This is a genomic window from Desulfosediminicola sp. (assembly GCF_048381775.1).
Classification (GTDB): Bacteria; Desulfobacterota; Desulfobulbia; order Desulfobulbales; family Desulfocapsaceae; genus Desulfopila; species Desulfopila ganghwensis.
The window spans coordinates 1-57,671 of the sequence record NZ_JBLXGE010000002.1; the positions used below are offsets into that span (position 1 = coordinate 1).

General features: G+C 45.7%; 45 protein-coding genes (1 of these 45 running past the window's edge). 30 read left to right on the forward strand and 15 right to left on the reverse strand.

Features of this window, described 5'->3' with window-relative positions; translation table 11 throughout:
• Together ACN5NT_RS02945 and ACN5NT_RS02950 are read left to right on the forward strand one after the other, a co-directional pair.
• Positions 1-780: IPT/TIG domain-containing protein (locus ACN5NT_RS02945; RefSeq protein ID WP_419174455.1), on the forward strand; the 780-nt coding region annotated here is incomplete at its 5' end.
• 236 nt (positions 781-1,016) lie between these two features.
• Positions 1,017-2,540, forward strand: coding sequence for a hypothetical protein (locus ACN5NT_RS02950; protein ID WP_419174456.1), 1,524 nt, complete (start codon positions 1,017-1,019; stop codon positions 2,538-2,540).
• A 256-nt stretch (positions 2,541-2,796) separates the two neighbouring features.
• Here the strand turns inward: ACN5NT_RS02950 and ACN5NT_RS02955 are convergent, their stop codons facing one another.
• Complete coding sequence (locus ACN5NT_RS02955; RefSeq protein WP_419174457.1) at positions 2,797-4,296, reverse strand: oligosaccharide flippase family protein; 1,500 nt, start codon at positions 4,294-4,296, stop codon at positions 2,797-2,799.
• A 691-nt stretch (positions 4,297-4,987) separates the two neighbouring features.
• Here ACN5NT_RS02955 and wecB point away from each other — a divergent pair.
• From wecB to ACN5NT_RS03050, 19 genes are all read left to right on the forward strand, one after another.
• The gene (gene wecB / locus ACN5NT_RS02960) at positions 4,988-6,091 is read left to right on the forward strand and encodes a non-hydrolyzing UDP-N-acetylglucosamine 2-epimerase (RefSeq protein ID WP_419174458.1); all 1,104 of its coding nucleotides are present in this window, start codon (positions 4,988-4,990) and stop codon (positions 6,089-6,091) included.
• Between the two features lie 141 nt (positions 6,092-6,232).
• On the forward strand, positions 6,233-7,894 hold the full coding sequence (locus ACN5NT_RS02965; RefSeq protein WP_419174459.1) for a Gfo/Idh/MocA family oxidoreductase: 1,662 nt from the start codon (positions 6,233-6,235) through the stop codon (positions 7,892-7,894).
• Positions 7,895-8,119: 225 nt separating this feature from the next.
• Entirely contained in the window at positions 8,120-9,121 is a 1,002-nt protein-coding gene (locus ACN5NT_RS02970; RefSeq protein ID WP_419174460.1) for an NAD-dependent epimerase/dehydratase family protein, read from the forward strand.
• Positions 9,122-9,277: 156 nt separating this feature from the next.
• Positions 9,278-10,594, forward strand: a complete 1,317-nt coding sequence (locus ACN5NT_RS02975) for an NAD(P)/FAD-dependent oxidoreductase (protein WP_419174461.1) — start codon at positions 9,278-9,280, stop codon at positions 10,592-10,594.
• Between the two features lies 1 nt (position 10,595).
• On the forward strand, positions 10,596-11,723 hold the full coding sequence (locus ACN5NT_RS02980) for a glycosyltransferase family 2 protein (RefSeq protein ID WP_419174462.1): 1,128 nt from the start codon (positions 10,596-10,598) through the stop codon (positions 11,721-11,723).
• An 8-nt stretch (positions 11,724-11,731) separates the two neighbouring features.
• A complete protein-coding gene (locus ACN5NT_RS02985; protein ID WP_419174463.1) occupies positions 11,732-12,100 on the forward strand; it encodes an EamA family transporter in 369 nt (122 codons plus the stop codon).
• 205 nt (positions 12,101-12,305) lie between these two features.
• Positions 12,306-13,346 (forward strand): glycosyltransferase family 2 protein, encoded by a 1,041-nt coding sequence (locus ACN5NT_RS02990; protein WP_419174464.1) that lies wholly within the window; start codon positions 12,306-12,308, stop codon positions 13,344-13,346.
• A 163-nt stretch (positions 13,347-13,509) separates the two neighbouring features.
• Positions 13,510-14,667 carry a glycosyltransferase gene (locus ACN5NT_RS02995; RefSeq protein WP_419174465.1) on the forward strand — a complete coding sequence of 386 codons (1,158 nt, stop codon included), beginning with the start codon at positions 13,510-13,512 and terminating at the stop codon, positions 14,665-14,667.
• On the forward strand, positions 14,664-16,013 hold the full coding sequence (locus ACN5NT_RS03000; protein WP_419174466.1) for a phenylacetate--CoA ligase family protein: 1,350 nt from the start codon (positions 14,664-14,666) through the stop codon (positions 16,011-16,013). Before ACN5NT_RS02995 ends, ACN5NT_RS03000 begins: the two co-directional genes overlap by 4 nt.
• 42 nt (positions 16,014-16,055) lie before the next feature.
• The gene (locus ACN5NT_RS03005) at positions 16,056-16,994 is read left to right on the forward strand and encodes a glycosyltransferase family 2 protein (protein ID WP_419174467.1); all 939 of its coding nucleotides are present in this window, start codon (positions 16,056-16,058) and stop codon (positions 16,992-16,994) included.
• On the forward strand, positions 16,991-17,395 hold the full coding sequence (locus ACN5NT_RS03010; RefSeq protein WP_419174468.1) for a GtrA family protein: 405 nt from the start codon (positions 16,991-16,993) through the stop codon (positions 17,393-17,395). Before ACN5NT_RS03005 ends, ACN5NT_RS03010 begins: the two co-directional genes overlap by 4 nt.
• Positions 17,353-19,065: a glycosyltransferase family 39 protein gene (locus tag ACN5NT_RS03015; protein ID WP_419174469.1), complete on the forward strand. Its 1,713-nt coding sequence runs from the start codon at positions 17,353-17,355 to the stop codon at positions 19,063-19,065. Before ACN5NT_RS03010 ends, ACN5NT_RS03015 begins: the two co-directional genes overlap by 43 nt.
• 26 nt (positions 19,066-19,091) lie before the next feature.
• Positions 19,092-20,207, forward strand: a complete 1,116-nt coding sequence (locus tag ACN5NT_RS03020) for a glycosyltransferase (protein WP_419174470.1) — start codon at positions 19,092-19,094, stop codon at positions 20,205-20,207.
• Positions 20,208-20,804: 597 nt separating this feature from the next.
• Positions 20,805-21,746, forward strand: coding sequence for a glycosyltransferase family 2 protein (locus ACN5NT_RS03025; RefSeq protein ID WP_419174471.1), 942 nt, complete (start codon positions 20,805-20,807; stop codon positions 21,744-21,746).
• 224 nt (positions 21,747-21,970) lie between these two features.
• A complete protein-coding gene (locus tag ACN5NT_RS03030; RefSeq protein ID WP_419174472.1) occupies positions 21,971-23,341 on the forward strand; it encodes an O-antigen ligase family protein in 1,371 nt (456 codons plus the stop codon).
• A gap of 517 nt (positions 23,342-23,858) precedes the next feature.
• Positions 23,859-24,032, forward strand: a complete 174-nt coding sequence (locus tag ACN5NT_RS03035) for a hypothetical protein (protein WP_419174473.1) — start codon at positions 23,859-23,861, stop codon at positions 24,030-24,032.
• Between the two features lie 362 nt (positions 24,033-24,394).
• A complete protein-coding gene (locus tag ACN5NT_RS03040) occupies positions 24,395-25,324 on the forward strand; it encodes a glycosyltransferase family 2 protein (RefSeq protein WP_419174474.1) in 930 nt (309 codons plus the stop codon).
• Positions 25,325-25,723: 399 nt separating this feature from the next.
• A complete protein-coding gene (locus tag ACN5NT_RS03045) occupies positions 25,724-26,671 on the forward strand; it encodes a glycosyltransferase family 2 protein (RefSeq protein ID WP_419174475.1) in 948 nt (315 codons plus the stop codon).
• 60 nt (positions 26,672-26,731) lie between these two features.
• Positions 26,732-27,592, forward strand: a complete 861-nt coding sequence (locus ACN5NT_RS03050; protein ID WP_419174476.1) for a sulfotransferase — start codon at positions 26,732-26,734, stop codon at positions 27,590-27,592.
• 200 nt (positions 27,593-27,792) lie between these two features.
• Here the strand turns inward: ACN5NT_RS03050 and ACN5NT_RS03055 are convergent, their stop codons facing one another.
• From ACN5NT_RS03055 to ACN5NT_RS03070, 4 genes are all read right to left on the reverse strand, one after another.
• On the reverse strand, positions 27,793-28,389 hold the full coding sequence (locus tag ACN5NT_RS03055) for a PEP-CTERM sorting domain-containing protein (protein ID WP_419174477.1): 597 nt from the start codon (positions 28,387-28,389) through the stop codon (positions 27,793-27,795).
• A 121-nt stretch (positions 28,390-28,510) separates the two neighbouring features.
• On the reverse strand, positions 28,511-30,415 hold the full coding sequence (locus tag ACN5NT_RS03060; protein WP_419174478.1) for an Ig-like domain-containing protein: 1,905 nt from the start codon (positions 30,413-30,415) through the stop codon (positions 28,511-28,513).
• 121 nt (positions 30,416-30,536) lie between these two features.
• Entirely contained in the window at positions 30,537-30,929 is a 393-nt protein-coding gene (locus ACN5NT_RS03065; RefSeq protein WP_136799923.1) for a fibronectin type III domain-containing protein, read from the reverse strand.
• A 151-nt stretch (positions 30,930-31,080) separates the two neighbouring features.
• Entirely contained in the window at positions 31,081-34,374 is a 3,294-nt protein-coding gene (locus ACN5NT_RS03070; RefSeq protein ID WP_419174479.1) for a PKD domain-containing protein, read from the reverse strand.
• A 1,268-nt stretch (positions 34,375-35,642) separates the two neighbouring features.
• On the opposite strand from ACN5NT_RS03070, the gene ACN5NT_RS03075 reads away from it, so the two are divergent.
• Positions 35,643-37,922 (forward strand): tetratricopeptide repeat protein, encoded by a 2,280-nt coding sequence (locus ACN5NT_RS03075; protein ID WP_419174480.1) that lies wholly within the window; start codon positions 35,643-35,645, stop codon positions 37,920-37,922.
• A gap of 112 nt (positions 37,923-38,034) precedes the next feature.
• Positions 38,035-38,688: an isoprenoid biosynthesis glyoxalase ElbB gene (gene elbB, locus ACN5NT_RS03080; RefSeq protein ID WP_136795127.1), complete on the forward strand. Its 654-nt coding sequence runs from the start codon at positions 38,035-38,037 to the stop codon at positions 38,686-38,688.
• Positions 38,689-38,788: 100 nt separating this feature from the next.
• Here elbB and mnmE read toward each other — a convergent pair whose 3' ends face one another.
• The 6 genes from mnmE to rpmH form a co-directional block, all read right to left on the reverse strand.
• A complete protein-coding gene (gene mnmE / locus ACN5NT_RS03085) occupies positions 38,789-40,180 on the reverse strand; it encodes a tRNA uridine-5-carboxymethylaminomethyl(34) synthesis GTPase MnmE (protein ID WP_419174481.1) in 1,392 nt (463 codons plus the stop codon).
• A 38-nt stretch (positions 40,181-40,218) separates the two neighbouring features.
• The gene (locus ACN5NT_RS03090) at positions 40,219-41,163 is read right to left on the reverse strand and encodes a protein jag (RefSeq protein ID WP_136795129.1); all 945 of its coding nucleotides are present in this window, start codon (positions 41,161-41,163) and stop codon (positions 40,219-40,221) included.
• A 76-nt stretch (positions 41,164-41,239) separates the two neighbouring features.
• Positions 41,240-42,892 carry a membrane protein insertase YidC gene (yidC, locus tag ACN5NT_RS03095; RefSeq protein WP_419174482.1) on the reverse strand — a complete coding sequence of 551 codons (1,653 nt, stop codon included), beginning with the start codon at positions 42,890-42,892 and terminating at the stop codon, positions 41,240-41,242.
• Between the two features lie 74 nt (positions 42,893-42,966).
• Complete coding sequence (gene yidD, locus ACN5NT_RS03100; protein WP_228721527.1) at positions 42,967-43,167, reverse strand: membrane protein insertion efficiency factor YidD; 201 nt, start codon at positions 43,165-43,167, stop codon at positions 42,967-42,969.
• Between the two features lie 28 nt (positions 43,168-43,195).
• Complete coding sequence (rnpA, locus tag ACN5NT_RS03105; protein WP_228721406.1) at positions 43,196-43,552, reverse strand: ribonuclease P protein component; 357 nt, start codon at positions 43,550-43,552, stop codon at positions 43,196-43,198.
• 10 nt (positions 43,553-43,562) lie between these two features.
• Entirely contained in the window at positions 43,563-43,700 is a 138-nt protein-coding gene (gene rpmH, locus ACN5NT_RS03110; RefSeq protein ID WP_136795133.1) for a 50S ribosomal protein L34, read from the reverse strand.
• A 313-nt stretch (positions 43,701-44,013) separates the two neighbouring features.
• Here rpmH and ACN5NT_RS03115 point away from each other — a divergent pair, with 313 nt between their 5' ends.
• Genes ACN5NT_RS03115 through lgt form a run of 3 tightly spaced genes read left to right on the forward strand, consistent with a single transcriptional unit; the run spans position 44,014 to position 47,590 of the window.
• Positions 44,014-44,850: a class I SAM-dependent methyltransferase gene (locus ACN5NT_RS03115; RefSeq protein ID WP_136795134.1), complete on the forward strand. Its 837-nt coding sequence runs from the start codon at positions 44,014-44,016 to the stop codon at positions 44,848-44,850.
• Positions 44,851-44,893: 43 nt separating this feature from the next.
• Positions 44,894-46,780, forward strand: coding sequence for a tRNA uridine-5-carboxymethylaminomethyl(34) synthesis enzyme MnmG (mnmG, locus tag ACN5NT_RS03120; protein ID WP_419174483.1), 1,887 nt, complete (start codon positions 44,894-44,896; stop codon positions 46,778-46,780).
• A 6-nt stretch (positions 46,781-46,786) separates the two neighbouring features.
• Positions 46,787-47,590 (forward strand): prolipoprotein diacylglyceryl transferase, encoded by an 804-nt coding sequence (lgt, locus tag ACN5NT_RS03125; protein WP_136795136.1) that lies wholly within the window; start codon positions 46,787-46,789, stop codon positions 47,588-47,590.
• 30 nt (positions 47,591-47,620) lie between these two features.
• Here lgt and ACN5NT_RS03130 read toward each other — a convergent pair whose 3' ends face one another.
• On the reverse strand, positions 47,621-47,893 hold the full coding sequence (locus ACN5NT_RS03130) for an HU family DNA-binding protein (protein WP_136795137.1): 273 nt from the start codon (positions 47,891-47,893) through the stop codon (positions 47,621-47,623).
• A 301-nt stretch (positions 47,894-48,194) separates the two neighbouring features.
• Positions 48,195-48,863: a response regulator transcription factor gene (locus ACN5NT_RS03135; RefSeq protein ID WP_136795138.1), complete on the reverse strand. Its 669-nt coding sequence runs from the start codon at positions 48,861-48,863 to the stop codon at positions 48,195-48,197.
• Positions 48,864-49,207: 344 nt separating this feature from the next.
• On the opposite strand from ACN5NT_RS03135, the gene ACN5NT_RS03140 reads away from it, so the two are divergent.
• The 4 genes from ACN5NT_RS03140 to ACN5NT_RS03155 all read left to right on the forward strand — a co-directional run bounded on the left by ACN5NT_RS03140 (position 49,208) and on the right by ACN5NT_RS03155 (position 55,459).
• The gene (locus tag ACN5NT_RS03140) at positions 49,208-49,810 is read left to right on the forward strand and encodes a carbonic anhydrase (RefSeq protein ID WP_136795139.1); all 603 of its coding nucleotides are present in this window, start codon (positions 49,208-49,210) and stop codon (positions 49,808-49,810) included.
• 39 nt (positions 49,811-49,849) lie between these two features.
• On the forward strand, positions 49,850-52,012 hold the full coding sequence (locus ACN5NT_RS03145; RefSeq protein ID WP_136795140.1) for a SulP family inorganic anion transporter: 2,163 nt from the start codon (positions 49,850-49,852) through the stop codon (positions 52,010-52,012).
• A gap of 181 nt (positions 52,013-52,193) precedes the next feature.
• Entirely contained in the window at positions 52,194-53,621 is a 1,428-nt protein-coding gene (nhaD, locus tag ACN5NT_RS03150; protein ID WP_419174484.1) for a sodium:proton antiporter NhaD, read from the forward strand.
• Between the two features lie 35 nt (positions 53,622-53,656).
• Positions 53,657-55,459 (forward strand): YgiQ family radical SAM protein, encoded by a 1,803-nt coding sequence (locus ACN5NT_RS03155; protein WP_419174485.1) that lies wholly within the window; start codon positions 53,657-53,659, stop codon positions 55,457-55,459.
• A 72-nt stretch (positions 55,460-55,531) separates the two neighbouring features.
• On the opposite strand, the gene ACN5NT_RS03160 is transcribed toward ACN5NT_RS03155, so the two are convergent.
• Positions 55,532-56,467 (reverse strand): polysaccharide biosynthesis tyrosine autokinase, encoded by a 936-nt coding sequence (locus tag ACN5NT_RS03160; protein ID WP_419174486.1) that lies wholly within the window; start codon positions 56,465-56,467, stop codon positions 55,532-55,534.
• A gap of 92 nt (positions 56,468-56,559) precedes the next feature.
• A protein-coding gene (locus tag ACN5NT_RS03165; RefSeq protein ID WP_419174487.1) for a GumC family protein crosses the window boundary here: on the reverse strand, positions 56,560-57,671 show its 3' portion. Its footprint extends 448 nt past the window's final position; 1,112 of the gene's 1,560 nt are visible here — the last part of the coding sequence; the start codon falls outside the window, past its right edge; its stop codon occupies positions 56,560-56,562.

Consider the following 57,671-nt stretch of genomic DNA (forward strand, 5'->3'; position numbering starts at 1 on the left):
CCCTCATCTGGCCCGGTCGAAGGAGGCACGGACATAGTGATAACCGGCAGCAATTTTCTCTCCGACTCAACGGTTACGGTCGGAGGCACCCTTGCCGATAACATTGTTATCGTCGATTCAGCCACCATCAACGCAGTAACACCGACAGGCACCGAGGGTAACGCCGATCTAGTGGTAACGACATCGGCCGGTTCCGCAACCCTGGCAGGTGGCTTCTCCTACACAACTGGCACAGGCAATATCCTGTTCAGTGACAATTTCTCTGATGGAGATGCACTCGGCTGGACTATTTCCCCACTTGGAAATGAAGCAGGCTGGAGCGTCGTTTCAGGAATCTACAGTTTTGACGGCAGCGGACATACGCAATCGTATACCGGGGATGCCGCCTGGCAGAATTATAACTTGCAGGTCGATTTTCAGCTTGATTCGCTGAGCAATTATCCTGGTGGAATCCGCGGGCGTATCGATCCCGCCACCGGTGCAGGATATGCGCTCTGGCTCTATCCGGCCGACGGTCGTATTATCCTCTGGAGGACAACTCAATGGCACGTGGACAGTCCGGGATTGGAGCAGCTGGCGAACGCATCAGGAATCAATTTCGGTGTCGGCACACAGCACACGATCGCCATGAATTTTACTAACAACGTGATCGAGGTGTATTTTGACGGTGAACTCCAATTCACTGTGGTGGATGACACGCTCAGCTCCGGCTTGATCGCGTTGGATGTTTCTAACCAGCCAATCAGCTTCGATAATGTTGTCGTAACCTTGTCGCAATGACAAGGATAGAGTACTGAGTAAAAGTGTTGCTTTATTTTAAAGGTCAAGACAACCGAACATTTAGTTGTCAGGCAGCGATCTCCATGTACGGCAACGCGGTGGAGTGGCACAAACAGCTGTACCACCTTACATATGCGAGGTCATTTCCTAATTTGACACAATCTTCATTAACAATGCGGTCTAGAAGAAGTCGTTCGACCATATTGAGCTGATACAACAGCATAAGAGGCAAAATAATGTCTATGAGAGTCTTTTTCCGACAACCGGGAACGATGATCGCTACGCTCATGATGTGTCAGTTAGCGCTGACACTGTATCTATCTTTCACACTCAACATATGGGTTGACGAATACTTTTCATTATTTGCCACCGAAGGCTCAATGAGAAGAGCCATCTGGCAATCTATTCACTTTGACTCTCAACCGCCGCTCTACTATTTTCTGTTGAACTTGTGGCGAATGGGTGACAGTTCCGTACTATTTGCCCGGCTATTTTCCGTCATAAGTGTCGCTCTGGCCACATATATCATCTACCTTCTCGCCTGCCGCTTGTGGGGGCAGTCTAAGGTTCTGCCGTTCTTCCCAATCCTTGTACTAAACCCTTACTTGATCTGGGCAGCGAGCGAGATCCGACTCTATGGTTTCCTTTTATTGGAATGCGCGCTGTTGATGTACTTTTTCCATAAAGCTTTTTTACATGATGATCGGCAGCACGCCACAAGGGACCGACTGGCCTTCTTTGCTTTGTCCTTGGCAATACTCTATACACAATATTATGCAGGATTTCTTCTGTTGGCCGGTGCTTTCGCATTAATGGTGCTGGGGCGTTGGCAGGAGTTAAAGGTGTATATTGTTGGTATGCTGGTGGTTGGCATTCTCTTTCTGCCGATGATAGGCGTGCTCTCCGGCCAGGTGCGCGAGGTCAGTCATACTGCCTCAGCAGCTGTTTCAGCACCGGGACTTACGGAAAGCGTGAAGCATGTGTACTGGCTGCTTCAGGGATTGCTGTTTCCCGACAACGGAATTGCTGGTTGGGCGGCCGTGAAGGATTGGATCGTTCTGCTGTTGGTGCTGTATCTGGTTTATCTGCTTGTGCGACACAAATCTTGTGTAATCACGCTTCCAAATATGTATTTGCTCACACTTTTGTTCGTACTAGCCGGCAGCTTCATCCTTATCTGCTGGAAACTTGGTATGTATTATACCCAGCGGCGTCATCTGGCCATACTGTTCTTTCCGCTTCTTGGTCTGTGGCTTGGTTATCTCTGCTCGATCAAGCAAAGGTGGCTTGGTTGGCTGCTTCTGGCAATATGCATGGCCACTTATGCGAATGCTCTCATGTATAAGTATGTACCTCCGGTAAAGTACGGAGATTGGGAGCGGGTCGCCGGGCACATTTCCAGCTCAAGTCATTATAATGCCCCCATTTTGGTTTTTCGAAATACAGGCGCCTTGCCGTTCTCCACTTATTTCAAACCGACTGCCAATATCATTCCTGTACCGAATGCATTCGGCTTGGATCATTTTGATGCTCAATCTCCTGTTCTCGAGAGTGAACAATTACTTATCGATATGGCAGAGAAGCTTGATAAATCTTCAAATCATTTCTGGCTGTTGACCTATGCAACCGGTTCTTGGCTCGGGGTTGATATCGGCGCGCGGTTTGTTGAACAATTTGTCGAAACACATTGCACAGTTATTGAGCAAAAGAAATTTGTTGGTACCAAGGTTCGTCTTGTCAGGTACAATCAGGCTCGTTAACCCTGTCTTTTGTCATAAGTTGGGCGCATACATTAACTCCTCTATTTATCCAACTCACCAATCTTTAAATTCCTCTAACATTATAAGGCTGAATCCGACCAGGTTTCATCACGTTTTTGATAGTCACAAAAAACGATACCGACTCTTGGATGCATCTCTATAAAACATATCAGTTCACTACGGTAGCGTTCAAGACTGGACTTGATTGAAAGAGTGGCGTCATCCTGAACCTTTTTGACGATCTCTGTCTTGCGGTCTATCGTCTAATCATACTAAGGAGCAGGTTCCTTTCCTTCCGGGAAAAAAAGAGAAAGGGAATGATAGATATATAAATTATGCCTGCGACTGCGGTAATTGCCATAATATCGAGATAGCTTGGTACGGTGAGCCGAGCCTGTGAGAGCCAGTAGGTAATAGCAAGGTAGAAAACGGAAAAACCGATGATGTTACCTAAACTGGCCAAATATTTCCAAAGCGGAAGGTCAATTTGCCGGCAAGCATACACCGGAATAAAAAAGATGCGTGCTATCAGCAGTGGAATTGCAGTTGCCACGGCAACCCCAAGAATTCCGTATCGCTGAATGAGAATAAGACTTAACATGAGATTCACCACACTTTCAACACTATTCAATATGGCTAGAAATCGATGCCGATTGATCGCATACAACAGGTTATCAAGCGGATTGACAATGATTTGCACCATTATGGCGAGCACCAAAGTTATCAGTACCGGATAGGCATCTGTGTAATCGGTCCCCATCCACTTGATAATGAATGCCTTGCCTGCAATGATGATTATCCCTCCTCCAAAAATGGCAAGAATGGTGTTGACGCGAGTGACAAACAACAATTTTTCCCGAATAGCGGCCTGGTCGTTTCGCGCGTGATATCTGGTGAACACGGGGGTCATCATATTGGTAGCTTTATAGACCAAGGTCCGAAAGTATTCCGCCAAACGAGCACCAATAAAATAGTGGGTCACGGCTGAGGCTGAAAGGATACCTCCAATAACCAATGAATCAACACGGAACCGCATTTGATTGGCTATCTGGGTCAAGAATGCCCAAATACTATAGGTAAAGAGTTCTTTGACTTCGGATTTTCGGAAAAATCGGATATCGATTTTTAGTTTTTTAAACAAATGCTTTGCCACAAAAAAGAACATGACATTACTGAGTTGGTTGGAGCAAAGAGAGATTATCGACAATGTCAGAATGCCATAGCCATGGCTAAGAAAATACAACACAGCCATTGTTCTTAAACTAAAGGAGATGAAGTGGGAATAGGTAAGCAGATCATAGCGAAGGTAGGCCTGAATGATTCCAGCAAAGGCCTTGAAGGGAAACTCAAGGGCCATGCTAAGCCCCATGACCACGATAATTACCCTAATCAGACGCAGATCCTCGGGCGAGGCAATGAACACGTTGGTGAAGAATGCAAGGATAGCTGCCACAACAAGGATGAACACGGCTATGAGACTATAGATCACCAGAGAGGTATTGATGATGATGTTGGCTTGCTCGTATTCCTGTTTTTCAATGGAGGTCGTGACATACCGGGTGACGGCAAAAGCCAGACCGAAATCGAGAAGATAATAGTATCCTGCGAAACTGCCGACAATAACCCAGATACCATACCAATGGTCCCCCAACTGGCCCACGATGAACGGCATCATGAAAAATGACACGGCAATGTTGAATATCAAAAAGAGCGTTCTCGCTACCGAGCTTTTAAAAAGTGTTCGAGGAATATTCATACTTGTTTTGAAATTGTTGTGATCGGTGTGGCTAGAGTCTCGTAATTTAATCTAGATAAATGAGAAATTGCACAGCAGACATGTGACTGCTATTCCGTGGGAAAAATTTTCTCAAGAAAGAAAATAGCCAGGAAAAAATGGTCTTTTCGGGAGAGGTATTACATAGCATTCGTGTTAACTGGTAACAGTTGTACGACTGGATTCCCAACTAAAGCCAAGCCCGAACTAATCCATTATCTGCTTCAAGCATGCAGAATTCAAGCACTCATTCGCTTTGGAACAACCTTTCCCCTTGTGTTCTTTTTTTGGGCTCCTCGACGTTTTGAGTGGAAAACCGCTAAAACAGATGGCGTCGGGTCATAACCCAAACATCTCGAATACAACCAGTTACCAACACAAAGCACGAATCTTCTTCCAGGCTGCCTAGAACCTTCGAGCGTAAGTTAGTAAATTCGCCCCCCCCCCCGTGCCCTCACATGTTTTGCTCTCTCAATCAACCCTTTTGCCAGATTGAGAAGGGATTGATTGAGAGAGCAAAACATGTCTTAATCCATAGGAAATGTCGAAGCACTTTTTTTGCTAGGATTACACTTTTTTCCTAGCATTTCAATTCTTTTTTTGTTGTACTCAAGGTGTTAGGGACGTCCTCAAGCAACTAGAAATCAGCGTAAACTGGAGACGGAAGAATCAAGTGAATATCGTCACGATCATAGGAGCACGCCCTCAATTCATCAAAGCATCGGTGGTCAACTCTGAAATCAGGAAAAGATCTGAAAATCGTGACCTAGGTCATACTCGAGAGATCATAGTTCACACCGGCCAGCACTACGATTACAACATGAGTCGGGTGTTTTTTGACGAGCTGGACATACCGGAACCTCACTATCATCTGGAGGTAGGATCCGGCAGTCATGGGAGCATGACTGCCGGGATGATAAGCAAAATCGAGGAAGTCCTGAACGTTGAGCATCCGGACTGGGTTCTTGTCTACGGCGACACAAACTCAACGCTTGCCGGTGCGATAGTGGCCGCAAAAATGCACATCCCTATTGCCCATGTCGAGGCGGGCTTACGAAGCTTTAACAAACGAATGCCGGAAGAACTCAACAGGGTCCTAACTGATCATATGTCCGAGGCCCTCTTTACTCCGACAGAAATCGCAACAGCCAATCTCGTAAGGGAGGGAATTACCGAGGGAGTTATATTAACCGGCGATGTGATGTTCGATGCCTTCCTGCAATTCAAAGAGAAGGCGGCCGCCCGCTCCCGGATTCTAGATACACTTGACCTGTCCTCCGGCTCGTATTGCCTTGCCACCGTCCATCGTCAGGAGAATACCGATGACCGCCGGAGACTCACCAACATTTTCAGCGCACTCAAAGAGCTCTCGTATGGTGGACAGCAGATAGTACTGCCGCTGCACCCTCGCACTCGTAAAGCATTAGAACAAAACGATATCTGCATTGATGACAATACAGGCATACGAGTGATAGAGGCGGTCGGGTATCTGGACATGATTCACCTGGAGGCAAATGCCGGCTTGATATGCACCGATTCGGGCGGGGTCCAAAAAGAGGCTTATTTCGCTGGCGTTCCTTGCATAACGCTCCGTGACGAAACCGAATGGGTTGAGACGGTGGAAGCGGGAGCAAATATTCTGGCCGGGGCGGAAAAGCAGGCCATCCTCGATGCCTGCACACTGGCTCGAAATACCAATGTGACAGTGCAGCCCGGTCTTTACGGCAACGGTGATGCAGCAGCCAAAATCGTTGATAGCTTTGATGCAGGACATTGAATTTGCACTACAATCCTTTCTCTTTTAAACATAACAGGATTCGGAGGATTCTCAGTCTGCCTAGGCATTCTTACCCCAAAATAGCCAAGCAGAAGAGAATTACCGAGATACTTGATAGCATTATACGGTCAGGGGGGGCAAATGGATACAATATCAGATTATAAACTACCTTCGGTGGCAGTTATCGGAACTGGATACTGGGGGAAAAATCTCGTCCGTAATTTTCACCAGCTCGGAGCGTTGAAGCTCATCTACGACAAGAGTGTGCCGGTACTCAGTTCACTCAAGGAGCAGTATAGTGGTGTCGACACCTGCCGCTCCTTAAACCAAGTGTTGGAGCGTGAAGATATCAAGGGCATAGTCATTGCCACTCCGGCTGAAACCCATTTTCAGGTGGCGCACAAAGCACTGCTCGCCGGCAAACATGTTCTTATTGAAAAACCGTTGGTATTACACGAAGCGGAAGGCATAAAACTTATAAAAATAGCGCAAGACAAGGGGCTCACCCTCATGGTCGGCCACCTTTTGCAATACCATCCAGCCTTTATCAAACTCAAAGACATGGTTATGTCCGGCGATTTGGGACGCGTGGATTACATTTATTCCAACCGGCTCAATTTTGGAAAAATTCGTCGTGAAGAGAACATCCTCTGGTCATTTGCACCGCACGATATTTCTATGATTCTATCGTTGTCGGGAGAGGATCCGGAAAACATCATGACAACAGGCGGATATTACCTGCATCAACGTATTGCCGATGTCACGACAACTCATTTCGGATTTGCCAGCGGCCTGAATGCTCACATTTTTGTATCCTGGCTCCACCCTTTTAAGGAGCAGAAGCTGGTGGTTGTAGGCGAAAGGAAGATGGCGGTGTTTGACGACACCAAACCCTGGCCTGACAAACTTCTCACCTACCCCCATCAGATGCAATGGGTAAATGGATTCCCCACACCAGAAAAAGCGGAAGCAGAACGGGTGGATATTCCGCAGGATGAACCATTGCGTCGTGAGTGCATCCACTTTCTGGAATGTATTGCCACCGGCAAACAGCCGATTACGGATGGGTACGAAGGGCTTCGGGTATTACGTATTCTGAACGCAAGTCAACGCTCACTGGATGAGCATGGGCAAAAGGTACGTATAGACGGCACGCTGGTGGTAAGAGAACGCAGAGCCTCCGACCGGCGACAACACCTTTCCTCCAAGCACACCACAACTGGCGATATCCAGGTCCATGAAACAGCTATCATCGATGAGGGGGTCGAGATAAGCAACGGAACAAAAGTATGGCATTTTTCCCATATATTATCTGGATCAGAACTTGGCGAGAAGTGCAACATCGGGCAAAATGTGGTGATCGGTCCTGATGTCAGGATCGGAAAAGAATGCAAAATTCAGAACAACGTATCCGTCTATAAAGGCGTGACCCTGGAAGACGGTGTTTTTTGTGGTCCTTCCATGGTCTTTACCAACATCACCAATCCCCGGGCCGAACTCTCCAAAATGGATCAGGCTCAACCCACATTGATCAAGCAAGGAGCGACCATAGGCGCCAATGCTACCGTCGTCTGCGGTAACGTTGTAGGTCGTTACAGTTTTATCGGGGCGGGTGCGGTGGTCACTCGCAAAGTCCCTGATCATGCTCTGGTTGTCGGGAACCCTGCCAAGGTAATCGGGTGGGTGTGCAAATGCGGCGAGAGGCTTGCTGAAGATCTCGCATGCAGTTTCTGTAACAAAAAATACGATCAAACGCCAGAAGGGTTGGAACTTACAGCGACTGATCATTCTGTCTCTAATTAGTACCCTAAAAAAAATATTTTTCTTCTCAAGCGAGGCTTGTGAGAAATTTCGCCGAAGGCATTCAACTGATATTCCAAGGCTAAATTTTCTGACAATGATGGGGTAGGCGAATATGCCGTTTCTGGATGGGACTCACCTACTCTTTTGATACGATGTGAGATTCGCGGGTTCTCACGATAACCCACCACATAGAATAATCAGACCACGGATAAAAAGGTGGAATATATGAAACGTGTATTGATAACCGGTGTTGCCGGAATGATCGGTTCACATCTGCTGGATGCTCTTCTGGAGAACAATAAATATATTGTTATCGGTATCGACAATTTTTCCTATGGAAAAAAAGCCAATATCAGTCACCACCTCCAAGACCCTCGTTTTACGTTTTATCGAGTCGACATAAGCGACTTTGAGACACTCAAAATTCTTACGCGCGACGTTGACATAATTGTTCATTTGGCTGCGGTAAAAAAAATAGGCGAGGCTGACTCCAGCATGGATACGTTGAGGGTCAATGAACACGGCACGAGAAATATCCTGGAGGTTGCCCGGATGTGGGGATGTAAGGTGTTTTTTGCTTCAACGTCGGATGTCTACGGCATGTCCCCTGACCTCCCGTTTCGCGAAGATGGTGACTTGCTGCTTGGCCCGAGCATGATCAAACGCTGGAGCTATGCTGTTTCAAAACTTTACAGCGAGCAAATGGCTTTCGCGTATTACAAGGATTACGGGGTACCTATAGTGGTAATCCGTTATTTTGGCGGGTTCAGTCCGCGCTCCAGTTTCTCCTGGTCGGGAGGCCACATCCCGATTTTTGTCGACGCGGTTTTAAAAGATCGGGAAGTTCCCATTCATGGTGATGGCTCACAATCGAGGTCTATGGCATATGTCGACGACCTGATCAGTGGTTCGCTGCAGGCAATGGAAAATGAAAAAGCGGTTGGAGAGATAATCAACCTGGGAAATGATGAAGAGTTGAGTGTGCTGGACTCTGCCAGGCTCATTCATGAGATAGCGGAGACGGGTCTTGAACTGAAGCTCAAGTTTATTCCCATGGAGGAGGTTTTCGGTAAAAAATATAAGGATATTTTGCGCCGGCGACCTGATCTCACCAAAGCCAAGCGATTACTGGATTACGAGCCTAGGATAACTATGCGGGAAGCAATCAGGAAAACCATCGAGGTCAGGCGCAGAGACCTGGAGACAACTGCCGCGTATGTCGCCTGACGTGAGCCCCTGCACCCGTCACATGATGTGGGACAGGCTGCCGCGCTTACCTTTCGAAGTACCGAAGATACTTAAACGAATGGACTGGATCTGCTTTATAGCCGATAACCAATGGCCATCCAGCAACAATCAATACTTAACACATTGGAAAAGAGCATGAAGGTTGCGGTAATTGGTGGTGGAATGATGGGATTGGCAAGTGCCTTCTACTTGTCGCAACGGGGCTATAACGTAACCCTTTTCGAAAAAGAACAGGAGATTGGCGGGCTCTCGAAAGCCGAGGAGTTGATTCCCGGTTTTAGCTGGGATCGTTTTTATCATGTTATCCTGTCAACAGATTCGGAGTTGCTGGGGTTTATCGATGAAATCGGTTTATCCCTCGACGTCCGTTTCACTGAAACGAAAACAGGTTTTTTTACCAACGGTCGGTTGCATTCGATGAGCACCACCCTTGAGTTCCTCCGATTCAAGCCCCTCTCCCTTTGGGAAAAGCTTCGATTGGGCGCCGGGATTTTCTATGCTTCGAAGATCCGCAATTCATCCAGGCTGGAGAAGCTGTATGCAAAAAACTGGCTGATCACGGTATTCGGGCGACGTATCTACGAGAAAATATGGGATCCGCTGCTGAGATCAAAGTTCGGTGCGGCCAAAGACCACGCCTCCGGCAGCTTTATCTGGTCATGTATTACCCGTTACTACGGCACCCGCGAGAAAACCTCGAAAAAGGAGATGATGGGAGTCGTCCGAGGTGGCTATTGTTCAATTCTTGACAGCATAAAGAGCCGGTTGCTTGACAACGGTGTGGAAGTCCACCAATCCAGGGGGATTCAGAAAATCGTCGCGACCGCAAGCGACCATATTTCTCTAATCGACAGTACCGGGCATGCTCATCGATTCAACAAAGTCTTGTCGACTATTCCAAACCCCGAGCTGATCCGGCTATGGCCTGACATGCCCAATGCGTATAGAGAAAAACTGGGTTCAGTGGACTATTTGCGCCTGATCTGCACCAACCTTGTGCTCAAGAAATCGTTGAGTCCGTATTACGTGACGAACCTGACGGATCCTGGCTTTCCATTTACCGGTTTTATCGATGCTACAAACATCATTCCACCCGCAACACTCAACGGCAATGCATTGATTTACCTGCCGCGATATCTGCCTCCGGACGATCCCTACTATCAGCGCTCCGATAAAGAAGTCCTGGAGGATTTCCTCGCCGGAGTTCGCCGAATCTTTCCAGCTTTTTCCCGAGACGATATCGTCGCTACTGCCATTCATCGGGAACCGTATGTTCAACCTATCCAAAAAATCAATTATTCTCAAATGGTGCCTAGCATGAAGACACCGATGAAAAACCTCTTCCTGGTAAACACCACCATGATTGTCAATTCGACCCTCAACAATAACCAAGTTATCAAACTCGCCAGGCAGGCTGCCGATCTGCTTGCCGGCCAGTCAGGAGATGATTGACATGGCCACCCTCAAAAGCCTGTCGCACGATCGCAGCAGAAATATAAACAGGAAGGACGAGGCAAAAAACATACCTCTGCTCAGTGTTATCGTCCCAGGATATAATGAAGCTGAGATAATCGAGAAAAGTCTCGAAATCCTTCATCAATATCTGAGTATCAATGAGTATCGGTTCCACTGGGAACTCCTCGTCATCAATGATGGGAGTACAGACAACACCGGAGAACTGGCCGAACGTTTCGCCGGCCATCATGCCAATGTGCGCGTGCTGCACCACGCCGTCAATTTCAATCTGGGCCAGGCGTTGAGATACGCCTTCAACGAATCACAGGGCGACTATGTCGTCACCCTGGATATTGACCTGAGCTATGCCCCTGAGCATATCGGCGCCATGTTCGAAGCCATTGTGCGGGAACATGCGAAAATAGTCATCGCCTCGCCGTACATGGAAGGAGGGAAGGTTGCCAATGTTCCCAGGATCCGCAAATTCTTGAGTATCAACGCAAATAGATTCCTTTCAGCAACATCGGAGGAGGATCTCGCCACCTTGACCGGCATGGTGCGAATCTATGATGGAACGTTTCTCAGGAACCTGAGTCTGAGGTCGATGGACGTTTCCATCCATGCCGAAATACTGTATAAAGCGATTCTGCTCGGCGCCCGTATCATAGAGATCCCCGCAACACTTGACTGGAATCCAACAAACGATCAGAACTTCAATAGAAGTTCGAGCATGAAAATCCGAAAGAGTATCTTTGCCTACCTCTTTTCCGGATTCATGTTCAAACCGTTTATTTTCTTCATCCTGCCCGGGCTCCTTTTCCTGCTGCTCTCGTTCTATTCGACCTTCTGGGTCTTTGCACATACTTTTAGGAACCTGCCGCTGGTACAACACCTTGGCAATTCCTACACCACTCGTTTTTCGGCAGCTGTAGCCGAGGCCTTTCAGCAGGCCCCCCATACCTTCATCATAGCAGGCATAGCGCTGATGCTTGCCATCCAGCTGATAAGTCTCGGGGTACTCTCCATGCAAAACAAGAGATACTTTGAGGAACTGTTCTATCTAGGGACGGATATTTATAAGACAAACAAACACGCCAAATCACACCACGGGTCGAAATACAATTAGGGTGATATATGAAAGCATTATCGATTAGTTGCCTACTGACCAGTATCCTTATGGGAGCGATTGGTCAGGTTTGGATAAAAAAGGGTTTGAACAGTATTACCGATCTCAACTTTGCCAACGGCATAATTCACTCCTATTTAAAGATCTTTTTCTCCTCCTATGTTATGCTAGGCCTAACGCTTTACGCATCGGGCGTTTTTTTCTGGCTCTATGGCCTTTCCAAGGTCCCACTGAGCTTTGCCTTCCCCTTCGTCAGTTTGAGCTATGTGCTGGTGTTTTTCTTGAGCTGGTTTTATCTGGGCGAGCACATCTCAATGCTCAGATGGACAGGACTCTGCACCATCTGTCTTGGGGTTTTCATTGTAAGCATGACCTGAGGGAAAGCGAGTTTTCATCCATGAAGCACTGTGGCACGAAATCAAAAACAACCCGTTACCATCCACTGAATGAAAGCGACGGCATAGAGCAATGAACGCACTCTATTATGAAAGTATTTTTTTCTTCAGCATGTTAATGATATTATATGTTTACATCGGTTATCCGTTCTGTATCTGGCTGCTGTCAAGGCTCCTGGGGCGACACGTGAACAAGACCGCGATGGAACCACGGGTCAGCATTCTCATAGCAGCCTTCAATGAAGAAGAACATATCGGCCAAACTATTGCGAATAAGCTCCAGCTGGATTACCCGAAGGATAAATTGCAGATAATCGTTGTCACAGACGATTCAACCGACGGGACAGATGAGATCGTCAATAGCTTTACCGAAGAAAACGTGACCCTCCTGCGCCAGGAACCGCGGGCCGGCAAGACTTCGGCTCTCAATTTGGCAATTCCCCATGCCAATGGAGATGTCCTCGTTTTCTCGGATGCAAACTCTATTTACGCCGCCGATTCCCTGAGACATATCGTGGCCAATTTTCATGACCCACAGGTAGGATATGTTACAGGAAAGATGATCTATACCAATCCGGACGGCACTCCAGTCGGTGATGGCTGTTCGGCATATATGAAATATGAAAATTTCCTGCGAGGTCTGGAAACACAGATAGGCTCCGTGATCGGCGTCGACGGTGGTATCGATGCCATGCGAAAGGATCTGTACCGTAACCTGACCCCAGACCAACTTCCGGATTTCGTGCAACCTCTCAAAGTGATTGAACAGGGGTATCGAGTTGTCTATGAACCCGAGGCGATCTTGAAAGAATCAGCACTGTCACAATCCAGAGAAGAATATCAGATGAGAGTTCGGGTATCACTCCGCTCATTATGGGCTCTGTACGATATGCGCCCCCTTCTCTTCGGAAAAGCCGGTCTGGTCTTCGCCTGGCAGCTCTGGTCGCATAAGCTACTTCGATATCTAGTTTTTTTGTTTTTACTGGGAGCACTTGTTACTAACAGCCTGCTTTGGACTGATGCATTCATCTACAAAGTAGTTTTCGTTACGCAAACAGCATGCTATGCAGGGGGCTTTTTCTCACTTCTATTCGAAAAAACCAGGATGCAGCTTAACCGTTTACATTTTCTTCATTATTTTATTCTTTTGAATACTGCAGCAGCCCATGCTGCAATAAAATTCATATTAGGAAAAAAACAGGTTATGTGGACACCTCGAAAAGGTTGAAATGAGTTAGGATTATTGACAAGGCTAATCCATTTTGATAGTTAAATAAAGGATTGTTGCTTAACAAACTTTCTATAAACTCATTAGAATCGCCTGATTCTACCTGTAACAAGTCATTACGGACGTGATATTTTGCGTTCATATAATAGCAGGGATAATAGAGATGGGAAGAAGAGAGTGGAAAGAAGCACAGATACGAATCGCTTTTCTAATTGATTCAATTACCTGTGATACCGCAGGTACACAAAAACAATTGCTCGAGACAATCCGTCGCTTGGATCGCGAGCGCTTCGCCCCGTATCTTATCTGTCTTTCGAACTCTGAATGGCTCACCCAGAACAGCCCCCCCTGTCCCTGTATAATTTTGGGGTATCAGGGCTTCTTAAAATGGAGCTTCCCTACCGTCATAAAAAAGCTTACCCAAGTGATAAGGGAGAGACGGCTTCAAATCATTCAGACATTTTTTGAAGATTCGATTTTCGTTGGTTTTTTAGGTAAATTATTTACCGGGAATTCCTTGGTGTTACTATCAAGCCGGCGTGATATGGGGCTTGGAAACGAAAACAGCCCCTGGTATCATTCTCTTTTCACAATAGCATTACCATATGTTAATCGATCTTTCGCAGGAATAATCGCCAATAGCGAGCAAGTTCGGCTTTACGTCGCAGAACGAGAAAAAACCGTACCTGATAAGATAAAAGTCATTCCCAACGGGATCTCTGTTCCTGACAAATCCGATCATTCTCCACCTATCTTCTCGACGAATAGCAATGTCATCTGGATAGGAATGGTCGCCAGTTTAACACCGGTAAAACGTCATGATGTACTGATAAGGGCTGTCGCTGAACTGCAGTGTTTGGGTACCCAACAGGAATTCAGAGTTCTGCTGATTGGAGAGGGGCCTGAGCTTGAACACTTGAGCAACTTGGTAAAACATTATGATCTCAAGAATCAAATTTATTTTACCGGGTCGGTTAAAACAGTCCCAGCATATCTCCACAATCTTGATATAGGCGTTCTTTGTTCAGATCGTGAAGGGCTGTCAAATGCCATCCTCGAGTATATGGCCTGTGGCTTACCAATCGTCGCCACTACTGTCGGAGGCAATATCGAACTGGTCAATCATGAAAATGGTATTTGCTGTCCGGCCGGAGATTATCGAGCCATTGGACAGGCACTGCATAGATTGATTGAAAATCCAGATCTGCGACATAGACTTGGAGCCGAATCTTTAAAGAAAATTGAAAGGTCTTTTTCCTGGATTAAGACTATTGCTGAAACTGAAAAGTATTACCGATCATTAGTGAGAATAGAAATATGATTTTTCCATTGTTGAGACGACATTTCCTCGAACCACTTTACATAATGAAATCGGGGAGTGCTAAACTTTCGTATTGGCGAAGATTAGAAGAATCTCAATTCTACTCCAGAAACCAGCTTGAGGAGATTCAGTGGAGCCGCTTGCAAAAATTGTGGCGATTTCTATGGCGTGAGAATGGATTTTATCAAAAACAATTCCAAAATGCCGGCTTGAAAGAAAATGATCTTAAAGGACCTGAAGATATTAGACGATTACCAATTTTGACCAAGAAAGAGATCCTTCGTCAAGGACATGCCATGCTCTCAACCGGTTACCAGCCGAATAGACTGCTCAACTTTAAGACTGGAGGGTCCACCGGGAAAGCTCTGGAAATACTTATAACAGAAGAGTGCAGTGAATTAAGAAATGCTTGTGCCAGACGTCATGATCGCTGGACAGGATGGGAACCCGGAGAGCAGATAGGTGCAGTGTGGGGTAATCCTAAATTGCCCAAGACATTACGTGCCAAACTACTTAATGCCTGCGTCCAGCCTTATATTTACCTGGATACAATGGCAGTGACAGATGAATCGGTTCAAGAATTTGCGAAAACATGGGATAATAACAAGCCAACTCTGTTGTTTGGTCATGCTCATTCACTCTACATAGTAGCTAAGTATATTAAGAGACTAAAAATCGATACTATACGGCCAGTTGGAATCCTTTCAACCTCAATGATGTTGCTTCCCCATGAGCGAACGATGATTGAAAGAGTTTTCAACTGTAGCGTAACTGACAGATATGGTTGCGAGGAAGTGAGCCTTATCGCGTGCGAATGTGAAAAACATAATGGTATGCACATGAACATCGAGCACCTGGTTATCGAGTTTATACGAGAGGATGGATCGCATGCAGGTCCAGGAGAACCAGGTCGAATTGTAGTCACTGATTTGATGAATAGGGCTATGCCTTTTGTCCGCTACGAGGTGGAAGATGTTGGTGTGTTCTTTGATCAGGACTGTACCTGTGGTCGAGGCCTACCGTTGATGGGGAAAGTAACTGGCCGCGTGGCGGATTTTCTGTTAAAGCGGGACGGTACAAGAGTAGCTGGAGTTTCACTCATTGAAAACACTCTGACCAGGATACCCGGCATAGAGCAGATGCAGATAGTTCAGGAAGACCTTGATTCTTTTAATCTGAATATTGTCCCAGGTAAAAGCTATGGCCACTCGCAAGCCAACGAGCTTGAACGTTATTTCCAGACTTTGTTTGGGGATTCCCTCCGAATTAATATTCGGGTAACCGATGAAATAAAACCCGAAAAATCGGGTAAATACCGATTCTCCATTTGCAAAATTGATCACTGATGACCTATTTCTCATTACTGAGTACATGAGTAAGGGGTGAGGATGAGTACTGTAATAAGTGTTGTCGTCCCGTTGTATAACGAAGAACTTGTCATATCCGAAATGTATAGGCGCCTAAAAGAGGTTCTGGATAAGTGCGCAAGTGATCGATATGAAATTATCTTGATTGACGATGGTAGTCATGATGGTACTCTCAATCTGGCCAAGGACCTCTGTGACCAAGACGCTAATGTAAAATTATTAAGTTTCTCCCGAAATTTTGGCCACCAGATAGCAATAACTGCAGGCATGGATCGGGCCATTGGTGATGCAATCGTGATCATCGATGCTGATCTTCAAGACCCACCGGATGTGATCCCGGAAATGATGGAAAAATGGCGGAACGGATATCAAGTCGTTTATGGTATTCGTTTGAGCCGTAAAGGGGAAAGTTGGTTTAAGCGATTTACTGCAGCAGCTTTCTATCGCATTCTGAAAAAGGTAACATCTGTTGAAATACCAGTGGATACTGGAGACTTCCGATTGATCGACAAAAAAGTGCTGCGAGAATTTAACCAAATGCGTGAGCAAGCTCGCTTTGTACGTGGAATGGTCAGTTGGGTTGGTTATCGTCAGGGAGAAATCTATTATAGTCGTAATGAACGATGGGCTGGGGAGACGAAATATCCTTTCAGGAAAATGCTTAAGTTTGCGATTGATGGGATGTTATCTTTTTCACATATTCCCCTTAAACTATCCTCTGCCTTCGGATTACTGAGTGCTGTATTTAGTTTTTTTATGATCGCTTACGGATTAATTATAAAATACTTCTTCCCAGCACATGCTATTCCTGGCTGGGCCTCACTTTTTTCAGCAATTCTTTTTATTGGTGGGGTACAGCTATTCTGCCTGGGAGTCATAGGTGAATATATTGGGCGAATGTATGAAGAGTTAAAAAAGCGACCGCTTTATATCATCAATGAAGAAATAAACTTCAAATGAAAACTAGCTTTCAATTAGTGAGATTTGCCTTCATTGGGGCATTGAACACTATAATCCACTACCTTATATTCATTTTACTTTTTAGGGCATTAGGATTTGCAATGATTACCGCATCAGTCATCGGGTACTTCTCCGGCATGATAAACAGCTTTATATTGAACAGAAGATGGACTTTTCAATTATCAGGACCAGGATATGGTAGTGAATTCATTAAATTTGCGGCAGTTAATATTGTGTCATTGGGGATAAATATTCTCTTCCTTCAAATGTTAGTGTCCTTTTTTGATATCTTACCGGAGATCTCCCAAGTAATGGCTATTATTGTCGCCCTATCGGTAAATTTTTCAGGAAACAAATATTGGACATTTCAACACAAAAGCCCGAGGCGCGGGGATTTATGATAAGATCTCTACAAATTTTAGAAAACAAACTGGATCTAACTTCCGACTTGAGCAGATTCCTGATCCTGTTTTCTTTCTTTCTTTTGTCATTTTTACTAAAATTTTCTCTTATCAAGGTAGGATCGCCATTTGTTACTATTGATGACATAACGACCTTTGAAGGAGGCTTTTTAGTGTGGTTCGGTCAATCACCGCCACAACATATGTACCTTGAAAGCTGGATATGTGGTCTTTGTTCCCTTTCTACATATGTATTTAAAATGGTTTCATCGGGTAATGTGGATGCCATCAGTTTTAATCTGGTCGCAGACGCTTACCGTGATTTTTATGGTCGACCAGATGAATATGTCCATAACTATAGAATTCTGGTGATCCTTATTGATATGGCAACAGGTTACCTTGTTTACTGTGTGGGAAAACAAGTACTCGGAAATTGTTGGCAAGGGTGGGCAGCAGTTCTGGTTTGTTTAAGCTATCTCCTATCGTATAACACTTTCTGGTGTGATATTGTTGCTCGACCAGATTCATTTGTCGTCTTTTTCAGCACCCTAGGATTGTATTTTTATTACAAATCAGTATTTGGCAAGCGACTTGGATGGTTTCTCGCCGCAGCAGTTGCATTCGGGTTGGCGGCAGGCATGAAGTTGCATGGGGCATTTTTTACAATCTTTATTGCACTCGACTTATTCCGTTTTCACGGACTGCGTAAGGGATTTGGCAATATCGTTATTTTTGTATGCGTTTCCATCTTCTTTTTCTGTTTTGCTGCGGGATCTCTATTTGCGGATCCATTAACATATATCAAACTTCGAATGGCAAATGTGAAAGATGATGTTTCTCCGTGGATCAACTGGGGAGAACAGTTCATCTCAATTTTTAATGGAACAGGATGGCTAATAGTCCCGGGAGTTTTGGGCGCGTTCGTGTTTGCTATGTTTAATTGGAACAGCATCGATGGCCCGAACGAGAAAATGAAGAGTATCATTCTGCAATCAATGTGTTGGCTTACTCTATTTGCCAGTATCCGTCAATTGCGAGCTTATTGGATGTTACCGGCGCTCCCCCTCTTTTATTCTGCTGCGGTTTACGGTTTAAGTCGTGTACCAAGACGGAGTATTACGGCAACATTAGCAATCTTTTCTGTTGTAATCCTGACTATCCAGTCCTATGCCCAGGCACGAGATTTTAAGCGCGTCGATTTTGGTCAACTGCGGAGTTGGATTCAGGATAATGCCTTTGAAAAACCATTTTACATTATAGGCTTCGAATCGGTGATTCTTCCCAAGAATACTATCTGTATTAGAAATAGAACTACAGGCATTCGTAGATCTATGTCTAATTCGTTAGCAGCAGGTTTACCATTTACCCTCCGTTATCTTAAATACTGGGAGGAACGCTCACAGTTAGTCTTGTTTGATATGCTCGATCAGAGATATGATTCTGGCTATGAGTACTATTCTTTTTATCGAACTCCGCTTGATGCATACTCCGACATTATTGATATCGAGGATATGCACTATATTCTTCTACAAGAACATTTCCCAATATCTGGGCAATTGGAATTATCTGGATATATTCAAAAGCATTTTACGGAAATTGCAGAATTGACAGGTGCCGGTGGCGGCGGAACCGGATTAAAATATAAAGTCTTAGAGCGAATACCACTTTGAATCAGACTAAAAAAAGGATACTCCACTTGCTCGATAGCGGTGGTATGTATGGTGCAGAAAATGTAGTTATCAACCTTTCAAGGGAGATGATGACTACTGGGTGCTACCGGCCGATTGTAGGCTGCATTGTCCCAAAGGCTGGAACTAAGGTCGATCTGCATATCGCCGCACAACGTAATGGTCTGGATTCACACATTTACACTATTAACAACTACTTACTGTTTCGAGATCTGCCGCGATTTGCTCGCTCGTTGAAAAAGCATAAAATTGATCTGATACACTCTCACGGGTACAAGGCATCAGTATTTGCTTTTTGCGCCAAACTCTTGAATGGTATCCCTGTAATTGCAACTTGCCATTTATGGTTTGCAGATACTAAGCAACCTTTAAAGAAGAGATTGATGATAGCTTTAGAGAAACTTATCTACCGTACATTTCCAATCATCGTTGCTGTGTCAGAGGATATCAAGAGGATGTTAGTCGATTCAGGTGTAAATGAAAGGCAAATACGTATTGTCCACAACGGTATCGTTCTTTCAGACCACGTCACCTTGCCTTTTTCTGACAAACAGCGGCTAAAAGAGCAACTTGGCCTGGGAGAAAAGGATATTTGTGTTTTTAATGTTGGCCGCTTAACTGCTCAGAAAGGTCAAGATTCACTTATTTATGCAGCAGGTTATGTCAAAGGAATCAATACGCAAGTAAAGTTTTATATTGCAGGCGAAGGAACCTTAAGAGAGTCACTACAGGAGAAGATTAACACCCTTGAACTCGGTGACACAGTTCATCTTCTTGGCTTCAGAGACGATATACCTAACTTACTCCAAGTGGCTGACCTGTTTGTTTTACCGTCACTTGATGAAGGAATGCCAATAGCGTTATTAGAAGCAGTGGCAAACCGTGTACCAGTCCTTACCACCGCAGTAGGGGATATTCCCAAACTAATTGTTGCCGATAAGACCGGTATCATCTTGAGTTCTAACGAACCAGTTAGTTTAGGAAAAGAAATACTGACTATTCTAGATGATCACCAGAAACAGCAAGCATTAGTCGAACAGGCTTGGGATAGATTTATCTCAAGCTTCTCAAGTCAGACAATGTCTAAACATTACCATTACTTATATAGATCAATTATAAACTAGGGACTTGACACTCTACTACATTTCAGCACATTTGCCAAGACATGTTGCATTGGTCTACACTTAAAATAATGGAACATTTTCTCAGCCATTCATCTCAGCATTTAAAGTTCAGTAACATCAGATATCAGAAGAGAATATAAACAATCAATAGTTGCTCACATATTATAGAAGAAAACAATATCATTTTTAAGCATTCTGATTGACCTTTACAAGACTAATCGAGACGTTTAACTGGGTGATGGTTTAATATATGTTTCGTTTATCTACCACATTTACGCAAACCGCTAAATTAAGCGAACTTCAAACCAGTATTGTGTTTGCTCACTATTTTTTCAGCCATATCGGAAATTTCAGATTTGGATCAAATGCACAGCTATAATGTCGATTTTTAAAAAGGGCTACATACAGACTGACTCAGGAAAACAAAATATGGTATCAGTGAAACATTCAGCTATGTTTTGCTAGGTCACAACTGGCGACTGTTGACATGTAATTAGACAATTAATTACATTATACTCTTTAGCGTTCCCATGCAAATTATTACTGCACATTAATTTGTATGAGCAATTACTATTCAGCTTAAGATGGAGAAAGAAGATGCCTCGTGTAAGTATAATTATGCCAGCTTACAATTCAGCCTCTTTTTTACCTGACGCTATTAACAGTATATTAGATCAGACCTTCAGTGATTTCGAGTTGATTATTATTGATGATTGTTCAACTGATAGCACTTATGCAACAATTGCCGGATACGATGATTCCCGCCTCCACTACATACAATTGGCAAAAAATCATGGTGGTCCTTCAAAACCTAGAAATATTGGCATCAAAGAAGCAAATGGTGAGTATATCGCATTGTTTGATTCAGATGACATCATGTTACCTGAAAAATTAGAACTAGGTGTAACTATGCTGGATAGTTGCCGAGAAATATCAGCAATCTTTACAGATTGCTATAGATTTCTAGATAACGGCATGGTCTACCCAGACACACTCCTCCAAGACTATTATGGCCTAAAGAATTTACTTAACAACTATACCAAAGATGGTTTTTTTATACTTTCAGCTCAAGATGCTTTCCATAATCTTTTTCTTGAGAACTACATACCCACTAGTAGTGTTATGTTAAGAAAAAATCTTCTAGAGGATATAGGTTATTTTGACGAAGCTCTAGTAAATGGTGATGATAGAGATATGTGGTTTAGACTTTGTTTGAATTACTCAATCGGATTCATCAATTCTCCGTTACATAAATATCGTATAAGAAGCGGCAGTGTTTCGAGTAGAGGTATTGTCGCACATCAAAATCGAATCAAAGTAATGAAGAAACAATTAAATAACGGTTTACCAAAAACACTTGAACCCCTTGCAAATAAACTGATTTCCAGGAATTATTTCAGCATTGGATATATCCATCAGGCGCAGGGCAACATGACACTAGCCAGAGAATACTACCTAAAAAGCAACAGATACAATTTTAGAGTTTATTCGATTATTAGCTATCTTAAAACTTTTATAAAAGCCACCACAATCCCTTAAATAACTATATCCACAATGGCTATATCATTTTTTCCTTATTTTACGTGTGAAGCAATAAAACTCCTAACTTAGAGACACATCATGAATCCATACAATCAAAGTTCCTATCAAACAACACATATTTATATCACGAGGAAAGAAACAACATGAAATACCTATAATCACTTCTTCTTACTTCAGAAAGTATAGACAGAACTGTTCTACCTTTACTAAGGGTTTTGATCATGAGTGAATATAGCACTAATTATCCAAAAATAATTTTACCAGTTACATTTTTGTTTAATATTTATGTTTTTACTTGGTGGCTAGAAATAGGAGAGAGGTGGCCTTTTTTGGGAGATATTCGTTTTGAGTTTATTCTAGGAGCCACCCTTGGTGTAGCAACAATACTCACTCCGACAGGACCCACAAACAAAAGGATCAGCAACGTACCTATCTATTCTATTTGTATAGTTTATTTATTGGTCCTGATGTTTAGTCAATTTTTTGCTTATGATTTTGATACCGCATGGAACTCATATATTAATCGAGTAGTAAAATTTTCATTGATGACATTATTTATTAGCAAATTCGTTGCTTCTCCCAATTATTTACGCTATTTTTTGTTTAGTACATTTTTAGCATTTTTCAAAATAGGCCAAGAGGCTATGATCGGAAAGATCACCGGGAGTCAGGTGTGGCAAAACCAAGGAATAATGCGATTACATGGCACTCAGGGCTCAATGTTTGGACATCCGAACTCACTATCAGGTAAGACCCTGAGCCTATTACCATTTATGTGGTATTTATTGCCTTCTTTGAAACAGAGATGGCTAAAAATATTAATCGGTCTGCAGGTTGTTTTCTCGATTAACATCTTAATATTCACTGGATCCAGAACAGGCTACTTGACTTTTATTTCCTTTATATTTTATATATTTGTTTTAAGTACAAAAAAGTGGAAATTGAGTGTGTTAATACTACTAACAGCCGTAATGGCAGTCACCTTTATACCGGGTCAGTATCAGGAAAGATTCGAATCATCGTTTACTGGTCAAGAAAAAGAAGGGCGCTCTAGAAACGCCCGTATCACACTCTTGAAAGATTCTTGGGAGGTTTTCCTTGACAACCCTACGGGTGTCGGTCTTTTGTGCTTCCCAAAAGTTCAGGAGGACGCCGGGAGAAGAGTACAGGAAACTCATAATCTTTATACTCAAATTCTCGCTGAGACAGGAATACAGGGTGCAATTTGTTTTTTGTCTTTCATGATCATACTTTTCCGCCAAAGTTTTATTATACGTAATGAGCTGAGTAAGCTTTTAGAATCACTAAATGCATGGCAAAATAGGTCTAGCGCAAAAAGACAAGATCGATCAATCATCAATGAACAAATGGATATAAAACTTATGCTATGTATTATGAACGCAACAATAGTATTCTTACTCGTCAGATTAACGCTTGGATTGTTTGGTCATGATTTATTGGAAATATACTGGTGGGTAGCGGCTGGAATAATTTTATCCATTTCGAAAATGTATACTATAGCAAGAAATCGATTTGAGGAATTAACTCAAGTCCACCATCAACTGCACAACCCAACACCTTTTACCAACTAATCGGTTCTATCATTAACAATTTGTTGTATGTAGTTATCCAAAAAAATAGTACCAACATGAATTAGAAAATTCCCTCATACTTCCTTATATCTCAGAGTAGGAGCCTATGCGGAAAAAGCAAATCACAAATTAACAGATCATTAAGGTCCTGAAACAGGTCTAAGCTGGACCCAAGGTCAAGGAAATTTGCCGAGAAAGAGGGACTCAAGGACATCCTAGGAAAAAAAACTTTGAAGCCTGCAACAAAATGAACCCTGGTTGATTACCTCTGGAGAACTTTTGAGCTGAGGATTAGAGCGAGTTATCGGCTATTACAGCTGAGCAGAACCGTGTATTGCTATAAACCTAATATGCATCGGAAGGATGAGATCATAGCTGGAATCGCAAGCGGGTCCATCGTGTGTATTGCAAGATGGGCTTGATCATAAGTCGGAAAGGTAAGCCAAGGCTACCAAATCGAAACCCACAACCCTTTTCCATTCCTGCATCTGCAATCCAGTGCTGGTCAGTAGATTTTATGAGTAACAGTCTTTCTTACGGCAGGACTTTCAGGACATATAACGTTGTAGACGACTATAACCGTGAAGTGTTTGCCATTAAGGTCGACCTCGATTTGTCGTCAAAACGCATTATCAGGGTATTGGAAAGGATCGCCAGCCTGATGGTGATATCCATCACAGCTGAGAGATGACAACTGGCCCGAAATTGTCACGCTGCCCATGCCAGAATTCGCAGAAGATAACGATATCCAGCTTGAGTTTGCTGAAAAAGGTAAACTTACTCAGGACTCTTCTGTTGGTTCAATAAAACCTGCCGTTTCGAAATAGTGGATTTCTATATTTTCAATACGTTAAGTGAGGTAAGGGAGTTCACAGACAACTAGGTCCACGAGTACAATCGTGAAAGGCCCCACCAGTCCTTAGATAACTTAACTGCAGCAGAATATCTGCAGGAGAAACAGCCGGATTTTTCTAAATGGTGTAGGAGTAAAGAAGGATATTTACATTTATTTTTTGCTATTTCTATTTTCTTGCAAAATTTTATGAGGTGGATATGCTTGTTACTATCACTGTCTTAACATACAACAGAAAACACATTCTAAAAAATCTTTTGGAAGATTTACGTAAAATCAGGTACCAAGACCTTGAGATTATCATTGTCGACAATTGCTCGAGCGACGGCACCCATGAGATGATTTTAAAGCAATTCTCAGATTTTATCTACATCGTTATGGATAAGAACCTAGGGGTTTCTGCTAGAAATGAAGGACTAAAGAGAGCAAAAGGGGACATAATAATAACTTTGGATGATGACGTTTTCGGTATTGATGACAGTGCAATTGACAACCTTGTTGAATATTTTGGCCAGAAAACAAACGTGGGTGCACTGAATTTCAGCATAACAGATAGTTTCTCAGGTAAAATATGTAACTGGATACATCACAGAGAAGTCGAAGTTTACTCGTCTGAAGAATTTATAACATACGAAATTTCTGAAGGTGCCGTCGCATTTCAAAAAGAAGCATTGAATGCTTCCGGTTTTTACCCAGATTATTTTTTCCTTAGCCATGAAGGACCTGATTTAGCATTTAGAATACTTAACTCCGGATTTGAGGTGCGCTATTCGCCAATGGTAAAGGTGTTGCACTCACATGCGCAAGAAGGAAGGAAGTCATGGTTCAGATATTACTTCGACACCAGAAATCAATTCTATCTTGCAATGCGAAACTTCCCTCCTTGGTATGCTACCAAATATTTAATTAAGTCCTCTCTATCGACACTTTTCTATTCTCTTAGAGATGGCTTCCTTGGTTACTGGATCAAAGGTGTATATGACGGTATTTGTGGCATGGTTACTTACTCAGGAGACAGGAAGATATTAAGCAAAAAAACCATGAAAGTTATATATGAAGTCGATAAAAATAGACCCTCACTTATTTATATGGTTAAGAAAAGAATTTTCAGAAATGAAATGAGATTATAGTTACTACTATCACATATAAACACCCAGCCACACAAGGTTCAACATGAAATTTAAGCATAATTAAGTAATGAACATAGGAATTCAATTCCTTACCAATTTCTACAGCCGACCAACACTTAACAATCAGCTACCGCCCCATGGGCCAAGCTTTAAAAAGACACTAACCTGTTGATTAGTGCTATCTGTTTTTACGATAGTTTTCTGAATATGCAGATTGCAAAATGTTTTAGTCAGAGAATCATTCTGAAGGGTGTGTAACTCATTTATGAATACCCTTAAAATCTGCTATCACTGTTCACAAGGAGTTTGTAGAACTTGTCTGAATCATCCTTACCAAGACAATTCCAATAATCAATTCCTCTTTTTAATATAGCCAGCACCTAATTCATCCAGGTTTATATGGAAAAGCATGCCACCTACTACACTTCTCATAAGCTGACACCTCCTCCGAGAATTTCTGTAGTTATTACCTGCTATAATTATGGCCGTTTTCTCGCCAGCTGCCTTAATTCTGTCTTAACACAAACATTCTCAGATCTCGAGGTCATTCTTGTAGATGACGGTTCCACAGATAATTCCGAGGATATAGCTACTTCATTCCTTGAGGATAAACGCTTACGTTACATCAAACAATCTAATGGTGGACAGGCGAATGCAAAGAACCGCGGAATTCAGGAAGCCACAGGTAGTCTTATTGCTTTTTTAGATGCCGACGATACGTGGAATCCGAGAAAATTAGAAAAACAAATTCCGCTATTTGATGACCCGTTAGTCGGCGTTGTCTATGCTAGACAGAGCTTTATTGATGAATCCGGTAACCCTGTTGAAACTGGACCACGGCCTAAAACTTTGCGACCTTTCAGGGGACGTGTGACGAAAAACCTCTTCATCGATAATTTTATACCTTTTTCTTCGACGATTGTGAGGAGTTACTGTTTTAAGGAATTTAATGGTTTTGACGAGTCTCTCCCCATGGGAATCGATTGGGACCTCTGGCTTAGATTATCCACACGCTATTGCTTTGAATATATTGATGCTCCTCTTTTGATCAGTCGAATCGGTCACAGTGATCAAATGTCTAAGAATACACTCACACGTCACCAGTGTTCTGACCGTATCATGGCAATGTTCAAGAAAAACTACCCTGAAGCTGTGCCTGCTTACCTCGAGAGAAAGGCATATGCTTTCACGTATTGTAATCGTGGAGCATATTTTCGGCGTGATGATAATGTGCCCTTGTCCACTCAGCACTACCTGCAAGCATTACGTTATCATCCCCTTTGGGTCGCAGCCTATAAAGGACTGTTAAGAAACGCTATTTCAATTATCACCAAAAATAATAGGTAAATCGTGAATTCGAACCATAACCTTGTTTTCCTCTTTTCAAATTGGTATTCCGGCGCGACCTTGCTTGCAATATTGCTTAACAACCACTCAAAGCTGGTTTGCAATGGTGAGACATTCCCCTTTCAATATGATAATAACAACAAGGACGTATACATCTGCTCCTGCGGTCAACATATCCGCCAGTGCGATTTTTTTATTAAAACAACCGCGTCATTTAAAGCCAAGTCCGGGGATTGGAACAATAATTTTCGGATACTACCCTATATTTCCTCTTTCAATATACTTAACAAAGTTATCTGCAGTTTCAATCCACATTTCTGGCTGATGCATCTACTGCTGGCTCCCGGAACTCCTCTACGCAATCGCCTTAACCGCTATCTTGACATTCATCAGGAATTTTATAAACAGGCACGATCCTATTATAATGACTCAGCATGTTATATCGACGGTACCAAGTCAATCCGCAGGGCAGAACTTTTCATCCGATACAAGCAGAATAAAACCAAGATTATTTATCTTATTCGTGATGGGAGAGGGTTTTGCTGGTCGTATTTAAAAAACCATAACTTTTCAACAGACCAACTCAATACTGCCGCCATTGCTTGGCAAAAATACATTTCAATGGTTGATGAATTCCAGAGGAGATATCCGCACGTTGAGGTACTCGTTGTTCGTTATGAAGATCTCTGTAAGAAACTTGAAAATACCTTATCAGAAGTATGTGAATTCCTTGGAATCGAGTATGATTCGACTATGATCAGTCAACCGACTAATCACCATCTATTTGGTAATAGAATGAGAACATCGTTCGACGGAATTGTTAGGGAGGATTTGTCTTGGATGAAATCTTTCACTGATAATGACGTAAGGGCATTAACAGAACTGATCAAAGACGATTTGACCAGATTTGGCTACATTTGAAGCGCCTTCTCTCACACCGACTGGCAAACATATATAGGAGATATTTGTCGTTCTACACGACCACAAATAAAGATTACCTCAGTGACTGGCTGGGCTCAGCCTAACCTGATTTCTCCGCAAGGCTATCTCCTTGATCTATCCAAGCCATCTCCGCAATGAAAAGCACCTCAATACTCTGCGTTGCCGGAAAGCACAATACTTTACACACTATTTATCGAACTGTTTCGCCAACGGATCAGACCCAACCCGACTATTCCGAACCCCAGGACCAGGACTGTAGCCGGTTCTGGAACTGGCGTTACATTTAATGATACCGAGGTGATTAATCCGTCATACTCCCAGTACTCCGGCAAATCAGGGTCATTATGATTAACAGCTATCCACAGAATCTGCCAATCAAGATCACCAAAAAGATCCCAGTTAACCGAACCATCGTCTGAAATGAGCTCCTTAGATGAGTCAAGTCCATGAATGTGCCATATACCGAGTGGATGGTCAATTGCCAAACGATAATAGATTACATCAAAATCTTCAGTAGAATCTAACTCAAATAAAGGGGTAGGACTGAGACTGTGGTATATTTCTTCCTCGATTTCACAATATGCTTCTTCTCCGAGGTCCCCCCACATTCCAAATATACTGAAAGCTGTAGGTATCTCGATAAATGGATCAAAGCCGTTTTGTTCCCAATAGTCGCTGAAGGTAATTAACCCCTTAAATTCATAATTATAGACTGCTGAAAAGGCAAAGGAACCGTGAAGCAAAAAGACCATGGACAACAGGATCACTTGTTTCATTATAACCTCCTCTACGTATACCGTAAGGTTTCACCCCTTCGCCATTGCTGACCTGAGAGAAGGTTATGGCTCATAATACGCTCAACCATAAACTCTCTTAAAGTGTATGAAAAACTGCACCTTATGGTGCCTGTTGAAAATCCGGAGTGGGAGGAACGTTAGCCGGATCAGAAACATAAATCCTCGAGAACGCATGATAGTCCTCGCCTACCCAATGCCCATTCCCACCCCAATCTATATCGTAGGTTCGATCCTCAGTCGAAAAAGTGAGTTCCCTATAGCCAGCCGGTGGAACAAGATAAACAGAGGGAGCATCGATTTTAAAGGTCACATAATAATCGGTACCAGGCTGCAAGTTGAAATTCAGCGGATCGCTCAGCTTTTCCGTGTTTGCACTAACAGTTACGGCATTGTTCCACGCAGCACCGTCGAAAAACACTTGGGTCCAGCTCTCATCAACCACATCGCCCTCACGTCCTGCAGTATCCCTCTGTGCGATAGAGACATTTCGAATAGTATAATCACCCGAATCACGTCCTTGAAAACTCAGAGCAATCTTGCTCGCGGCACTCGTTATGCTATCGCCTTCTATCAGTAGCCTGACGCAGTATCTCACGCTGGAGTGTTTCCAAACAGAATCACCTGTCTGTATGGTTGCATCCCAGGCAATGGACCCGCTATCCGGGCCGGAGACACAGGTGATAGTCAGCGTCTTATTGGTGCCTTGCCCCGCATCGTCAGTTGCAGTTACCGTTACGACAATTGTTTCACCCTGGTTAACCGTCACCGGAAAATTCCAGTTGGCATAGCCGTCATCGGTAACGGCCTCGCCCGTTACCCCGGTATCAGTTGAGTAAGTGACAGATGATATCATGCTATCATCGCTTGCCGTCCCTGCAATCGTGATCGTTTCCTGATCGTTTGCTGTTTCGATTGTATAGCTGGAACCAGTAGTTGGTTGAGTGAAAGACAAACTTGGAGGTGTGTCATCTCCGCCACCGCCTCCCTCGCTGCCGATGGTGACAGGAAATCCTGAACTTACACTTCCATCTGCCTTGAATACGAATAGGTACGCTGCTTCGCCTGCTGAAAAATCTCCAGTATTAACTGTTGCTGTAATACTGTTGTTGCTCCAGGCCGTTGGGGTCAAAATTGTCAATTTGGTTGCATTGTCATATGTAGAGGAATTGCCAATTTCCACCCTTGCCTGCGCTGACGGTCCAGCTGCGATATAAATATCGTCAAATGAACTAAAACAGTTTGATGTTTGTCGCCCATAGCCATTGGGCCGAACTCTTTCCCAAGCCCCCCCAGCCTTAAGATTGTTAACGCCGAGATCATTTTCTCGCTGTACGACACCACCTTGGGTCAACTCCCAGAACTTCACCTCTCCATCATTGCTGGTTGAGGAGGTCGAACCTTTTAACCATATCCAGAGCCTCTTCCACTCACCTTTGACGAAATCAACGTTGGTATAGTTTGAATACCCCGGATCGCTCTCATTTCCATTTATCTGCCATGAGGAATGTCTCGTTGGCAAAACTAAATCGTCATCATTCGTGCTGCTGCCCTGCAACCACATTTGTTTCCAATTTATTCCAGACGATGAACCTTCCCCTGGATAATTGTTGCCCGAAGGCAGATAGAGCCACCATGATATAAATACATTTCTCGTGCTTGGAGGCAAATTCCCCTGTATCCAGTTCGAATAGTGTACCGAATAATCAGACGTAAACGATTGTGAACCGCTCACCGATGCGGTCGTTCCATAATAGGAACTACCGTCTCTCGAAGACCACTGCCCATATTTAGCTGATCCTGGACCCGTCGCAATGTTCGCTCCAGGCGTGCCAGATTCAAAATCGTCAAAGAGAATTACGTCAGGTCCTGCTGCACCAAAATCTGAACCACTGATAGTGATGACCTCCCCATCTGCAACAACTCCTTTGACTCCACTTACCGCCGCTGCCTGACTTATATCCCCGGAGGCTAACAATGAAATACACATAAAGAGTAAGCAGCTCATTATAGTGCCAGCCCGTACTTTACAAATTCTGCTATATGTAGCTAAGCAATATCCCATGCCATTCCCTCCATGTGATTCACTCTGAAATTTCACCTAATAAAAAAAACCTACTACCCCTCTACTACTGCACGGTAATATTTATAATTACCGGAGCATCCTGTGGGGAAACGGTCACCATTGCAGATTGCCCGCTTTCTCCATTTTCATTAAAGGCGGTGAGCACGAAATGATAGGTCTCATCTTCCAAGAGCCCTGTCACAGTATACGAGGTAACTTTGCCGACCAAGATAGGCGATGCCCCCTGGCTTAGCTCAGTTCCCACCCAGGGAGGCCCACCCGTTCCACCCGAATTGTAATAGAGTCTGTATCCGGTTAGTGGCTCGGGGACTGCCGTCCACTGGAAAGTAACATCTTTAGCGTTTGTAGAAAGTGGAAGCAGAAAAACAGTCAGCAACAACAAGGTTGCATTGATTAAGGCCACTTTGATATATCGAGCGGTTTTGAACGATTTCATTGCCTTTTTCCCTTAAACAATATAGTTAACAGTTTTATAAGTTGATCAGTTTGTCTTCATCACTTAGCGTAACTCTATTCCATTCTGAATATTGAGTGCTGACTTATGCGTGAGTTAGTTTATCAACAAGAGTTTTTCCTGTTACCCCTATTTACTCTTGTCCCGGCGGAGTGGAACCAATAACCAGATAACCCACCGTTTCCGGAGCGTGGCTCACCTCCTGGTCTTGAGACTGTTCTTCCTCAACTTTTATCTTAACAGATGAAGTTCCGGCATCTTTCATTCTCAGTGCAGCGGTATCACTCTCATTGGTCGTCTGCATTGTGGCAAGAAATAGCGGAATATCAGAGAATCCGCTTTGATAGGTAATTGTGGCCCAGCTATCTGTAATCGAATTCGGTGTCAAAACTGCTTCATACGCCAATTGATTCTCCGGGAAGAAACCGGAGCCACTCTCCCAGGCGATATAGCCTATGCTTTCTTGTCCATGGTTTGACTGCGTCGATTCCTGCTCTTGCAACTGATATTCGAATCCGATCAGATCGACATTACGCAACCTGCCGACCACCACGCCTGACTCATTTACAGTGAGCACCTGGGTAAGAAGCACCGGCTCGCGATTAAGCCGCTCGGTGAATTTTACCTCTGTAAACGAGCTATCTGCCGTAAAAGTGCCGACTTCGATCTTCGTTCCGTCAGCAAGGGTGTATGAACCCCTTTCCACGACCATATAGGTCACTGTTTCCCATGCGTGTTTGCCTTTGAGATATTCCCATCGGCCCAATTGCATCTCAAATCCTATCGAGTCGACATTTCTCACCTGAACGGCCACAGGAGTTGGATCTTTGTATGTCGGAGGCCCGACAATTACCACAGGGTCCTTGTATTGCTGTGCGAACTCAAATCGTTGCCACTTTTGCCGAACCTGGACTTCCTGAAGTTCGAAGTAAAACTCTGGAAGAACAGATTCTAGGGCGGTGATGGTCGTGGAGCTGCTTCCAGTCTCTCCGGCGCTATCGGTAACCTGCAAAGTAGCAGTGTATGTTCCCGGAATGGTATAGATATGCTCAGTAGTCGCCCCAGTAGCCGTGGAGCCATCACCAAAACTCCATTTATAGGAGGCGATAGCTCCTTCAGCATCACTTGATTCGGAGCCGTCAAAACCCACCGTAAATGGCACTTCCCCCTTGGAACTCGTGACAGAGATGACTGCTTGCGGTGGTTCGTTGGGCGTCGACCCTGAATCAGTGACAAGTATAGGCGTGCTCGCCTGATCGCTGAGCGAAGCACTATCCGTCACCGTCAAAATGGTATCAAAGGATCCGGCCACGTTAAAGGTATGGGCCACCGCTTCACCTATGGCAGTGCTCCCGTCACCAAAATTCCACTCGTAGGAAACTATCGGTGGCTGGTTCGTGGTGGAACCGTTCCCTTCAAATGAAACGTCATGCGGTTTGTCACCGATTGGGTTCGATGATGCTATCACCGCCGTCGGCGGTTCGGTGGTAGGTGGCTCTGTCGGCTCTTGAACGCTAATGATCACCGATTCTTGATTGGTGTTACCAGCCTGGTCTCTCACCACCAGGCTGGCGGTAAAGTTACCCTTAGTTGCATATGCGTGGTCAGCCGTCACCCCGCGGCCAAGACCGCCATCACCAAAATTCCACTCATATGCGGTAATTTCACCTGAGGAGCCGGAACCGTCAAAAGAGACGGAGAGCGGAGCATCGCCTGCGAGCGGAGTCGCGACTATGGCCGCGCTGAGGGGAGGCTCCGCCGGCGTGCCTATGCTCAGGGTGAATGGGGCTGAGTGGGGACTTTCGCTATCGTCGCTGTAGAGTGCTGTGAGGGTGAAATTAAACGTTCCATCCTCGCTGGTAATATCACAACTGAACGGTGTCGCGGTGGTTTCCGCTGTTTCACACACCGGTTGTCCGTCTTTATACAAGAGGTATCCAACATGATCTACCCCGGCGATGTTCGGAGGGCTGAAAGTATATTCTATGGTCAATGTATGTGAGGCCGTTTCTCCCACTGTTATATTGACGGTGTCTTGACTGCTGTTTCCTGCGGAATCGCTGACCACCAATGTTGCCGTATAGCTGCCAGCAGCTTCGTAGGTGTGCCCTACAGCTGATCCGCTGCCCTGGTTGTTGTCACCGAACGACCACTGGTAGGAAACAATTTCACCTGTTGAACCGGTTCCGTTAAACGCCACTGCCAGGGGCGGCGCACCGGAGGTGGTGTCGGTACTGATCGAGGCTTTAAGAGGCGGCGACTGTTCCGCGGCGGTAATGCCAACACTGCTTGTGTCTGTCGCACCACTTGCATCGGCAATGGTCAAGGTAGCAGTATAATTACCCGCTTCCTGGTAGGTATGGGAAGTGCTCACTCCCGTTCCCGATCCACCATCACCGAACGACCAGGAATAGCTGGCAATTTCTCCACTTGAGGCAGAAGCATTGAACGATACGGAAAGTGGAGCCTCTCCTGAGGTGGGAGTGGCTGAAATGGATGCACCAAGAGGCGGGAGTGGTTGCTCGGCAACGCTAATGCCAACGCTGCCTGTGTCTGTCGCACCGCTCGCATCAGCTATGGTCAGAGTGGCTGTATAACTGCCTGCTTCCTGGTAAGTATGGGAAGCGCTCACTCCCGCTCCCGTCCCACCGTCACCAAATGCCCAGGAATAGCTCGCAATTTCCCCGCCTGAGGCAGATGCATCGAACGATACGGAAAGTGGAGCCTCTCCTGAGGTGGGAAGGGCTGAAATGGATGCACCAAGAGGCGGGAGTGGTTGCTCGGCAACGCTAATGCCAACGCTGCTCGTGTCTGTCACACCGCTCGCATCGGCAATGGTTAAGGTGGCCGTGTAGTTACCGGCCTCTTGATAGGTATGGGTGGCATTCCCCCCCACTCCCGTCCCGCCGTCACCAAATGCCCAGGAATAGCTCGCAATTTCCCCGCTTGAGGCAGATGCATCGAACGATACGGAAAGTGGCGCCTCTCCTGAAGTGGGCGTGACTGTGAAGGCCGCGCTTGGAGGTGGTAAAATTGGCGGTGTATCGGTAATGGTGAGAGTGAATGGCGATGAGGCTGCACTCTCAGTATTGTCGCTGTATAACGCAGTCAGGGAGAAGTCAAAGGTCCCAACACCCGTCAATATGTTGCAGACCATTGGGTTGGTGGTTGTGTCTGCAGTTTCGCAGGCCGGTTGACCTTCTTTGTACAACCGATACCCCACATGCGTTACACCTGATAGAGGTGGAGCAGTAAACGAATACTCTATTGCCAGTGTTTTTGACACTTCGCCTGGAGGAAGAGTGGAGATAGTGTACGAGAACGATATGGAAGGAGGGCTTTCAGTATTATCGCTATATAATGCCGTTAGGGTGAAGTCGAAAGTCCCGCTGTCCGTCATTATGTCGCAGACCATTGGGTTGGTCACTGTATCAGCAGTTTCGCAGGCCAGCTGACCTTCTTTATACAGCCGATACCCTACGTGGCTCCCTCCCGAATAATCTGGAGGGGTGAAAGAATATTCTATCTCTAAGGTACGTAGTTCAGCTCCCCACAGACTCAAAGGAACCAAACAACTGAGTAGAAGAAGTGGCACTAAAAGACGTAACATTAGAAGGCGTCTCATCGTTCAGTCCATCATTGCTGAATCGCAAAGCCCTTTGGTATGAATAAGGTCTCCCGACCAGATCTTTAGTGCTTCATACCATCGGCCCACCATCAAATCGGCTATATTAATAATATCCAAAGGGAAAAGAGCACTCATCGTACTTTCCCATTATGATTCATCGCTCTATCCAAGAATCGCAGGTATACATGCTTGCATAGTACGTCCTGAGACGACCCGTGTCAAATCGGGCGAAAAGCGCGGTGGAGCACATTTTTTTATGTAAACTCAGACAAGTCTTGGCTATAACTGGCCATCTTTTTTTTCTTTCATTTTTGCGGAAATGAATAAGAAAGGAGAACAACGATGACCTGCGATACAGAGTTTTCCCCTCAGCGATCTTCCGAGCCGCGAGAGCGCTAAGACTCGCCCTGGCAGTAATGTACATTCAAGCTATCTCGCCCCATGAGGTTTCCAAGATAACCGAGGAACTCTGTAGTATTGATGTCCCCCCAAGCAGATGTAAGTAGGACCGTGAAGCACTGGATGAGCGGCTACAGAGCTGGCGTGACCCAACACTACAAAGCTTCCAGGTGAGTATCACTTTTGACGTCCTTAACGATATTGCCAATCCAAAGATTTTCTAAGGGAAAAAGACAACTGATCTATCGGTTGGAGATAGGTACTCCCGCATGTCACTCCCGCACATTAATGGGCTCCCCCACCCAATCGCATAACAACATTCAGCTTCTTTTTCCTTCAGAATTTATCGGTTCTCAACCCATCCCTTTATACAGAAATTTTAATTTCCTGGGCCTTTTGCCCCGTAGCAGCAAAATTTTGCTATGAACAGCGGTATTTACTGATTTACTCAGGCATCCAATATATGAGATGGTAATATTAGTGTTCGGAACAAGCAGGCCACCTTGATGACAGCACGTTTTTTTTGATAGGAAAATCATTCGACATATACTACGGTTATTTGTTATGGCCTAATATATTGCGTAACGGTTATACCCAGTTCTTAATTCAAGGCACAACCAGTCTCAGCACGTGCAGCATCAGATTAACTTTTTCTGAAAGGATACGTTATGCTCTTCTCAAGATTGATTTCTTTATGCTGTATCATGATTATGCTCCTTATTACTCCCGGTTGTTCAGACGACAACAAGAAAAAGCTCAAACACTACAACAGGGCCATGGAATATATCGAGCAGGATGACAACAAGGCCGCAATAATAGAGCTTCGAAATGCCATCCAGATCGACCCCAAATACGCTGAAGCAAGGTATCAGCTTGGCCTTTTACAGCTCGAAGAAGGAAACATGCAGGCTGGGTTCAATCAGTTGAAGCGGACAGCAGACCTGGAACCTGCCAACACTGATGCCGCTGTCAAAGTAACTGAATTCCTGCTTATGGCCAAAGAAACTGACGATGCCAGAAAGTACATAGAGAAGGTACTGGAAATAGAGCCTGATAATACTCAGGCTCTGTACCTGCTCGCTAACCTGGAACTACTCGCTGGCAACATTGAGGCCACCCAGCAGGTTGTAAATACCCTCAAAACTAAAGATCCCCAATCAGACCGTTTTTTCAACTTGAGGGGCCGCATTGCGGCCGTCGAGAAGGATTTCGAAACAAGCGAAGAAATGTTTTTGAAGGCTCTTGAAGTAAACCCTGAAAATTCCAATAATTTTAGAACACTACTCTTTTTCTATCAACAGCAGCAGGATAAAGAGAAGGCAGAAGAAATTTTGCTGCAAATGGTGGAGAGTTTCCCGCAAGACTGGCGTTCCTATTCTTTGCTTTCCAATTTTTATTTGCAAACAAAGGATATTGATAAAGCAATGACCGCCGCCCAGAAAGCTGTAGAACTTGATCCAGAATCCAGCGACCTCAGGTCAGCCGTTGCTAATATCTACCGGACCGGAAACCAGTATCAGCAGGCGGTAGACTTCCTCGAAATTGCCACGACGGACCTCCCTGATTCCATTCAACTCAAAGCCGAACTTGCCAATGCCTATTTTGAATTGAGACGGTTTGATAAAGCCAGCGAAATTTGTGAGTCAATCCTTTCTGACAACGCGAATCACGGCGGTGCCCAATTTGTCAAAGCCAAGCTACTACTCAATGATAATCAACTCAATGAGGGTTTGGAGCTGCTCATCTCTCTCACGTCGAACTACCCGAAGTGGCCTGACCCACATTACTTCATGGCCCTTACCCATCTGCGCTCCGGAGATCTCGAGCTTGCACAAAAGTCGGCTGCAACTGCTCTTCAACTTGCACCAGCCAACAGTCGCTATCATACACTTCTGGCGAGGATTTTGCTCGGGAGAGGCGAGTTTGACGGGGCGGGCCGGGAGGCCACCATAGCCTTGCGCCTGGACAACAAAAATCTTGCTGCAGCCAAATTGATGGCTAAAGCACTGCTTGCGGAAAAACGCTTTGATGACGCAATAAAAGCTATTGAAGAGATACGTAAAATCACCCCAACGGATCTTGACATGCTCGGCAGTCTCGGCCTCGCCTATCTCGGTAAACAAGACAAAGAACAGGCGGAAAAAACCTTCCAGAAACTTGTCGAACTGGCACCGGACAATGCAAAAGCTTTAGCGCTCTACGCCTCGCTTGCATCAGAAAATGATATTGGAAGAGGAATTCAGATTGTCAAACAACAGATTGAACGTTCACCTGATACAGCCGGACACTATATGCTGCTCGGTAACATTCTCTCCCAGGGAGGACAACCAGAAGAGGCGCTGGAAGCTTATGCAAAATCCCAGGAACTTGCACCAGACCTGCCTCACTCTTTTGTTGCATCTGCGCGGCTTATGCATTCGATGGGCCGCACAGATGAAGCCATTAACGAGTTTCTTGGGTTGCTGAAGTCTCAGCCTGATTCCATCCCTGCAGGCCTTGGACTTGCCACCTTATACGAAACAAAAGGCCAGATGGGGGAGGCTAGAAAGCACTATGAACACGTTCTTACAGTCGCGCCGGACCTGCCGTCAGCCGCCAATAATCTTGCCTATATTCTTGCGAGTGATGAAAATGCCGACCTTGGAGAGGCACTCCGGCTCGCCATGCTTGCTAAACAGGCACTACCTGACGACCCCCATATCGCCGACACCCTCGGAGTGGTTCATCTGAAACGGGAATCGTATGGGCTGGCCATATCCCAGTTTCAGCAGGCACTGGAAGCAGATCCTGAGAATCCAATCATTCTCTACCACATGGCGCTCGCCCAAAAGGGTAACAATGATCCCCAGAGTGCAATCGAAGCGTTGCAATCGTCTGTCGACTCAGAACAAGAGTTTGCAGAACGCGAAGATGCCGAAGCACTGCTGAGGGAGATACAGGCTCACTGACAGGGCATCAATACCATCAAGCATAATGAAAATTTCTATTCAGGTTAGATGAAAGAGGCAGGCTACTCTAGGTACAAACCAACCCCATAGAGGGTGCAATAGGAGAAACACGATGCAGAAAAACATCGCTGTACTGTTATCTGGATGCGGCTATCTTGATGGGACAGAGATCCATGAAGCGACTCTCACGTTACTTGCCATCCATAAATATGGTGCCCAGTACACCTGTTTCGCCCCGGACAGGAACCAGCACCATGTGATAAATCACCTGACCGGCGAAGAAATGACTGAAAGCCGAAACGTTCTTGTTGAATCGGCTAGAATTGCCCGTGGAAATGTTGTCGATTTAAAGGATTTTTCAGCAGATAGTTTCGATGCTCTGATACTACCTGGAGGTTTTGGAGCTGCCAAAAACCTCTCAGACTTTGCCTTTAAAGGACCGGATTGCACTGTAGAACCCGGCGTGGCAAAAGCCATAAAAATGATTCATGAGGCAGGCAAACCCATTGGTGCACTCTGCATCGCTCCGGTAATCATTGCTCAGATCATCCAGGAGGTTACTGTTACAATCGGGCAGGATCAAGGGACATCAGAGGCCCTGATAGCAATGGGAGCCCATCACCAAAAAACCATGCATTGTGAAATAACTGTGGATACTGCGAACAAGGTAGTCACGACCCCATGCTATATGCTTGATTCACGGGTAGACCAAATAGCGGAAGGAGCTGACAAAGTAGTGCAGGCAGTGTTGGAAATGACCTTATGAATTACAACAAATGGGGTATCGCCTGGCGATGCCCCATTTGTTCGATCACCGATCTGAGCGATGAAAAACACAGAGAACAACTTCACCAGGCAACAGATTATTACTTGCCAAGACAAAACTGTTCAAAAATAACGTCAAGGATATCTTCTGTGGTCGTCTCACCAACAATCTCACCAAGTTGATCGAGACATTCCTGTAATTCGACCGCGATCAGATCACTGGTTAACCCCATATTCAATGCATCCTGAATCCGGATACAAGCTTCATTGGCTTTTTGCAGCGCCAGCTTATGCCGCATATTCGGCGCACAAGCAGTCTCCTCCCACTGCTCACTACCGGACGCCACACGATTAAAAATCGCTTTCTTCAGTTCCTCGATACCATGCTGCTCTCTGGCTGATATATAAACAGCCGGAGCATCGGTACCAAGAGGCCTGGTAAAGCCTTCATGAACTTTGCACACATCGGTTTTATTAACCAGCACCAGTAAAGGCTTATGAGCAACTGACTCATAAAGGCGGACGTCTGCAGCAGATATTTCCCGAGCTCCATCGAGCATGAACAACACCAGGTCTGCCGCGTTAATCAACTCCTTCGCTCGCTGAATTCCGAGTTCCTCAACAATCTCGGCATCTTCCCTGATACCCGCAGTATCAACAAGTCGTACCGGCATTCCGAGAATATCTATATATTCTTCAATTGTATCTCTGGTTGTCCCAGGGATCTCTGTAACCAAGGCCCGCTCTTCCTGCAAAAGAGTATTGAGCAGGCTTGATTTGCCGACATTGGGAAGCCCGGCTATAACCACTGAAATCCCTTCCCGATAGATCTTGCCCTGCTCTGCACTTCGCAAAAGTTTGTCCAGCGGTGATGCCACTTCAGTGTCCAGCTGGCTGATGAGATGGCTGTGATCGACAATTTCCACATCTTCATCCGGAAAATCGATCGCCACCTCTATAACCGCCCGCATGTTGGTCAGGCTTTTGCGAATTATATCTATTTGTTGAAAGAGTGAACCGGAGAGTTGTTCCTGCGCCAGATCTACACCTTTGTTGGTGCGGGCAGTGAGAATGTCGATTACCGCTTCTGCCTGGGTAAGGTCGATTCTGCCATTGAGAAATGCTCTTTTGGTGAATTCTCCGGGTTCAGCCAGTTCGACCCCCTGACGGAGAAGCAGTTCAAGCACATTCTGCAATACCAGAAATGAGCCGTGGCAGTGAATTTCGACCACATCTTCCCTGGTATAGGTACGCGGAGCCTGCATATAAACTGCAAGCACCTCATCAAGCACTTTGCCGTCGGCCGGGTCTGTTACATGACCATAATAAAGGCGATGACTTTCGTAAGCGCAGTTTTTGTCCAACGGCACAAAAATACGGCGCAGAATCTCGAGAGATTCTGCGCCGCTCATTCTGATAATGCCGATTCCACCTGCACCAGGGGGAGTAGACATTGCAGCTATGGTATTTTCCTGATTGAGATGATTGCTCATTTTTTCTCTACAGCTGCGAGCAATCGTGTGCAGGCAGCTTACTCATCACTTGTGGGTTTTGCCCCGTTTTTTCCATTCCTGCCTTTGCGACCACCGCGATTACCGCCTTTCTTGCGGCCGCCACGTCCGGCTTTCCCAGGTTTGTAGATAAGGATTTTTTTGAAGAGTCCGTCTCCAACAGATCGGCTGCGAACTTCTTTGTCTTCCTGGAGTACCATATGTATTTCGCGGCGTTCGGAAGGGTTAAGTGCCGGAAGAACCTGGGTTTTGCCTGTCTCCTTGACTTTAGCAGCATACTCTACGGCTTTCTGCTTGAGTTCTTCAAGCCTGCGCTCACGGAAACTACCGACATTGACCTTGATCCGAAGTCGCTCCGGACACTGTCTTGCCACCATTTTGCGGAGCAGGTATTGAATGGAGTCTAAGGTTTTGCCTTCCGGACCTGCGAGCTCCTCTTCAAATTCACCGCTGACATTGCATTCAACAGCAAGCCCTTCATTGGAAACCGCAACCTCTGAGGGATACCCCATCTTCTCAAGTAATTGTACAAGCTGAGCCTTGACAATTGCAACACTCTGAGCGCTTGCTTCAGTCTCGGCCTCTGCCTCTGCCTCCGCCTCTACTTCGATTTCAGCGGATTCGCTTTTTTCTTCGACCGGGATAGCTGCTTTCGCAATTGGCTCAGCATCATCAACGGATTGAGTTTCATCAGCCACAGACTCTTCAGCGTGTTGCTCCTCAACCGTCTCTTCAGGCTCAGGCTGTTTTGCTGAAGAGATCGCATTCGCGAAATCTTCATCGACATCCTGCTTTAAGGAAACTCGAATTTTGGCCTTTCTGCGAATAAGCCCAAAAATCCCATTTGATCCCGTTTCCAATACCTCGATATCAAGCATTTCCTGTGGAACGTTTAAGGTCTCACAAGCTTTCTTTATTGCGTCTGTAACTTCTTTTCCGAAAAAGTCTTTTTTTTCACCAGACATTGCTTCTCTCTGCTTTTAGGTTTCTCAGCTACCGCGATCCGATCTCATCATGAGATCGGATGCGAATTTGCCGGAATCAGGCTGCCTTTTGCGCCACTTCGCGGTTGATCAACTGCTGCTGGAGAATCGACAACAGGTTGTTGACAAACCAGTAGAGTACCAGACCAGAGGCAAAATTGAGAAACATAAAGGTAAAGATCACCGGCAGGAACATCAGAATTCTTGCCTGAGTCGGGTCAGCTGTCGTTGGGGTGAACTTCTGTTGAATAAACATGGAAGCACCCATCATCAATGTCAATACTGGAATACCGTGCAGGTATGGAATATCGAAACCAATCCACAATCTGTCTGGCGCCGAAAGGTCGTTAATCCAGAGCATGAACGGCGCATGGCGAAGCTCAATACTCTGCAACAGGACCTTATAAAGTGCGAAGAATACCGGGATCTGTAACACCATTGGCAGACAGCCGCCCAGTGGATTGACCTTATAGGTCTTGTAGAGGCCCATCACCTCCTGATTCATCTTGGTTGGATCATCCTTGTACTTCTCTTTGATCTTCACCATCTTCGGCTGAAGTTTCTGCATATTTTTCATCGACTTCATACCCTTTTGGGTAATTGGCCAGAAAACTGCCTTGAAGAGAACGGTCACCAGGATGATGGCAATACCGTAGTTATGAACAAATCCGTAAAAGAAGTTCAACAACCAGAGGGTTGGACGGGCGATAAAATCAAAGAATCCGAAGTTTACAGCCTTCTGGAGATTGTGCCCGATCTCCTCCATCACCTTCACTTTTTTCGGTCCGTAGTAGATTCCGTAACTATAGGTCTTCTCGGCTCCTGGCTGAAGCGTGTCCAGATCTCCGGACAATGTGGTGACAGTAAGCTCTTCATCACCTTGCATATGGTAACTGGTGCCGATCCCTTCATATGGGATAATGGCCCTTACGAAATAATGACTGCCGTAACCTGCCCAATCAAAATTACCCTGCAGGGTCATCGGGCCGTCTTTGTACTTCTTGACCTTCACCTCATTGAGATCGCCATTGTGATAACTGGTCGGCCCACGGAAGAGAAAGCCATCAGCCGGACTACCGGTTTTCAGGAATGGAGTGTTGACTTGCTGCAACTGCGGCATTCCCTGAAGAACGCTGCCGCTGGTATTTCGTACAGTCACCGCGAGATCGAACAGATAACTGTCCTTGGCGAAAGTGTAGGTACGGGTAATAACAAGACCTGCTCCGGCATCAGCTTCCATCACCAGACGGGCCTTGCCATCGCTGAAAGTCACGCCCTCGCTGGTGGCCTTGTAGAGCAGATCCTGACCAACCGCGCCACCCCAGGAAAATTTCAGTGGGTAGCCAGCCGCATCGCTGGAATTGACGAGCTCTTCTCCCGGAGCATTTTCTTCCATTGTATGGAAGTGCTCTTTCAATGAGATCCGCTTCAGCGCGCCACCATTTTCTGTAAACACTGCAGTATACAGATCGGTGTCCACAGTGATATCCCTGGCCTCAGGATGCATTACAACCGGCTGAACCGGAGTAACCATTGCCGGCGCCTGTGTCTCTTGTGGAGTTGCTATTTGCTGGCTACCATCAACTGCGGTACCTTCCACCTGGGTCACAACCTGAGTCTGCTCAGGCTCAAACCCGACAAAAAAGTACTGGTAACCAAACAATATGGCGAAAGATAGAATTACTGCCAATATGGCTCTTTGGATATCCATGTGCTTACCGATTGAATTTACGCCACAGAAATGATCCCGTGGAATGGAAGTTAAATAAGTGTGGCGGCAACCGCTTAGCGCAGAGGATCATAACCGCCTCTCGAAAATGGATGGCAACGCAGTATACGACGAATGCCGAGATATGTCCCCCGTATCGCACCATATTTCTTTAGTGCCTCGATTGTGTACGCAGAACACGTGGGAGTAAAGCGGCAGCTGGGGGGAAGTAATGGGGATATCAAATATTGATATCCGCGAACCATCCACAAGAGCATAATCTTGGGAATCTGAGATATTCTGATCTCAGCTTTCATGTATTGCTCTCCACTTGCGGGTCAGTGGTTCAACCGCTTTACTGATGGAAAGGGGAGAGGTGAATGCGAAGTCAGGCCTGACTGCAAATACGATATCGGCACCGGACGGATAGAGTTCCCGCTCCAAGCGGAACGATTCTCGAATTATCCGTTTGATGCGATTTCTCCTGACAGCACCCCGAATTTTCCGGTTTACACTGATCCCGATCCGGCTGTACCCCAGGTCGTTTGGACAACAGATGAGAGAAAATCCCTTGCCGTGCAAACGTTTGCCCTGGTCATATACCCTATTGAACTCCCAGCCTTTGCGTAGCTGAGAGTCCTTGGGAAATGAAAGTTTTTTCAAAAAAGCTCGGTTATGCGGACAAACGTTTACGACCGCGCGCTCTGCGAGCATTAAGAATTGCACGTCCTGCGCGAGTTGCCATACGGGCACGAAATCCATGGGTGCGACTACGTTTGATGTTGCTTGGCTGAAAAGTACGCTTGCTCATAATTCACTTCCTCTTGTACTAATCCGTGCGCTGCACGGAGTATTCTAAAATTTCCCAGGCCTTTGTCGAGCTCTTTAAATCTGTACATCCTTGATTTATAAGAGCTTGCCTCCCCAATAGCGTTATGCCCAAATTTTATCCGGGGATTTAAAAATCACAAAAGATGAATATTAACCACAGAAGTCACAGACTGTCAAACATTTTCACCTGTCAGGAACACCTCGTCTTGCATAGAACAGTCCGCTATGATACTTTCAGGCGAAATACATGATCTATCGCGTCTCCTGAGTTCAATTGCTTCGGTATCCTCCACATGACAGACTTTGCTAATTATACATATAACGACCTCGACTGGAACCTTCTCTGGCAAAACGCCCGTGACAAAAGAGGCTGGTCCAGCAAAGGCCCATCGGATTGGGATAAAAAATCTGCGTCATTTGCCTCGCGCAACAGCGACTCCCCGTTTACCAGTCTGCTTTTGCAACATTTGCCGCTTACGCCTGAAACAACTGTACTTGATATCGGTTGTGGTCCTGGCACTCTGGCTATCCCCCTGGCCAGAAAAGTCTGTTCGGTAACGGCCATCGACTTCTCACCCGGTATGCTCGATATCCTGCAACAAAACGCCCGAAAAGAACAACTGAAAAACATCCGTACCATTCAGTGCGCCTGGGAGGATAACTGGCAGCAAAAAAATATCAACGTACACGATATAACAATTGCTTCCCGCTCCCTGAACGTCAAGGACATCTCAGGAGCAATTGACAAACTTAACAGTTACGCTGCCAAATACGTGTTTATAGTAGATCGGATTTCGCCTACCCCGTTCGATCCCGATCTCTACGAGGCCGTGGGCCGAAGCTTTCAGTCCGGCCCCGATTATATCTATACGCTCAATACATTGTATACTAAAAATATACACCCAAACGTCGTAATTATTGAGCTTGAAAAAGAATTACATTTTGAAAGTCTTGACCAGGCCTTTCTCTCGTATAGCTGGATGTTGAAAGACATGAACGATGAAGAGGAGTTACTGGTCAGGCGCTACCTGAATCAAAAGTCTCAGCCCAACGCGGACGGCAGTATAACAATTATCCGTGAGACACCACCGCGCTGGGCGGTGATCTGGTGGAAAAAAAATCAACATTGAACTTGTGCTGAACAGCACTCACTAGGATAAGCAAATAAAATCAATGAACGACTACGATGTAATAGTAATTGGTGCAGGCCATGCCGGTTGTGAAGCTGCGCTGGCCAGTGCCCGGATGGGATGTAATACCCTGGTAACCATTATCAACGCTGATACAATTGGTGCCATGTCCTGCAACCCCGCCATTGGCGGATTGGCTAAAGGTCACCTGGTCCGGGAGATAGACGCTCTTGGTGGTGAAATGGCAACAAATATAGACGCCACTTCTATCCAGTTCAGAAGGCTCAATACCAGTAAAGGACCGGCAGTCAGATCATCCCGGGCCCAGGCTGACAGACTCCTTTACCGGCTGCGAATGAAGTCTGTACTCGAAAATCAGAAAAATCTTACGATCAGCCAGACAGTTGCCGACTCCCTCATCGTAGAAGACAACAGAGTTTGTGGCATCACCACTTCTCTCAATGAAGAGATCCGTGCTGCCGCAGTTATCGTTGCCACAGGGACATTTTTAAACGGTCTCGTGCATATTGGGTTGAAGAATTTTCCAGCAGGCCGTCTTGGTGATTCTCCATCCGTTAAACTTGCTCAGTGGTTTAAAGAGGCGGGTTTTCAGGTTGGCCGGATGAAGACAGGTACCGTCCCCAGGCTTGATGCAAATACTATCGACTATTCAGAACTGGAACCCCAGCATAGTGATCAGCCTCCTGCACACTTTTCCTTTGCCTCTTCAGGACGCTATACTCTGCCTCAGCTCCCCTGCCATATAACATATACCAACGAAACAACACATGAGGTTATCAGGCAGGGAATTGATCAGTCCCCGATGTACACCGGCATAATAGAAGGCATTGGCGCAAGGTATTGTCCTTCCATCGAAGACAAGGTTATGCGCTTTCCGGAAAAGCTCAGACATCAGGTTTTCCTTGAGCCGGAAGGTCTCGACACCACAGAAGTTTATCCCAACGGGTTACCCACCAGTCTCCCTCTCAATACGCAGATTGCCATGATCCGCTCAATCAAAGGTCTTGAAAATGCAAAGATTATTCGACCTGGCTATGCTATTGAATATGATTACATTGATCCGCTTGAACTTCGCCCATCACTTGCCACCAAACGCTTTGATGGCCTTTACCTTGCCGGTCAGATCAACGGCACCTCCGGTTATGAGGAGGCTGCTGCACAGGGTTTGATGGCTGCCATTAACGCCGTGCGCTATGTTCGCGGAGAAGAACCATTCATTCTTGATCGTTCTGAGGCATATATAGGTGTACTCATAGATGACCTTGTAACCCTCGGGACTAAAGAGCCTTATCGTCTCTTTACCTCAAGAGCCGAATACAGACTTTTGCTGCGCGAAGACAACGCAGATCTCAGGCTTTGCCAGAAAGGATTTGACATAGGTCTGCTTGACCAGGACCGTTACCAGCATTTCATTGCCAAACAGGCTGCCATCCAGGAAGGACTTGAACTGCTCAAAACTGAAACGGTACGACCAACCAGTGAAATAAGCGATGCACTGGTCGAACTTGGCAGCACCCCGGCTAAACAAAAATATTACCTTGCCGACCTCCTTAGAAGGCCTGAAATTGATCTGCATAAACTTGCCCAACTCCCCTTGGCCGATTTGGTACAGCAAAGGCTGGATAATCTTGCCGCCTCTAATGTCTGCGACGAAATCCAGCTTGAGATCAAATTCCAGGGGTATATTGACCGCCAGCGTGAACAGGTTGAACGATTCAAGAAAATGGAAGCGGTCAAACTGCCTGAAGAACTCGACTACCAATCGATGTCAGGACTTTCCAATGAGGTTGTGGAAAAGTTGAGTACAATCAAGCCACTCTCGCTCGGCCAGGCTTCACGCATTTCCGGAGTAACGCCTGCAGCAATATCAGTTCTCCAGGTGCATCTCCGGCGCCGCAGACACCAATAATACACAATGCTCACCTACCCAGAAATCGATCCGGTTCTATTCAATATCGGCGGTCCCTTCCAGGTCCGCTGGTATGGACTCATGTATGTGCTTGGCTTTATTGCTACTTACATCCTGGTGCGGCACCAGATACGCCGCTTTGGCTACAATGAACTCTCAGAGCACTTTGAAAATCTTAATTTCGTTCTCCTGCTTGGAGTTGTACTTGGTGGCAGGCTTGGCTATATCCTTTTCTACAATCTTGATTTTTACCTGGAAAATCCTCTTCAGATGCTTGCCCTTACCTCCGGTGGCATGTCCTTTCACGGTGCATGCATCGCCCTCATCGGGGGGGCCTGGATTTTCACCAGGAAAAACAAGATCGATTTCTGGAAAACAGCCGATCTCTATGCTGCAACGATCCCGATTGGTCTGGGCCTTGGTAGAATCGGCAACTTTATCAATGGTGAACTCTTCGGTCGCACAACTGAAGTCCCCTGGGGGATGGTATTCCCAGGCGGTGGTCCCTTACCAAGACATCCATCCCAACTCTACGAGTCACTGCTTGAGGGCCTTGTATTGTTCATCATCCTCTGGTCACTGAAAAGCAAACCATGGCGAGGCCTCAAAGGATGGCCACACGGTTCGATCCTCTCGCTTTTTCTCATAGGTTATGGAGTCTTGAGATCGTTAGTGGAGCTGGTCCGAGAACCGGACCAGCAAATCGGTTATCTGTTTGCTTCTTTTACCATGGGGCAACTTCTCAGTTTTGCCATGATTTTCACAGGTATGAGCATTTGGCTGTATCGTTCACACCTCACCAGAAGCTAACAGATTCGATTCAATTCAAATAAGGCAGGCTTACTGAACTTTTTCACACAGACGCTTGCCTGGTTTGAATTTCACAACGTTGTGCGCAGGAATGATAATAGACTGTCCGGTCTGGGGGTTACGCCCTTTCTGGGCAGCGCGCTCAACGACCTTAAATGAGCCAAAGCCAACAAGTGTGACACGCTCACCACGCTCCATGGCTTCCACCATGTTCTTAAGTACGATGTTCAGCGCTTTCTCAGCCTGGACTTTGGTAATTCCCCTGGTCTCCGCTATTGCCGCAACCAACTCCCCTTTGTTCATCGTGTACTCTCCTTTTTCCCCTCAAGAAATCTGAACTTCGTTCAATAAACACAAGCATTATTAATGGGTTCAGAGGAAAATACAATTGAGACAATTACCTGTTTTTCGCTAGGTACATATACCTAGTACACCTTCAACTTTCCTATACTTTTATAATAATATCAATTAATTAAGCAAATCAACAGCAGCAACAACATACCTACTGCATGCAAAAAAAAATGAAAAATTATTGAATTAGTAACATTTCCGCATCAATTATTTGTGTTTCACTTCACCAATATTACAACTATTTCGTTTAATCCTAATATTTGACAGGGGTGACAAAGCCGTTTCGCACGGCAAAATTCACCAGGTCGACGCTATTCTTCATCTGAAACTTACGAAGCAAACTTGAGCGATGGTGGTCGACGGTTCTCGGGCTCAGCCCCAGATTGTCCGCCATCTGTTTGCTGGTATAGCCGTCAACGACGAGTTGGAGTATTTCCTTCTCCCGTTTTGTTAACTGCTGAAAAGGACTTTTCCTTTCTCCTCGATAGGTGTTGATAACATCATCTGCAAAATCCTCAGCAATAAATGGCGAAATATAACTCTTCCCTGATTGGATTTTACGGATAGCGATCAGCAACTCCTCATCAGAATCGTCCTTTACCATATACCCGTCTGCACCTGCAGTCATTGAATGATAAAAATACTGTTTGCTTTTGTGCATGGTCAAGATGAGAACTTTCACCCATGAGCACTTCGCCTTGACCTGGCCCACAGCCTCCATGCCGCCAATCTTCGGCATACTTATATCAAGTATTACAAGATCAACCGGTTGCCTATCAAGGAGCTCCAGCAATTCTTCTCCGTCTCCGACTTCCCCAACAACTTCAAGGTCATCATTTTGAGAAATAATATTCTTAATTCCATGCCTGATCAGTACATGATCATCTGCCAGGACAACCCTATAGGGATGAGTCTCAACCATTTAATTTACCTCTGTCACCTAACATCAATTCATCACACCAGAGCCTGAATGACGCTATAATAGAACACGCTGTAGTGCCCAGTTTTTCCATTGTTTTATTCAATATGCTATGAATATCTCATAATAATCTTATTTACTAACAAAAATATTACCAATCGTGCATATGTGCGCTATAAGCGGACTATTTTTCTTGACTTTCTAGCACAGAGCGCTTTGATTAGTGTCTCCAAATATAATGGGAAAATAGAACCTGCTGATGGTCGCAAACTTTTATGCACGTGTAGAGCCTAGGCTCTTTGAAGTTTATATAGTTTTTGAACTTGAAACCTTAAAGGAGATTTACCATGGGAAACGAACCTATTAAACGCCCCACGGCAAATGAAGCACTGCAGATTTTGAAGGATGGAAATCAGCGATTCATGAACGGTGTCCCCGAGCACCCGAATCACAACGAGGAAGTACGCCAACTACTTTCTAAAGGCCAGGCTCCGATTGCCACGATCCTGACCTGTGCAGATTCCCGGGTTCCGCCGGTCAACATTTTTGACCAGGGACTTGGCGACCTGTTTGTTGTACGTGTTGCCGGAAACGTCATCGGTGATCACTCACTTGGGAGTATTGAGTATGCAGTCGCGCATCTCAACACCAAACTCGTTATTGTAATGGGGCATTCCAGTTGCGGTGCAGTAGCCGCGGTAGCTAGCGGTACAGCGCTCGAAGGCCACATCAACTCTGTAGCACCCGCTATCCAGACCGCATTGAAGAAGGTCCGGGAGGACAGTACAGATGTTGTTAATGATGCATCAAAAGAACTCGCCTGCCATATCGCCCAGAAGATAGCCGAATCGGAGCCGATAATCTCCGACAGGGTACAAAACGGTGATGTGCTTGTAATTCCGGCTTATTATGAACTGGAAACAGGAAAAGTCTCTTTTTACGACGCTTGATGCAAACATTAATTTGACATTTATTATTTAGGGTTACCAATGAACATCATTCTTAAATTTTTCCCTTTCCTGTCATGGTTTAAAGACTATGACGGCGGCAAGTTCAAGATTGACCTTCTTGCTGGTATTACCGTTGCTCTCGTTTTAATTCCCCAGTCGATGGCCTACGCACAGCTGGCAGGTCTGCCGGCATATTATGGTCTTTATGCAGCGTTTCTACCTCCTATGGTTGCAGCGCTTTTCGGCTCGAGTCGCCAACTTGCAACCGGCCCCGTTGCTGTCGTTTCACTCATGTCAGCAGCTTCTCTTGAGCCGCTCGCCACTGCAGGATCGGCAGAGTTTATTGCCTATTCTGTCGCGCTAGCACTCACAGTTGGTATCTTCCAGTTCTCCCTTGGCGTGCTTCGCTTGGGGCTGGTGGTGAACTTTCTCTCGCATCCTGTTGTAAACGGTTTTACCAATGCTGCGGCGATTATTATCGCCTCTTCTCAGTTCTCCAAATTTTTCGGGGTGTATGTCGATAAGGCAGAGCACCATTACGAAACCCTCATCCGGGTTGGAGAAGCTGCCATTGATTACACTCATATCCCAACCCTTATCTACGGCATAACGGCTGTTGTTATCATGGTTGGCCTGCGCAAGATCAACCCACGTATACCTAACGTGCTGATCGCTGTTGCAATCACTACAGTCTTTTCCTTCTTCACCGGCTTCAACAAGGATTCCGTGGTCGATGTAAGTGCCATGAAGGCTCCTGGTCTGGCTGAAACGATCACCGAATTCAACGGTGTCATCAGCGATATCCAAACACTCGGTGAGGAAAGGGCAGCTGTAGGGCTCCAGGTTGACGAGGAAAATCTAAAGGAAAGCTCAGGGCATGGGCAATCTATCGATATTATTCGTCTAGAAAGCCAGATCGCCATTCTCACTTCCGAAATGGCCGAACTTAAGCACAAAGCCAGCACCATCAGGGAAGGACTGCGCTACATGAAGTTTGAAGCAGTAGAAACTGATGGCGCGTACACTTTTTATCCCAAGGATAATGTCCCTTCAGACGTTACCACAGATGGCGGCACCTGGAGAATCAAGGTGGGTAACAACGTCCTGGATGCTGCCCAGATCAAGGTCATGGGCGGTGGCGCCATTGTCGGTAAAATCCCTGAAGGATTACCAACACTGTCTGTACCTGAGCTCGACTCAAAGACCTTTTTCAAGCTTCTGCCAACCGCAATTATCATCTCTTTGCTCGGTTTCATGGAGGCAATCGCCATCGCCAAGGCAATGGCTGCCCAGACCGGCCAGAAACTTGATCCGAACCAGGAACTTATTGGTCAGGGTCTTGGTAACATCCTTGGTTCCATCGGCTCCAGTTACGCAGTCTCCGGTTCGTTCTCACGTTCCGCTGTAAACTTGCAGGCCGGTGCCGTCTCTGGTATTTCTTCGGTCGTTACCTCATTGATGGTTGTTATCACCCTGTTGTTCTTTACCCCGCTCCTCTACCATCTGCCACAGGCTGTTCTGGCGGCGGTTATCATGATGGCGGTAATCGGCCTTGTCAATGTAAAGGGCTTCGTCCACGCCTGGAAGGCACAATGGTATGACGGGGCAATCTCAGTACTGAGTTTCCTTATAACCCTGTATTTCGCACCACACCTCGATAAAGGCATCATGGTCGGTGTTGCACTCTCCATGACTGTATTTCTTTATAAGTCCATGAGACCGGTGGTTGCCAGCCTGTCCATGAACGAAGAAAAAGTACTCAAGAGCGCTGAGCACTTCCGCTTGAAGGGTTGCCGCCATATTGCTGTAGTACGGTTCGACGGTGCTCTTTTCTTCGCTAATGCCAGTTATCTCGACGAACAGGTATTGAAATTTCGTACCGATCAGCCTGATCTCCGTTACATTCTGCTTGATGCCCGCGGTATCAACGATATGGATGCTTCTGGTGAGGAGGCGCTTGAGATGCTCGTCAAACGGGTACGCAGTGCCGGTCTCGGCTTTGCCATGTGCGGAATCAAGGGCCAGGTTATCACAGTAATGGAGCGTACCGGCCTGCTCGCCAAGATTGGTGAAGATGAGATTTTTGCTGACAGCAAAGCCGCTGTCGCCGCGTTAATCGACCGGGTGCACACCAACACTGACCTCCCTGAAAAAGGTTGTAAGAGCTGTCCACTGACACAATATATACCTGCTGAAAGCTAATTTTCAGCCAACTCTCAATCGATCTATTGGGCCGCATTTTCTCGCTATTTATAGAAAATGCGGCCTTTTTTCTTCAACTCCTCTTTCCGGCATTGCTTGTCAACAATATCTTTGACTGTTATAGTAGCCCCGTTATCAGTTTTACTGTTTTGGCACCCCACTACAATTGAAGGATCTACCAATGAAAAGGCTATTGTTTATTACGGCTTTTATGGCATCGCTGTGCGGAACTGCATATGCAAGTGCCGGAGCCAGCAGTTCGCATATTGATGTTGCTGCATTGACCACTTCCGCTTTAGGAATCTTTTCGCTGCTTCTCTTTGTTTCAGCGTATGCGCTCGTCATATTTGAAGAGCAACTTCATTTACGTAAATCCAAGCCCGTTTTGCTGGCTGCCGGTGTCATCTGGATATGTGTCGCTATCACCTACTCAGCCCTGGGAGACACCCATAGCGCTGAAGTCGCTATTCGCCACAATTTGCTGGAGTACGCAGAGCTTTTTCTCTTTTTGCTCTGTGCCATGACATACATCAACAGTATGGATGAGCGAAATGTCTTTCAGGCTCTCCGTTCCTGGCTGGTCGGCAAAGGCTTTTCCTTCAGGGTGGTCTTCTGGGTGACCGGCTTGCTCTCTTTTTTCATCTCTCCCATTGCAGACAACCTGACTACAGCTTTGCTTATGGGCGCTGTTGCCATGGCCGTTGGTGGCAGTGATAAGAAGTTCGTCACCCTGGCGTGTATCAATATCGTCATCGCCGCAAATGCAGGCGGTGCCTTTTCACCCTTTGGTGATATCACCACCCTTATGGTATGGCAGAAAGGCAAAGTTCAGTTCGCTGAATTCTTTGCTATTTTTATCCCATCGGTCGTCAACTGGCTTGTTCCCGCAATTTTCATGAACTTTGCAGTCGCCAACAAGCAACCCAAAGCATCTGGTGACACTAAAACCATGAAACTCGGTGCCAGGAGGATTATTATCCTGTTCCTTCTAACCATCGCCACTGCGGTTTCTTTCCACAACTTCCTGCATCTACCACCCGCAACCGGCATGATGCTCGGACTTGGTTACCTCGGTTTCTTCTCGTACTACCTTAAAAAGAAAGAACATCGTAATTATGATGTCGATGATAACCCGTTAGCGCATCAAACGTACAAGACCCAGCCGCATCCTTTTGATCTTTTCAGAAAGATCGCCCGTGCAGAATGGGATACCCTCCTTTTCTTCTACGGTGTAATTCTCTGCGTAGGCGGTCTTTCACAGTTTGGTTACCTTGCTATGGTGTCCAATTTCCTGTATCACGATCTTGGTGCCACCACAGCCAATGTTATGGTTGGTATATTGTCAGCCATTGTCGATAACATTCCGGTAATGTTTGCAGTACTGACCATGGATCCAACAATGTCTCACGGCCAGTGGCTTCTTGTCACCCTCACCGCCGGAGTAGGCGGCAGCCTGCTGTCAATTGGCTCCGCTGCTGGTGTTGCACTCATGGGAAGCGCTCGCGGAATTTACACTTTTGGCGCTCATTTAAAATGGACTCCTGTAATTGCTCTTGGGTATGCAGCTTCAATCGCTGCTCACCTGCTGATCAATGCCGGACATATGTAGATTTTTATTTAAACTTTTTTTTTCTGGCAGTACAAATGACTCCTCTCAAGTTGCAACCATTACCAGCCTCCTGGGAGGAGTGCATTCAGCGTGGATGGGACAGCATTGATATTCTCCTTGTTACCGGAGACGCATACATTGACCATCCGTCTTTTGGTGTAGCCCTTATTGGCCGTTTTCTTGAACATTACGGTTATAGAGTGGCCATCCTGTCCCAGCCTCGATACGACTCTCCCAGTGACTTCCAACGCTTCCCTGCTCCTAACTTATATTGCGGAATTACTGCAGGTAATCTTGATTCCATAGTTGCCAACTACACAGGTAACGGTAAAGTTCGAGAGACCGATGCCTATTCACCCGGTGGAAATGGATGGCGCTCCAAGGAGAAAAACAAGAACAACAGGTATCGCCCGGATCGAGCATCGCTGATTTATGCCAATCTGGCTCGATCCTGCTATAAAGATACGCCAATCGTTCTCGGTGGGCTTGAGGCCTCCCTTCGCAGGTTTGTTCATTATGATTACAAACAAAACAGGATAAGAAGCTCTTTTCTGACAGACGCCAAGGCTGACCTGGTCGTTTATGGGATGGGGGAACATGCAGTTCTTGATATAGCTCGAAAATGCCAATCGGGAAAACCGCTGCAGGGAATTTACGGTAGCTGTGAGAGGCTCACTGAAAACGAGCTTAACAGGCGCTTTGCAGGTTGGTCCGCACCAGACTCCAATGACTTTCTGGTGTTACCTTCTTTAACTGAGATTCAGGGAGACAAGAAATTATTTCTGGATGCTGAGCTTGCTCTGGATAAACACTCCCGGGCCGGATCAGATAAAATAGTACTGCAAAAGCAACAGACCCATTGGGTTGTCCAGCACCCTGGCGCGAAAAGCCTCACAGTTAGAGAACTCGATTCGTTGTATGAGCTTCCATACACGAGATTGCCACATCCGCAATCACCTGATGTTCCCGCTTATCGGATGATCAAGGATTCAGTCACCATCGTCCGTGGTTGCTCTGGTAACTGCTCGTTTTGTGCCATAACCAGGCATCAGGGTGCTACCATCCAGAACAGGTCGGTTGAATCGATTACCAGGGAATGCAAAACGCTGGCCGCCTCACCTTCTTTCAGCGGCACCATCAGCGATCTGGGAGGTCCTACCGCAAACCTGTACGGGACTTCCTGTGCAATTGGTGGATGTAAGAAAAAGGACTGCCTCTACCCGCAAATATGCAAGCATCTGGTGATTGACGAAGAACGTTTTTTATCTCTTCTTGCGAAGGTCGCCTCCATAGACAATGTCAGGCACGTTTTCATTTCTTCAGGCTTGAGAATGGAGCTTTTATTGCGTACACCTTCACTGCTGCGAGAACTCATCCTACACCATATCCCCGGTACGATGAAAATCGCACCGGAGCACAGCAGCAAAGAAGTGTTAAAGCTGATGCATAAAGAGCCTCATGCTCTCCTGACCAAATTCATCAATCACAGTAGGGCATTGGCAAAATCCTTAGGCAAGAACCTTAAGGTTGTTCCCTATGTGATCAGCTCTCACCCTGGCTGCCGGGATCAGCACGCTACGCAGTTGGCAAATGATATGGGCAAGCTCGGTCTGCCGCTAAAACAGTTTCAGGATTTCACCCCAACTCCTGGCACATTATCGACGGCCATGTATGTAACCGGCCTGAGCAGAATTGACAAAAAACCAATTTATGTAGCCAAAAATTCGAGCGAGCGTATGAAACAACGCAAGCTCCTTGAAGGGAAAAACAGCAACCCGCGAGTCAGGCATAATGACATCCGCGCAACTGCCACCCGAAAGAAAGTGCGCAGGCGTTGAAAATAGCACCTCACCCCGGGTTGGGCGCCGAGATACCATCTTTTTTAGGGAAATTGGTCGCTCTAACAGTCGCTAGTTTTTCTTCGCCTTATAGTAATCACCATACTGAGCGTACCGGTCAAATACTTTCTTTTTGATATATCCTTCTTCCTGCCCGTTAAATACCACACCAATCACTTTTTCTTCACCTATTGAATGAATCATGGCTTTAATCTTCTGCCGGTCAGATTTGCCATAACGCACCACAATGACAACTCCATCCACTTTCCTGGTCAGCACATTGGATTCGGAAGCGACTAAAAAGGGTGCGCTGTCAAAAATAATAAACCGATCCGGATACCTGTCAGACAATTCATCGATCAGTCTGCCCATTCTCTCTGAAGATAAGAGTTCCGCAGGGTTTGCTGGTGGATGTCCACTGGGTAAAACAGAAAGTTTTGACACCGACGTATTCATTAGAATATCCTGAATCTCGACCTTGCCCTGCAGATATTCCGAAAGGCCATTCTCAACCCTGCCACTGATACCAAGCAAACTTGCCACACTTGGCCTTCTCAGATCACAATCAACTAAAAGTGCATACTGATCTAGACCACGCGCAAAGGCGACGGCCAGGTTTGCAGCAACAAAGCTTTTACCTTCCTGTGGCGCACTGGAGGCAATGAGAATTGTTCTGGCACCGGGCTTGCCATCTTCCGGGTGAAGAATAGAGGACCGTAACACCCTGAACGACTCAGCAGATTGGCTGTTTTTCTCCATAACCAAGCGTATTCTCTCATCCCAGTTATCTGCATATCCTGCTTCATCGGTAATATGGCCTCTCTCGACATCACGAGGCGAATCCGTTGTAGGCAACTCTCGCACCATTTCACGGATTGGGACAACGGCATCAAGTTTTTCGCTCTCTGAAACAGCAACTTCCTGCTTTTCCGTTGGCTCCTGAATGTCATCGTCCTTTGCACCCAGATCAACCCCCGCCTTTTTCAACGCATCTGCTATATTACCCATAACCTGTACCTTTGCTTATGTAATGTGTCAGCCTTGGTTGTCATTGCTCGAATACCAATTCAGCAGCATATTTTATCCTAGTACCACCTTAACTAAACCACCACAATTCCCTTGGCAAACATGTACCAATACAAAGCTATGACGAGCACAAAACAAACAGATACCCCCGCGATTTTCATTATAGAGGTAATTGTCCCTCTTCGTTTTTCTGCATTGGTTTGAATAGACGAAATGGTTGTTATCAGCGGCACCCCAAAATATTGCTCCAGTTCCTCAGACTCCCTGAAAGATCCGTCAAGAAAATCTGTTATCAGAATAAATCCACATCCCATTACCAGAACCGCACCCAGCGCAACTAACATTGTTTTCAAAAAATCTGGCTTTACCGGCTTTTCGGGAAATCTTGCCGGATCTACTATCTTGAACTGATTTCCTTTTTGTCTACGCTCGAGGTTCAGCATGGATTTCGCTTCAAGATTTAGCGCGACAAGTTGATCATAGTGATGTTTGAGTTGTGCATATTCCCGCGTCAATCCAGACCATTCCGCCTCCCTCACGGGAGCAGCTGCAATCCATTCTTCATATTGCTTGATTTTTTCGCTTAACTGTTCTTTTTCCCTCGCTATAGTCTCCATGCTGAAGTCAACGTTAGAAAGTTGAGCCTGTAACTTCATGAGTACTTCGTCCCGAATCTGATCACTTCCAGAAGATGATTCTTCACCGCTATCACGAGTCTCCTGCTCGAATTTGGAAATCATCTTCTTGACCCTTTTGATCTCCGGGTGGTTGGGCTTATATTTAACTTCCAGCGACTCTAATGTAAGTCTTAATCGTTCCAGATACTGGGCGCGGGAATCTAGCCCTTTTCTTGAGATATTGCCGTTTTCACCAATTAGAGCAATCTTCTCCCCCTCCAGCATTTCTTTTCTGGCGGCCACCTGATCTTGAATCAATACCCGGGTACGCTCCAGTGCCAGCATGCTCTCCTGCGTGCCTTGATACTGTTCCTGGAGGGAGGTCAGCCGCTCTACGTTGACCCCCCTCTGCTCTGGCATTTCGTTATAGTATTTGAGCTTATAATCCCGCATGGTCGCTTCTTTGACATCCATCGTTCTCTTTGCCATCTCAAGCCTGTTACTCGTATATTCCGAGGTCTCACTGGCTCGCTCTTCACGGTATTTGAGGTTCTCCTCAATGAATTTCG

Excerpts from the sequence above, each read along its gene's own strand:
- elbB (WP_136795127.1), top strand. The coding sequence starts at position 38,035 with ATGCAGAAAAACATCGCTGTACTGTTATCTGGATGCGGCTATCTTGAT.
- mnmG (WP_419174483.1), top strand. The coding sequence starts at position 44,894 with ATGAACGACTACGATGTAATAGTAATTGGTGCAGGCCATGCCGGTTGT.
- nhaD (WP_419174484.1), top strand. The coding sequence starts at position 52,194 with ATGAAAAGGCTATTGTTTATTACGGCTTTTATGGCATCGCTGTGCGGA.
- ACN5NT_RS03040 (WP_419174474.1), top strand. The coding sequence starts at position 24,395 with ATGCTTGTTACTATCACTGTCTTAACATACAACAGAAAACACATTCTA.
- mnmE (WP_419174481.1), bottom strand. The coding sequence starts at position 40,180 with ATGAGCAATCATCTCAATCAGGAAAATACCATAGCTGCAATGTCTACT.
- ACN5NT_RS02980 (WP_419174462.1), top strand. The coding sequence starts at position 10,596 with ATGGCCACCCTCAAAAGCCTGTCGCACGATCGCAGCAGAAATATAAAC.
- ACN5NT_RS03130 (WP_136795137.1), bottom strand. The coding sequence starts at position 47,893 with ATGAACAAAGGGGAGTTGGTTGCGGCAATAGCGGAGACCAGGGGAATT.
- ACN5NT_RS03145 (WP_136795140.1), top strand. The coding sequence starts at position 49,850 with ATGAACATCATTCTTAAATTTTTCCCTTTCCTGTCATGGTTTAAAGAC.
- ACN5NT_RS03115 (WP_136795134.1), top strand. The coding sequence starts at position 44,014 with ATGACAGACTTTGCTAATTATACATATAACGACCTCGACTGGAACCTT.
- ACN5NT_RS02975 (WP_419174461.1), top strand. The coding sequence starts at position 9,278 with ATGAAGGTTGCGGTAATTGGTGGTGGAATGATGGGATTGGCAAGTGCC.
- ACN5NT_RS02950 (WP_419174456.1), top strand. The coding sequence starts at position 1,017 with ATGTCTATGAGAGTCTTTTTCCGACAACCGGGAACGATGATCGCTACG.
- ACN5NT_RS02985 (WP_419174463.1), top strand. The coding sequence starts at position 11,732 with ATGAAAGCATTATCGATTAGTTGCCTACTGACCAGTATCCTTATGGGA.
- lgt (WP_136795136.1), top strand. The coding sequence starts at position 46,787 with ATGCTCACCTACCCAGAAATCGATCCGGTTCTATTCAATATCGGCGGT.
- ACN5NT_RS02995 (WP_419174465.1), top strand. The coding sequence starts at position 13,510 with ATGGGAAGAAGAGAGTGGAAAGAAGCACAGATACGAATCGCTTTTCTA.
- ACN5NT_RS03065 (WP_136799923.1), bottom strand. The coding sequence starts at position 30,929 with ATGAAATCGTTCAAAACCGCTCGATATATCAAAGTGGCCTTAATCAAT.
- ACN5NT_RS02955 (WP_419174457.1), bottom strand. The coding sequence starts at position 4,296 with ATGAATATTCCTCGAACACTTTTTAAAAGCTCGGTAGCGAGAACGCTC.
- ACN5NT_RS03155 (WP_419174485.1), top strand. The coding sequence starts at position 53,657 with ATGACTCCTCTCAAGTTGCAACCATTACCAGCCTCCTGGGAGGAGTGC.
- ACN5NT_RS03075 (WP_419174480.1), top strand. The coding sequence starts at position 35,643 with ATGCTCTTCTCAAGATTGATTTCTTTATGCTGTATCATGATTATGCTC.
- ACN5NT_RS03025 (WP_419174471.1), top strand. The coding sequence starts at position 20,805 with ATGCCTCGTGTAAGTATAATTATGCCAGCTTACAATTCAGCCTCTTTT.
- ACN5NT_RS03045 (WP_419174475.1), top strand. The coding sequence starts at position 25,724 with ATGGAAAAGCATGCCACCTACTACACTTCTCATAAGCTGACACCTCCT.
- yidC (WP_419174482.1), bottom strand. The coding sequence starts at position 42,892 with ATGGATATCCAAAGAGCCATATTGGCAGTAATTCTATCTTTCGCCATA.
- ACN5NT_RS02970 (WP_419174460.1), top strand. The coding sequence starts at position 8,120 with ATGAAACGTGTATTGATAACCGGTGTTGCCGGAATGATCGGTTCACAT.
- ACN5NT_RS03090 (WP_136795129.1), bottom strand. The coding sequence starts at position 41,163 with ATGTCTGGTGAAAAAAAAGACTTTTTCGGAAAAGAAGTTACAGACGCA.
- ACN5NT_RS03160 (WP_419174486.1), bottom strand. The coding sequence starts at position 56,467 with ATGGGTAATATAGCAGATGCGTTGAAAAAGGCGGGGGTTGATCTGGGT.
- yidD (WP_228721527.1), bottom strand. The coding sequence starts at position 43,167 with ATGCTCTTGTGGATGGTTCGCGGATATCAATATTTGATATCCCCATTA.
- ACN5NT_RS03000 (WP_419174466.1), top strand. The coding sequence starts at position 14,664 with ATGATTTTTCCATTGTTGAGACGACATTTCCTCGAACCACTTTACATA.
- ACN5NT_RS03055 (WP_419174477.1), bottom strand. The coding sequence starts at position 28,389 with ATGAAACAAGTGATCCTGTTGTCCATGGTCTTTTTGCTTCACGGTTCC.
- ACN5NT_RS03005 (WP_419174467.1), top strand. The coding sequence starts at position 16,056 with ATGAGTACTGTAATAAGTGTTGTCGTCCCGTTGTATAACGAAGAACTT.
- ACN5NT_RS03060 (WP_419174478.1), bottom strand. The coding sequence starts at position 30,415 with ATGAGCTGCTTACTCTTTATGTGTATTTCATTGTTAGCCTCCGGGGAT.
- ACN5NT_RS03035 (WP_419174473.1), top strand. The coding sequence starts at position 23,859 with ATGAGTAACAGTCTTTCTTACGGCAGGACTTTCAGGACATATAACGTT.
- ACN5NT_RS03030 (WP_419174472.1), top strand. The coding sequence starts at position 21,971 with ATGAGTGAATATAGCACTAATTATCCAAAAATAATTTTACCAGTTACA.
- ACN5NT_RS02965 (WP_419174459.1), top strand. The coding sequence starts at position 6,233 with ATGGATACAATATCAGATTATAAACTACCTTCGGTGGCAGTTATCGGA.
- ACN5NT_RS03135 (WP_136795138.1), bottom strand. The coding sequence starts at position 48,863 with ATGGTTGAGACTCATCCCTATAGGGTTGTCCTGGCAGATGATCATGTA.
- ACN5NT_RS03010 (WP_419174468.1), top strand. The coding sequence starts at position 16,991 with ATGAAAACTAGCTTTCAATTAGTGAGATTTGCCTTCATTGGGGCATTG.
- ACN5NT_RS03140 (WP_136795139.1), top strand. The coding sequence starts at position 49,208 with ATGGGAAACGAACCTATTAAACGCCCCACGGCAAATGAAGCACTGCAG.
- rpmH (WP_136795133.1), bottom strand. The coding sequence starts at position 43,700 with ATGAGCAAGCGTACTTTTCAGCCAAGCAACATCAAACGTAGTCGCACC.